This is a genomic window from Cytobacillus sp. Hz8 (assembly GCF_042263505.1).
Lineage (GTDB): Bacteria > Bacillota > Bacilli > Bacillales > Cytobacillaceae > Bacillus_BE.
Genome location: NZ_JBHKFI010000009.1, coordinates 57,672 through 115,342, shown reverse-complemented (window position 1 = coordinate 115,342; position 57,671 = coordinate 57,672). Strand labels below are relative to the sequence as shown.

Here is a 57,671-nt window from a genome sequence, read left to right as displayed (position 1 = left end):
TGGGTATGTACGACTCCTTTAGGGTTTCCAGTTGTTCCAGAAGTATAGGATAAGAATGCCATATCCTCTTTAAGGGTATCAGCCAATTTCAGTTCATTAGGAGCTTGCTTCATTTCTTCATCCAAATCAATCCAGCCCTGCTCAGCATTTCCAATCACAAATTTTGGAATATGGTCAATACCGGAAATTTCCTTAAATTGCTCCACATAAGGATAATAACTGATAATCCCTTTTACATCACCATGTGTAATTCGATATTGTAGATCTTTGGTACGTAGCATTTCTGAGCTTGGAATCACAACAAGGCCGGCTTTTAAAGCTGCAATATAGGTTTGATAGGCTTCAATTAAACGAGGAACAATAATTAGTAGAACATCGCCTTTTTGTAGGCCATGATTTAAGAAAACGTTTCCAATTTTATTGGAATTTTGAATAAGTTGGTGGTAAGTAATTTCCTTAGTTTGCCCTTCTTCACTTTCCCATTTTAAAGCAAGCTTTTCAGGATTAGTTGCGTAGCGTTCAATCTCCGAGACTAAATTGTATCGCTCAGGAGCGATTAAATGGTCACGATTCATCAAGTTTCCCCCTAAATTTAAATTAATTTTATCAACATAAAAGCTTTTCCTCCTTCAAAAAATATTATACTAAATTATCATAAAATTTTGAATTACATTTTTATGTAAGCACTAGAAAATATTAGTGTTTTGAAAAAAACTAAAAAGGAGCGAATTACCCGCTCCTTGTAGCCATAATATTTTCTTGTAATTATTGTTGAGAGAATCCTCCACCTAATGATTGTTCAGCCATTTGAACTAGGCGTTTCGTAATCTCTCCTCCAACAGAACCGTTAGCACGAGAAGTTGTATCTGCTCCAAGATTAACTCCAAATTCAGTTGCAATTTCATATTTCATTTGTTCTAGAGCTGATTGTACTCCAGGAACTACTAATTGATTAGAATTGTTGCTTCTGCTACTTGGCATGTGATATCACCTCCTTGTGAGTATAGATTGTGTAATATCACATGCCTTCATACAACGACATTGTTGGTAATTGTTCACAAATTTTTAGAATAATTCCTCTAATGTATCATTCTGTTTTTCCTGCTTAGGAATTAGAGTAATCGCCTCCACTCCAGCGACCGCTTTTTCAATCAATGGCTCGAAATCAACAAAACTTTCGTAAAATTGAACTTTTTCCTTCTTCGGTTTCGTTTTTGGTGACGCAGGAACAAAAACAGTACAGCAATCTTCATACGGAAGGATGGAAATATCATGTGTACCAATCTGTTCGGCTACCTTTATAATGTCAGTTTTATCCATTGTAATAAGTGGACGTAAAATAGGGGTATTAGTAACATCATTAATCGCATACATGCTTTCAAGAGTTTGACTTGCCACTTGTCCAAGACTTTCTCCTGTTACGATCGCTAAGCCCCGCTGTTTTTCCCTAATTCGATCGGTAATTTTCAGCATCATTCTCCTTGTTGTGGTCATCGTATAATTCTCAGGAACCTGTTTATGAATGAGCTGTTGAATTTCTGTAAATGGAACAATATGGAGTGTAAAAGCCCCACTGACCTCTGCTAATTTTTGGGCAAGGTCTAAAACTTTTTGCTTAGATCTCTCACTTGTAAATGGTGGGCTATAGAAATGCACTCCTTCTATTTCCATCCCTCGCTTCATGGAGTAAAATCCCGCAACCGGACTATCAATTCCACCAGAAAGCATCAGCATTGCTTTACCACTGGAACCAACCGGAAGTCCTCCAGCACCTTGAATATTTTCACAGGATAGATAAGCCGCTTCTTCCCTTACCTCTATTCGGAGATTGATATCAGGATTTCTCACATCTACTCTTAAATTAGGTACATGGGTTAAAATATGAGCTCCAAATGCTTGATTTAATTCACCCGTATCTAGTGGGTAACTTTTATCTGCTCTTTTTGCCGTAATTTTAAAGGTATCTCCCTCTTGATATACACGTTTAAAAAGCTGTAATGCCGCATCCTTCATTTTTTCTAAATCCTTGTCAGCCTTCACTGCAGGACTAAAGGATTGAATGCCAAATATTTTTTTCAAACGCACGATAATTTTTTCAAAATCTTCACCATTAAGAACAACATACATACGGTCTCTTTTACTTTCAATTTTCACTCCGGGAAAGTCACTAAGAGCAAGCTTTATACTTTTTCTTAGTCTTTCAACAAAGATATGTCTATTTCTCCCCTTCGTAGATATTTCTCCATAACGAATTAAAATTCGATCATATTTCATCATTAGTTCATTACCCTTCGCAAATTTGAAATAACCTCGTTAAAAATCTCGATAGCCTGCTTCGCTTCCTCTATTGTATTTTCGTAAGACAGACTAACACGTATGGCACTACTGGCCAATTCCTCTGATACCCCCATGGCAACAAGAGTACCACTTAATGATTTCCTTTTTGATGAGCATGCGCTCGTTGTTGAAACAATGACATCCTTTTCTTCTAAGGCATGTACAAAAACCTCTGATTTAAAACCGTGAATGGAAAAATTAAGGATATGTGGTGCACTGTTTTCCTTTGGAGTGTGGATGGTCACTCCATCCCAAGTTTCTAGCTCATGATAAAGATACTTTTTTATCTCCTTTAATTTAACGAGCTCTGTTTTTTTCTTCTCCATTATGAATCTCATCGCTTTTGCCATGGCAACAAATCCAGCCACATTTTCTGTACCGCTACGAACATTTTTTTCCTGTTTTCCCCCGGACAAAAGCGGAGAAATTTTTACTCCATCTCGAATGTATAGAAGGCCTGTCCCTTTTAATCCATGGAATTTATGGCCGGAAATCGAACATAAATCGATGTGGTATTGATGCAGCGGTAAATCCACTTTCCCAATTCCTTGGACATGATCGACATGAAAAAGTATTTTTGGATATTGAAGCAGCATTTCCCCTATTTCTTCAATTGGCTGAATCGTTCCTACCTCGTTATTCACATGAATTATTGAAACTAGAATGGTATCATGACAAATAGCTTGCTCGATTGTTTTCACATTCACTCTGCCTGAATCATCAACTGGAATATACGTAATACGAAATCCTAGTTCTTTCAGCTGTTCCATCGCCTCATAAACAGAAGGATGCTCCACACTGGTTGTGATGATATGTTTTCCCCGATTCCGGTACATATGAGCCGTACCTTTAATAGCCAAATTATTACTTTCTGTTCCCCCAGAGGTAAAATAGATTTCATTTGCCTTCACTTCAAGAAGATTCGCTATTTGTTCCCTGGCTTGTGTTAGTAATCTTTCTGCCTGGCCACCTAAGGAATGCAAGGAAGAAGGATTCCCATAATAATTCATTGAAACCTTTAAATAGGAATCGAGCACTTCTTTATGTGGCTTCGTTGTCGCACTATTATCAAAGTAAATCATTCGATCCCCTCCAACTTAACTTTATCGTTTTATTATAACAATTTATCTTATCATGAATCAGGATGCGGAAACAAAGAAAAAAGGCGACGATTTCGTCAGCCTCATTCTATTGTTTCATTTAATAGTGAATCATCAGTGGCTAATAATTCCTCAATTCTCTTCAAGGCACCCGGCTCAACCTGCTCAATTGAAGTCGCAGCCTGTTCTAAAGCCGCATGATAATCAAATCCTCTAAAAGACGACTCTGCCTGCTCTAGTGCTTTTCTCACAGATGAATGACTACTGCGATATCGATTTCCGTATTGAATGACTCTTTCTGCAAGAATAACCGTTTCAATCATATCAATAGTTTTGTCATGCAACTTTTCAACAGTCATTACAGCTACTTCTAAATACTTTTGTAAATTGGGGATATCTAGTGGTTTTTCTTCTAATTTTAATTTAACATTTTGAACGCTCTCTTTTGCATCCTCAACTAAATATTTATAATCTTGTGGTAAGCCTGGAATATGACTTTTAGATACCGTTCGAATAGCTTCCGATACTTTTTTCGTTAACTCCTGTACCTTTTCTCGAGCTGTCAATTCATCTTTTCGTAATGTTACTAGTTTTTCCTTTAAGCTATTTTGCTCTTCTACTACTTCTTGAAGCATCTCTTTCATTTCTTGTAAATCTTCACTTAATAATGAATGAGCAATACTATGATTGGCAATATTTAGCTCTAGTAATTCAAACCGTTTCAAAAACTGTGAAAGCTTCTTCTCAAGTTCTTTTTGTAGATTCTGTTCACTTTCAGGAATATGATAGCTTAGAGAAACGGACTGAATTTCAAATTGTAATTCATTATTGGTTTCCTGAACCCCTTGCAGCAATTCCTTGGTTTCTGCTTCATTTTGACTAATGAAATGCTTAGCATGGACCTCTTTTTCAAGGAGATCAAATAAAAATTCAATGCTTTCCTTCATTTCTTCGATTCCTTTTTGAACCTCTCCAATTTCTGCTGCCTCAATATAACCGATATAGGCTCTAAGCTCCTCTTCCATTTCATCTATTTCTTTTTCAATTTGAATATGCTCAAGTATATATCCTTGGCTCTCCATTTCCCGAAATCCATTCTTTAATTCATCAAGAAGAGATGGGATATTGGTTTGGCATTCTACAAGCAAATTAGGAATTTGTTCCATTAAATCATGAATATGTCCAATAAATTCTTTGATATACAGAACAATTTCTCTTGCTTTTAAATAATCTCCATTCGTGGTTCTTTCATCGAATTCCTGAAATTTCAAAGCTGCTTCATCCAATTTCTTTTCAAGCACATCTTCGGCATTCCCGAAGTTATGGCGATAGGCAAGCAATGTTTTTTTACTTTCCCGGTACATATCTTTCAATTCTTCAATTTCTAATTTATTCTTTTCCTCACTTCCAACCAAATCATGAATTTCTGCTACCAAGGCTTTAATCTTTTCTTCTGTTTCTAATAAATGATTATGAATGAGGATCTGAATCTCTTTTGATTTTTTGAATCGATATTTATCCGTATATTCTTCTGCATCAAATAGATATTCTTCCACATCAGGGAGTTCAGCAGTAACAATTTCATCCCATTCATTTCTCCAACGCTCGAATAGGACCTCCGTTTCACCGGTCATATTTAGCTGTTTTACCTTGGACATTTCATCTAAAACGGGTCGATTAACAATATCTATTTTCCATTCTTCTAGGCGATCAATTTCTTTATAATTCTTCTTTTTCATAATATAGCCGGTTATGTATAAACATAGTAAGATTACTATGCCTGCAATGATGTAACTCATAATAAGCCCCCTGTTCTGTTCCGAGCTAATCTATCAATATATCTTTCAGCGATTTATTGTTCATTTCAATGTAATTATGATACCATGTAAACGACATTTTTTGACTATTATTTTCACATTTTCTTGCAATTTCTTGTAATAAATCCGATTTTTTTGTAATTATTCTATTTAGACAGTGCTATTTTTGATTTTTTGGAGGGGATAAATCATGTTTTTGAAGGATGGCCATATTCATACACCGTTTTGTCCACATGGCACTAATGATCGATTCGAATCTTACGTTGAAAAAGCGATTGCCTTAGGCTTCCGTGAAATGACCTTTACCGAACATGCACCATTACCAAATGGATTTACCGATACAACGCCCAATCAAGATAGCGCCATGCAACAGGAAGAGTTAAACAGATATTTTGCCAAAATTGAAGAATTAAAAATAAAATATGCTGATAAAATCACTATCTTATCCGGTCTTGAGGTAGATTTTATCGAAGGATTTGAGGAGGATCTTACAGACTTTCTTAATGAAGTAGGAGAACATCTCGATGATGCTATTCTTTCTGTTCATTTTTTAAAAAATGGTGAACAATACGATTGTATTGACTACAGTCCTGAAGTTTTTCAAAAAATGATACTGGATTACGGCTCACTAGCAAGTGTCTATAAAAAATACTTTGAGACCCTTCAAATGTCAATCGCCGCCGATTTAGGATTGCACAAGCCTAAAAGAATAGGGCACATTACATTAGTACAGAAATTTCAAAAGAGATTTCCTGTACCGTATGATCTGGGACCAGAATTAAAGCAAATTCTTTCTGCCATTAAAGCAAAAGGCTATGAGCTTGATTATAATGGTGCTGGTACAGCAAAGCCTCTTTGCCGAGAAACCTATCCACCTCTATGGGTAGCAAAAAAGGCAAAACAACTAGGCATCCCCCTTGTATACGGTTCAGATGCCCATCAGGTCAAGGAACTAGGACAAGGCTTGAAGCTAATGACTTGGTAAGAGGCAACATTCCCCACATTACCTGTTTATCTAATTGTTTACGACCTTCAACTTTTGGGCAGGTAAGGGTTTTGTGATGAACGTATCAATCCAGTTACCAATTTCAATGGAATATTTATTTGCAAAATATTCCTCATTGGGGAATATATGCAAAACTTCCGTAGCATATTGGCTATTTAAAAAAGGCATGGCCATCAATCCTTTTAATTGCATGATCATATAATTAACGGAGAGCAGACGGAATTCGCCTGTTTCCATTCCCTCCTCAAACACTTGTTTAAAGTAATACTTTTCTTTTACAAAATAAGTGGACATGATTTCCCGAATTACTTGAGAATCAATCGATGTCTCCCTTAGAATAAAACGCGTTAAATGAATATTTTGACTTTGAAATTGGATAATATTTTTGGACATTTTTTTTAGCGTTGCGATAGCCCCAATAGAATCAAGATTTGCAAACCCCTTTTCTATTTCATGGAGATACTTTTCGAAAAAAATAGTAAAGCAGTATTCGAGAAGACCATTCTTATTATTGAAGTAATAAGAAATATTTGCTACATTCGTACCTGCTTTCTTCGCAATATCACGAATCGAAGTCCCGTTGAAACCTTTAATATTAAATAACGTAATGGCCGCTTCAACAATCGCAGCTTTTGAGTTTTTTCTCATATCTCCTGCTCCTTTTTTGTAAAAAAATAGCCTTTTCTAATACATTCTTGGTTTACAGGATATTTCCTCCTATAAACAGCTCGACAAAGTCTCCTCTTTTTCTTGTTCTTTTGATAGAATAGATAATAAAATTTACTAGAATTAGGTGAAAAATCATGTTTAACGTCGAATCTTATCAAGGATCTCGTGAAGATAATTACAATCTTGTTATTAAGCAAGCTCAAGCACTGCTTGAGGGAGAAAGCAATCAAATTGCAAACTTAAGCAACGCATCCGCCTTATTAAATCAATTTCTTGATCGCATCAATTGGGTTGGATTCTATTTAATGGAGGATGGTGAACTTGTCTTAGGACCTTTCCAAGGTCTTCCTGCTTGTGTTCGAATTCCACTTGGAAAAGGAGTTTGTGGAACGAGTGCTATGCTTCAAGAAACGTTAAGGATTGAGGATGTCCATCAATTTCCTGGGCATATTGCCTGTGATGCTGCTTCTGAATCGGAAATTGTCATCCCATTAATAAAGGAAGGAAAGCTCATAGGTGTGCTTGACATTGATTCCCCAGAAAAAAGCCGATTTGATGAAGTGGACCAAAAGAAATTAGAGGAATATGTTGAGGCAATCCTCCCCTATCTTTAATGTGGTTTATCCAGACTGCCTAAACACGGCATAGAAATTGCTATTTTATCCAATATGTAAAAGAAAGACAAATAACATGAGCAATAAATAAAATACAGCAAAAAACGCTTGGATTCACTTCATCACCAAGCGTTTTGATTTTATTCAATATTTCTTAAAATTCTCGTTTCCTCGTTGTTGAAGAATTATTTTTCCTTTTTTTACTTGCCTTATAAAAATACCAACCCACTCTCCAATTATTACAATAAATAATAAATAGAGGTTATGTTCGGGTTTTCCTACTTTTAACCAGTCGATATTGAAAAAATACGCGATTCCTGAAATTACTCCAATCATTAACAATCCCAGAATCAATCTGATAAAATAACCTGTCATAGGAAGCCTTCTTTATATAAATGCAAGCTGAATCAGTTTTTTTTCTTATTATTGATGTGCGTCATAGCATTCCAATTAGATGGTAAATAAAATGTCCCACAAATAGGAAATGAATTTTTGAAAAAATCCACTTCCATTGTTATTGTAATTCATTTTGAACAATCACTTTATTCTTTCCAGATTCTTTTGCAATATATAGTGCTGTATCAGCCTTTTTAAATAAGCCCTTAAATGAAACGTTCAGATCTTTTTCCCAATATGAAACCCCACAAGAAATCGTAACATGAGGATTAGAATACTCGGACACTGCCTCCACAAGCCGACCAGCAATGACAACTCCATATTTTAATGGTGTATTAGGAAGATAAATTGCCAGTTCCTCCCCACCCCATCTTGAGCCAATATCTGTCTTTCTGATATGCGTTTTAATAATATCAGCTACTTGAATTAGAACTTCATCTCCCACCTGATGACCATACGTATCATTTACAGATTTAAAATCATCGATGTCAATTAAAATAAAGGTTCCCTCTAAATCCTTTTCCATTGATAAGTGGATATTTGTGTCTAAATAATTTCGCGAATAAAGCTTGGTTAAATGATCGGTTATGACCATTTTCTCTAATTCCTCTCTGAGCATAGCATTTGTAAATGCCAGTGTGGAATGATGGATTAAGGATTGAAGCAACTTAAAATTATCAAATGAAAAATGATACGGATCCTGATGCATCACTAGTGCAAAACCGTTCACACCAGTTTGAACCATAGGAACAGCCATAATCGATTTAAACCGAACTTCACCTGCCTCTTCCTTAAGGCTTAAATCGCCTATAAACAGGGAATCTTGCTCAACTTCCATTTTCTTATATATATAGGTAATATATTTCTTTGCATCTTTAGTATAGAAAAATTGACTGCTACCATTTACAACGATATAATCCTTACTTCCATTGGACATAAGAACAAACCCAACGACCTCGGCATTAAAGGATTTAATGATCTGTTCTGCCATAAAGGTCATGGTTTCCGTTAATCGAAGGTTTGAATTAAGGCGATGTGATGTTTCATTAATTAATTGAAGATCCGATATTAATCGTTTCGACTGTTGGTACAACTGGGCATTTTCTAAGGCAGAACCTGCTGTATTGGCTAAAAGTGTAATAAATTCCACTTCATCTTCCGGAAACATCAATGTATTTGGTGTAATAACTTGTAATACACCGTATACCCCTTGCTTTCCTTTTAAAGGTGCATAAAGCACTGAGCGCTTTTCTTGGATAGAATCTTCAAACTGAATCGAGCCTGTAACATAGGCTTGCATAGCAGCTAAATTTTCACTATCGTATTCCAAATCTTTTATAGGTAAATTTGAATGATTATTATTGTCATGTGATAACAGCAAATAGTAGGTAAAGGTTGGATATACTTCTTTGAGAGTTTTAATGATTTCTCCTAAAACAACATCCATATTCATCGATGAGTGGAATTTTTCCGTTACACGAAACAACTGCTTATAACGTTTTTCTTCTGATAAAACCTTAGAGAGAAATTGAACCTTATTTAAAAACCTGCTGCATTCTAAGCTCAGTTGCTTTAACAGTGAATCATCAAATTGAGTGAAGGAATGTTTGGAACGAAAAACTAAGCATCCATTGTATCCATCTTCTTTGAATAGTGATAAAACAAGATCATATCTTTCAAACCCCACAATCGAAATGGGGGACCGCATAATCGGACCAGTGATCAGGAAATCAAACAACCCTTTACAAGCGATAGAAGGAAGAAATATGATATCCTTCTCATTTTCAGTTGAAGCTTCTACATATATTTCTTTTGTAGAGCTATTACAAAATACAAGAGTCACTTCCTCTGAATCCGTTAAATTTTTAATACTAGTCAGCATTTTCTCTAACAAATATTGATAATTTAATAAGCCGTCTTCCATACTGATTAAATCAAGAAATCGGCTTTTTAAATTAAGTATAAGCTGGGCCTTGAGTTTATCCATCCCTATCATCACCTGTTTTATCTGTCTCAATGTCAACATAACCTACCCTCAACTAGACTAAATATTGATAGCAAAGAGCAAATATATAGATAGTATCTTCATTATTAAGAAAAAATTAAAAAGATTCCATTCTTAACATAATCATTATTTATATATAATAATACCCATTAATTATGGTAACCATCACTTGAATTTTCCTTACCTAAATCCCGTTTTCATCCACAAAAAGACAATACTATTATAAAATATCTCACATATGTTTTTTGAAAAAAATGTTAAAATTATATAAATCAGGCATATTTTTCATATTTATGTACATTTTTAGGTCTTAAGAATCACACAACATATTTAGTACCATTATATCATATGTGATATCTTCGCGTTTTAAAAATTACTTCATCTATAATCAATAATATCCTTGACTTTCCCATGTATAAAATATTATAATATGCTTTGTGTAAAATATTGCAGCCTATGTGAATCACTTTGATATTTCATTTTGTTCCTCATTGGAAGAAATAAAATAATTTATTTTATTTTTTTAATGGTTAGAAAGAATTCATCTTGATGTATTCGATATTTCTAATGATGGGGTATTGCGTAACCCTCTGCTGCTAGGGTGAAGGTACTAGAAACAAAATGAGTATGATTGCTGTCACACGGTTTTTATTTTACTCAAAATAAAAACATAAGGAGGAGTCATTCATGGCTCGTTATACTGGCCCAAGCTGGAAATTATCACGCCGTCTTGGAATTTCTCTTAGCGGTACTGGTAAAGAATTAGAAAAGCGTCCTTACGCTCCTGGACAACATGGTCCAAACCAACGTAAAAAATTATCTGAATATGGTTTACAATTACAAGAAAAACAAAAACTTCGTCATATGTACGGGGTAAACGAACGTCAATTCCGTAACCTATTCGATAGAGCTGGCAAACTTGCTGGTATCCACGGTGAAAACTTCATGATTCTTTTAGAATCTCGTTTAGATAACCTTGTTTACCGTTTAGGTCTTGCTCGCACTCGTCGTCAAGCACGTCAGCTTGTAAACCATGGGCATATTTTGGTAAATGGAAGCCGCGTGGATATTCCATCTTACCGCGTAGCTCCTGGTCAAACAATCAGTGTTCGCGAAAAATCTCGTAGCCTTGATATCATCAAAGAAGCGATCGAAGTCACTAACTTCGTACCTGATTATTTAACATTTGATGCTGATAAATTAGAAGGAACTTATACAAGACTTCCTGAACGTTCTGAATTACCGGCTGATATCAACGAATCTCTAATCGTTGAGTTCTATTCTCGTTAGGTGAAATGAGAAGTAAATAGCGATATTTAAAACCCTAGAAAAAGCGTTATATCAACGTTTCTAGGGTTTTTTTATATGTTTGTGCTATGTAGAATTAACCATTTAAAATGAACCATTCGGGGAGGTTTTGAGGGATAATTGGGGGAGCTTTTCAGAATATTTTTAGTGGGCATACACTATATAATTTCTTCACTTGGCTAATTAAAATTTTATTTGTTGGTTATGGTGATATCACCAATTGTTAAATTAATAAATTTTATCTCCCTCCCATATTTTCTTGACAAAATGCTTTCAAAAATTGGTTTAAGTTTACGTACCTTTTCTTCTGTCAATTCAATTTTTAATTGTTCCATTACCTTATCACTCCATTTTTATATCCCTCCTCAAACATTCTTACCTAAAATCCGAGACTTTAAATTACTTAAAAATCAAATGAAAATTTTCATCAAGGAACTTTGCCATTTTTACAGCTTGGAAGCTCCAAGTTTGCCCTTTGTTTTTTGGATAAAATACGAAACCACCATTCTCCGAATCTAGTTTTTTTCTAAATTTGGAAGGATATAAGATGTTTTTCTTAATCCATTCCTGTTTTTTATTGATGCGTTGTTCTAGGTCATTCATAGACCAAAACACACCTGCCAATGATTGCTCTTTCAATTCTTGCAGCTCTACTTTGGTTATCACTACATATTCATCAGGAATTTGTATCGATAAATTAACGTTTAATTGTTGCATTGATAAACATCCTTTCAATTACTTGGCTGTTCATTAATCCACAAGTTATTTAATAAAGTTTTGACTCATTCAAGTGAACTATCACAAAGTTTTCACTCCCCCAAAAAAACTTCCTAACTTTTCATCAAGTATTCTTTACTTCTTCCATGAATAAGTTTTTCACTTCCTTTATCTACTTGAACTCTAATCATAGAAGGCCTTCCACTCAAATTTGGTTGTATGATTTTTTACTATCTCCTTTGTACTTAAAAAAGCACTCCCGAAGGAATGCTTAAAAAAATTAAATTATTCTTGATCTGAAGAATCACTATCTTCGATGTTGTCATCATCATTATTATTTGTTCCACTGGTAAGTAATTTTATTGAATCTTCAAGGAGTTTTTTTGCCTCTTGTACATCAGGATACGCCTGCTGAACTTCTGTTGGTGCATTAAGTGCAGTATGAACCTCTGCTCCTACAGAAAGAAACTCTGTTAACTTCATAATATTTTTTGTAAGTTGTCCTTGATACTCAATTTGATTCTGAGTAATATTAGCACTTTCAGCTAACATCTTAGCATTTAGTTCAGCTTTTGCTTTAAATTCATTTTCAAGACCTTCTAAGACAAGTTCTTTCGCCTTACTCTCAATTTCTAGAGATCTAATAGTATGTTCTGCTTGTTTCCATTTTAAAAATTCTCTTTTTAAGAGATTAGTAGCAACTCCTACAATGCGTCCGAAATATATCACTGCATCTGGATTACTAAGAACTATTTCTATCCAATTTGTACCTGTATCAAAGTTCTGTAATTTCACATTTCCTTGATATTCTCCTACAAGTGATTGGTTTAAAATTGTATTTATATCTTTAATAAATGTTGATATTTTAGAAAGGTCCACATAATCGGGCAATTTAATACTTATAGAATTATCATCTTGCTCAGGTATTGCTTCTTCTATTGCAGCAATAACAGTATTTACTTTTTTATTTATTTCACTAACAATAGCTGTAAATTCATTTAAATTATTGCTATCTACAATAACTTTTCTATTTTTATTATGATAAACAACAGTATTCTCTAGTCTTAATTTTTCCTTATTCAAGAATTCAAATTTTGTAATTTCCCTTAAATCCATATATAATTCTGGAAACTGAAGTATTTCATATTGCCCACTTGCATTTTGATGATTAACTTTAAGGTTTGAACCATGCCTTTTTAAAATATCTTGCATAACACGTAATCTCATTTATTCTCCTCCTTTTGATAAATTGATAATTCGACAAAAGGAGGAAATTACCTTTTACAAAGTTTGACAATAAATTGAATCATTGTTTTCTTTATTTTGCATAATTTAAATGAAAAAAGGCCATGATAAATATTAGGTGGTGATAATTTGGAAAAACTTATCAATGAAATAATCTTGATACTCACAGCAATCAATTTATTAGAACCGTGGATAACAAAAGGAATTTATCATTTTAAAAAAACCACAGTGAATTCTACTGTGGGAATACTTTAAAATAAATTAAATTAATATTAATGATTTTTTACTTTCTCCTCCACGCTCCATTCTTCCTCACGTAAGTATCCATGTACATACCCATAATCTCTTGCCATTCCTTACGACTAAGTTCTTCATCTTTACATAATTCTTTTAACTGCTGCTTTTGTTTCTTGGAATAATAAATAATTTCACGCTATCAGTGGGCTAATTTAGTGCCCAAACTAATCCTTTTTTCTAATACAGGCCTTTCATACATGTTATTTACAAACTCTATAAATAGGTCACAAATCAATTCTTCGGCATTTGCTTTAAACGCGTTCTCATCTATGTTTATTTTTGTGTTTTCGGTAATAAATTTCTTTCGTGTTTTCATTAATATCACCTCTTCAATAAATTTATGAACCACTAGGTTTCAAAGAAAATGACATCTGGTGTGAAATGAAAAAAGTATATCCAAACGATTAAGTTCACTAACATGAAATCTTATATCATACATTGGATCATTCATTGAACGGTATCCCCCTTTCAGTAATTTGAAATATTCTACCCGATAACTTTTCATAATCGAATAATTTTGGAGGACTTTTTTATATAAAGAATTCAACGGACATACTAAACTATGCATGCTTGCGTATATCCGTTTGGGGTGTCCGTTCAACGGATATAGTTATGTATCTTTAAAATTCCATAGTATCAACGGTTCAGTGATTAAAATGATGATTAAAAAAATACCCGACTATACCTATACCTATTAGAAACTCTTTGAAATAAGAAATTCAGCTTTTACTACTAATTAAAACTAAAAACAGTAAAAGAAAGGTGTAACATTAGTCTACACCTTTCTTTTGAAAGTAATTTCTTCGATAAAATTAATTTAAAGTGTTTAAATTGTAATCCGACAATTCCATTTTCTCATAAAACAAGGATACATCTTTTTTCCCCTGTTTTCGTTTCGGTTTGTTTTTTCTCCACTCTATAATTTTATAATCACATTCACTTGAAACCTCATTAGGTTGGAGATATGAAATTGTTGTATGGACTTTAAACATTCTGTTTAATGCACGTACTAACCCTATATTACCTGATGCCATTTCTTTACCAAGAAGTTGTTGTTTTTTTTCATTGTAATCACCTGATGGAGATAAAAGAATATGGTCGTATTCCCCTTTTTCAACAGTTCTATATCCAGTTTCTTCATAACCTGAAATTAGATACGCAAATCCACTTTCCCCATCGTCATTAAATCCGTTTAAAACGACTGCAAAACGATCAGGTTCATCTAAAAAGCGATAGAAAAAAGGTGGATTTTTTTCTTTTTTCATTTCTTTAACTATATCATCAATAATTAGCGTGCTTTTGATTAAAGTTGTACTACGATTCGCCCTTTTTAGTAATTCATCTCGAATATAAATACTAATATCTGAATTACCAGCTGCACAAAACATAACATAATCGCTTATAAATATAGATTTTTTTGCATCGTTAGCTTTTTTATTTATATTTTTATCAATTTCTAACTTCCCTTCAGATTCATACGATTGTAGATATATGGTACGGGTATCACCAGTTGTAATACAAAATGATCCACCAACATTAACAGCCATCACTAAAGTCATATCAAAATAACATCCTCTGTTTTTCTCATTATTTGTAATGCTATTAAACTTCTTCGTTTCGTTATTTTATTCGATCCAATCATTGGATTTTCCCCTATTTTTTTCATTACCCTAGAAGGAGAATGAATGTCTAGAATATCTCTTATTTTAGCTGGGATGGAATCTGCAATATTTTTTACAGCAGAACCAATTTTCCCTGCGGCTCCTTTAATTCCATTCACAAGGCCGTCAATAATGTTTTTTCCTATCGAAATGAGATTGATATTTTGTAAAAATGATTTTGCCTTATTCCATCCATTTTCAATAGCACTTTTTACACCATTCATAGCTGAAGAGACGGCTGATTTCATCGCGTTAAATCCATTACTTACAGCTGATTTAATACCAATAACAACGCTACTAATCGCACTTTTTATTCCATTCCATACTGAAGAAGTTATTGATTTTATATTTGACCATGCAGCACTTACATAGCCTTTAATGGCGGAAAGAGCACTAGAGAAAACAGTTTTAATTCCGCTCCATATTCCAGCCAATGCACTTTTAATATTATTAAAAATGGCTTGAGTGTCACTTTTTAACGCTTTAAAATTCCCTGTGACAAGATCAATAATAATAAGTACTGCACCAAGGAAAATATTTTTTATCAATGACCAAACGTTACTAAAATACTGTTTCAGCCCATTCAAAATAGTAGTTAAGCCATTTTTCATCCCATTGAAAAGGTTTGAAATCCCATTAATAAATGGTGTAACAATTGCTATGACAGCACTTTTTATTGCATTCCAGACAGAAATGGAAGTAGATTTAATTGCATTCCATACAGTTTCAGATAAAGATTTTATGCCTTCCAATGTGGTATTTAGGAAATCTTTTATCCCATTCCATATTTCAACTGCTTTAGCGCTAATTTCGTTCCAATTCTTATAAATTAAAACACCTGCAGTTACCAGTGCAGCAATAGCTGCTACGGTACCGGCAATAATTCCTATAACTGCCCCAATACTCATACTGAAAGCACCTGCAGCAGCTGCAATCGCAGTGAATACAGGAGCTAATCCAATAACTGCGCCAACTAGAATACCTATTGTTGTTGCAACAGCTGCAATCGTCGCTGCTAGAGTTGGATTATTTTGTATCCATCCAGCAATTGCAGAAACTACTGAAGCAATAGCTGAAAGGAGAGGATCTAATGCATTCTTTAGATCTCCAATAGCTTTTTTCATTTGAACAGCTGGATTCTGATCTAATTTAGAAGTTGCATCATTTAATTGCTCTTGATTTTGCTTCGTTTTATCAGTTGCACTAGCCACACCTGATAAGACTGTTGTTAAGTTAGTTCCTTGATCTTCCCACATGGTCCCAAATATTTGAGTAGCAATGGAATTTTGCAAGGTCTTATCCTTAATTCCTGAAAGCCAATTTGACATTTCTCCCATTGCTTTTGATCCGCCTTCACCACCTTTTGCAACTGCTTGCCCCCATTTTTGCAATTGTTCAGATGATATATTGGTTTTCGACAATAATGCATCCATTGCTTTTGGCACAGATTGTCCAAATTCAGCCATACGAATGCGGGCCTCTTTTACTCCATCGTTTAAGTTGTCGATATTCCAACTTTTTACGTTAATTCCTTTTTCAAAAATAGCTTGAATTTCTTTGACGGAAAATCCAGCATTTTTCATTTGCATTCCATATTCAGCAATCGTATCTAACTGTTCAGGAGGAAATCCTGCTTTCAATAAACTATTGATTAAAGCAAGTGCATCCTGATTACTGATTTTTAATGATGATCCGACCTCATTTGTTTCTTGGATCAATTCATTAAAATCGACACCATCAAAAGCATGTGCAACTACTCCTGCCCCTTTAACAACGGATGCATTAACAGAATCACTAGCATCTTTATTCATCGCCCATTGCCTACGAACGCCTTCAAGTGCCGCTTCAGCATCTACACCATAAGCCGACACTGTATTAATAGCGTCTTTAATGGTAGCCTTAGACGATTCCGGAACATCAAATGTTATATCTATATTGGCATTTAGATCAGCACGGTCAATAGCCGTGTCAAGTGCACCTGCGATTCCACCACCAGCTGCAAGACCACCAACTAGACTTCCTAACTCGGACCCAACGCCTTTAATGGATTCCTGTGTATCATTCGCTTCTTTTGATAGATTGTTAAGCTCTTTTTTTACGTTTTTAATAGAATTCCCATCATCCACGGATGAAAGAGCTTGTTTCATCTTATCTAGGTCAACATTCGTTCCGAGTGCAGCAGTACCAATTTTATTAATGGCATCGTCAAGCTGTTTAGAGGACGCTGTACCGTTTTTTATCGCATTTGTTAACTTACTACCTAGAATACTAGAAAAATTGTCTACGCTCGTTCCTGTGGACTTAAACAATGTTTCTAATTGTTGTGTAGATGTTTGAATTCTTTGCTGTTCAACCTCAAGGTTTCCCATTTTATTTTTCAAGCCATCTAATTTTCCTGTGGTAGCAATTACTTCACGCTGAAAAGCCCTATATTGCTCTTCATTTATTTTTCCAGATGCAAATTGAGCATCTACTTGAGCCTGTGCTTCTTTTAAGACTTTTAATTTGTCAGAAGTAACAGCAATCTGATCAGCTAATAATTTTTGCTTTTGAGCGATTAACTCCGTGTTACCGGGATTAAATTTCAATAAACTGTCAACTTTTTTTAATTCAGACTGCAAATCCTCACTTTGTTTATTTACTCCAGACAAGGCCTTTTTTAAACCAGTCGTATCGCCACCAATTTCAATCGTGATTCCCTTAATGTTTCCGGCCATGTTCTCACCTTCACTTATTTTTTATTTTCAAACTGCCAACAATGGTTAAAATTAAATTTTTTTCAACTTTTTTAAAAGCTCTTTTTTTCTTTGATTCTTAATATGCTGCGACCTGGTCAACCCTGTTTTTTCTTTGAGTTCAGCTTCTCTTTGCTCCAAATATTCTTTGGATCTATGATTCACGTAAGTTGTCATCGCTTTTCACCTCCTTTCATTCCCAAGAAACTGATAATAGATTTTAATAGACTGCCTTTCGCCGTATTCTCGATTGGAACTGGCTTTTCTGGAAATGCTTCTACTGGTTCAGGTCCTTGTATCTCTTCAACGAACTCAATCTCAACTGGTACAGGAACAACATCTATTTCTTGCTCTGCTTCGTTAAGTCCAGCTCGTTTCATTGCAATCAATTCTCGTAAATGCTCTATGGATCTATCAGATTCCGTAGTCAAAACAAATTGCTCTCTCCTTTCTTGATTAAATAATGCTGTTTCTTATACTCCAAAATTTTCTCTCTATGCTCTTGGTAGTATTGGTGTAAATATTTATTTTGCTTTTCTCTAATGTCTTTCTTGTGATCCTGATAATGTTGTTTGCGATATATTTTGTTGCATTCTTTACAGGTTGATTTAAAACCGTATTTACTGCGCTTGTCCCTGGCAAAATATTTTTCAGAAACTTCTTTTTCAATTCCGCAGTTGGTACAAACTTTTGTTAGGGTTGTCGTAAACTTCACACCCCCTCCCCTTTTTTTCTAAAAACCGCCGCTATTGGAAAAAGTTCCCCCTCCCGGTCCCCAAGTCATTTTTTAATTTGCGTTAAGGTGGGGGGGATAACTTTTTTATTTTATTTCAAAATATTCATTGGCTAATCGAACTAATCGTTCACCTAAATTTCCATCAATACTACCTACAACTCTTAATGCTTCTTTTTCCCCATTAGCATATGGATACTTTTCTAATAACTTCTCTTTCAATTCAGGCGATACATTTCCACTACCAATCTGAATATTATTTATCATTCACTTACGCTCCCTTAACAATCTTGACGAATGCCCTTTGAATATGTGGTTGTCCATCATATCTGCCAACTGCCTTAAATACTGTTAGGTCATCTGTAAAGAATTGATGTTCAGATTGTTGGATTCTTAATCCATTTCTTTCAGCTAATATATACTCTTTGAAATCTCCTAGAATGAGAGTGTCATCACTTACTGCTCCTGAGAACTTAACTCGTAAACCATTGATATTTGGATAAGGCAATGAACTGTTTGCCAATGCCATGATATCCTTGTAATAAGTCTTTCTCTTCATTACCGCTGCAACTTCCCCGATATCATCTTTCTTGCCTGTATCAATTAAGCTTATCTGTGAGAGGATATCTGTTAATGTAAATGGTATTGTGACAATGTTTTCAGGTGGCAGATTCATTAATAATCCAGTTGGTTCAAATATTGATTCATGATCACCAACTCCATTAATAATTCCATCATCAATGCCATAGGCAACTGCTTTTGCTAACAATTCTTCCAGGTATATAACCATGTCAATTAAGCTGTCTTCTATGGTCCCGTTTGATACTGGTATATATCCGCCTAATCTTATGTCATGCATTTCCATTAAATCTATAGAGGATTGCAACTCTTCAAGTGTAGTAGTTACACTTTCCCATTTGGCTTTTGCTTCACCCACGCTTACTAAAACTCTTCCATCTGTTCCAACCGGTACAACCTGTACTTCATCATATAGTCCTGAATACTTTGAAAGAAGCCCTCTAATTCTGTCTTGAACCATTTCCGGTACTGCTAGTGATCCACCAATTATTTGATTGGCTCTCAATGATAATTGAAGATTGTTATAGAATTCCCTTACTTCCTGTATTTGCAGCAAATTCCTTAATTCAATTCTCCGATTTGTTTCATTTAACATAATTCCATCAGCCTCCATTGCCCTATTTAATTTTAGTTTGTAAAGTAGTTCTCTTTTTTTAAGTTCAACATTTTTATCCAAAATCTTCAGCCTCCTAGCTTTAATCAATCCATTTGAGTCTTGATTTGTTTTTTAAACTATTCATCTTGCTCTTACACGCTAACATCCGAGATAATTTTTCCTTGTCAACACTCTTTTGCTTAAGGTTGCTCTTCAACTTTTCTAAATTATCTGGGGGACCACCTATTTTCATATAAGTTTTACCCATTTTATTTACCCTTTCTGTATTAGCTTTGTAGTACATGCTGCATATAATACTTTTTGATAGAAAGATCTTCTTTTTCTTTTATTCTCTCAAGAACATCTATCATTTTTTCCTTTGCTTTGCATAGTTCAGACTTATTGGTAAGGGTAATTCCTGTTCGATAATAAACAAAGAGAAGAATACGTTCTCTGGTACCTATAAGCTTTAAAGCTTTCTCAAATAACTGCTTAGTTCTTTCCAGACTGTTTTTTATTCTGGAGATTCTTTCAGTTATTTCTTGTGCTTGAATAACAATATCTTCAACATGAGCTCCAGTAACGGCCATTCCCAAATCTGTAAAAATCATTCGAGTATAGGCACTTTCTAATAAACATTGCCGGTTTAGTTCAATATCTGTTGCCTTGTCACTGTAATACTTATCAGCTAAAAAATATTTGGAAAGAATCTTATCGTATTTCTGCATTGCTAATCATTCCGTTTTCTTTTGTGAAAGAGAAACAGGATTCACAGAAGCAAATTTCTCTAAAACCGTTCCTGGTTAAAACCTCAATTTTCTTTAATGGATAAATTGAATTTTTACCGCATCCATCACAGGAACCATGTTTGATAATGTTGTGATCAACCTTTTTCAAATCAATCCCCCCTCAGCAAACCTTTAAATCAATCCCTGTATCTATTTCTAAAAATAGAGCAATCTTAAACATAGCTCTGTCTCTAATGCTGCTGTAAGTTACAACACAAACAGGTGGATTCATGTAAATGTTATACATTTGATAATCTGTTACATAATCACTGTCATTGTCGGTATACCTTTTAGTAATTACGAGTTTTTCAATACTTGGCAGTCCTTCTAAAGCTTTTTCCATTCTTCTTAAAAAAGTTTCCTGAGCATCATTGATATTTTCAAGACTTCTTAAAATTCGATACTGTTCTAATTCTGGTATGACAGCTTCACGAATTTTTCTTTTCTCTGAAGTGGTTAAAGATTTAAATAGCTTCATACATATCCCCCATCAAACAGAAATTTCAACTCCAGTTTCAACACCTAATCTTAGAGAAATTTTAAACATTGCATTGTCTCTTATTCGGTTATATGTCTTTTCACTAACAGGAGGATTCATATAATTGTTATAAAACTTATAATCGGTCATATATTCCGCTTCTGGATTGGTGTATCGTGTAGTAATGAGGGATTTTTCAATAACTGGTAGTATTTCGATTGCTTGCTCAATTTCACTACAAAAAGCCTTTTGCTCTTCATTCATTTTCCCTACACTCTTTAAAATTCGATAACGCTCTAATTGTGGAATGACTGCTTTTCGAATCCTCCTTTTTTCTGCTGTAGATAATGAGTTAAGTATTTTCATAGGCACCACCCTTATGTTAGAATATAGTTTGAGTAAAATGATGTTGGTCCTCACTCGTAATGAGTAAGGATTTTTTTATTTATTTGTGCTAATAGAATCACAGTATTCAGCAAGCATTCTGAAACCATTATTTAAATGAGCTTTATTCATATCTCCCTCAATCTTGTTTAGAGATTCGATATTGGTTAATAAATCAAATGCTACTTCCTCGTTAGAAATAACTTTATCTCCAAGTAAGACGCTTGCTAGTTCTCGTAAATTGGCTTTAATCTTGCCTAATTCATTCAGCCTGTCCAATTCTCCACAAATTTGATTTATCTTTTTTTGATCCATAATTATTCCCCCTAAATTTATGCTTTGCTACTAATCATAATATCCATCTGACTGTAGCTGTTCTAAATACCTTGGGAAAGCTATAAGAAACGGCAGTACATTCCCATCATTATTAGCTGGTAGATACTCAAAGTGATATTGGACAATCTCTTCAAATTCCTCAATATCAACTATTTTTCTAAAGCTATCTAGTTGATTTTGAATTAATTCATGATTTTCCTTTGAAACTTTCATATGCTGCCTCTGAAACTTCTGATTAAAGTAATAGAGATAAATATTTAAAAAATCATCGCCATGGATTGATAAATCCATGTATCTTTTTTCTTTTTCATTCTTTACTTCTTTACTTTCTTGTTTGTGGTCAATTGTTGGTTCAAATGATGGTCTTTTATAGGAATCTTGGTGGTCAGAATTTTGATACAAAGACCAATTATTTATTGTTACCACGCTGTATTTTGTTGTTTTTTTGATGGTCAAATACCCGGTCATTTCTAATTTTTCTAGCCACCTATAAACTGTCTTAGGTTCTTTAATACGATCGACCGGTTTTAATCCATTGTTGTACATATCGAAAATTGCAAATCGTCCTGTTATAAACTGACCAGGCATCAAATGAACAGTTTTCCGTTCTACAATTTGATCTCTTTCCTTATGTGATGCTTCTGTAAGGCAAATCAACCAAAGCCTCAATAGTTTATGATCATTAAATATCGGATTTGCTCTTATCTTTCTATGGAGCTTTATCCACCCTTGCATTCACCTCACCAACTTTTAATCATCCTTATCAATATCCGATTTGAAGAAAATATCCATTGCTTCATCTTGAGATATTACTCTTTCCCTTACTGAGTAAAACAAGTAATTAAAGATTCTTCTTTGGTGGTTTTGTTTAATCCGCTTGGTTGCACGAGGGTTTATTTTCACCCTAGCTTTAACACCTTCATATGTAGCGCCACCAATACTTTGTCTTGAAATTAAGCGGAAAGCCTTTTCCCTTGAGTCAGAAAGGAATGAGTCAAGTACCTCAAGAAAATCAACTTCTTTATAACCATTACCGTCATTTACTTCTATGCGATCACCTTCTGCAAGTTCCAAACTGGAATAACGGCCGTGGACTTTGTGCATTAACCAAACCATTTCAACCCCTGGATCAATCGTTAGATACCCAGTTAAGAATTCATCTTCCAACTTACACATCACCTTTCAAAGGAGTGATTTTCCTCATACTTTATTTGCCATTGCCCACTGTTCATCAACCCACAACCTAGCCCCGCATTCCACACACTGATAAAGATATTCTTTATGTTCCCCACAATTTTCTTCTTCACCTATGAATCTAGCCTTTGTCTTTGTGTAATTACGAGGGTTACAACTTGGGCAGATGTCATTGATAAATTCAGGTACTTTGTTCATTTTCAGATCATTCCTCTTCTTAAAAAAAATCGTGTATGCCCACACTTATTTTTTAATTTCATAGATTCTAATCTTAAGATTTAAGCGACAATCACCATTCATCCATAATACTTTTAATAACCTGTAAGCTTTCCTCCACTGGCCACAATCTTTTCCCCTTCATTTTTCGCCTTTCTAGGAGCTTCATTCTTGGATCGTTTAGAATTTCTTGCTCTAAGAACGATTTCGACATGCTAGTTAGTTGTGACATTCTGTTGATATCCCAAAAAAATAGAGTTTGGTGAAAGACCTGGTCTATTTTTTCATTGATGTGCTTTTTAATTTCCTCCTGGTTAATGTCAACATTTATTTCTGCTAATGGCATTGATGTAACCTCCTTCTGCTGTAATCTATTAGCTTACAGAATCAACAAAAAAAATATCCCTTGGATCTTTATCAAATACATTAGCGATTTTCAGCATGACCCTTGCAGAGGTATCAGCACCATTTTCAATAGAGGAAATGGTGGCTTTAGAGACTCCTACTTCTTTAGCCAATTCCTCTTGGGTCATATCAAAATTTTGACTTCTTCTCAAATACTTTACGATGTTGTCCATTTCATCACCTCTTTTTGTTATCTATTAGCTTACAAAATCATAATAAACCTAAAAAAAAAATATGTCAACTAATAAATTACAGATTTCTTTATTTTTGTTCTCTTATAGTTTACAATGTGGTTAAAGATAGAAATAAGGAGATGGTATACTCCATGGAAAATGGTTTCGGCAAATACCTTGAGGAACTACGAGGGAAAATGTCATTGCGTGAAGCATCAAAAAAATCCGATGTAAGTCATACTTATATTAGAGACTTAGAACTGGGTAAAAAGACAGATCCATCAAAGGAAACACTTCTAAAACTAGCTAATGCATATGGAGTTAGATATGATGATTTGCTTTACAGATCTACAAAATTGGACAACCTTGATATTGTAAATGCAGAGGCTCAGAAATACTTCTTAAAAGAAATTGAAGATGTTTTAGAAGAAATGTGTATTGATAATACATTCTTCGATTTTCTTAAAGACGATATTAAAAAACTAGAGGAAAAACATAATAATATATTAGATATAGACGAAAAATTAACACCAGATTGGTTAAAAACACTTGCTACAAACGCTAGGTATGATTCTGAATTTATATATGATCTCATTAAGGATTTAAAGGAGATTTCAAAAAAATTTAATTTACATAAAGATATAAGAGCACTTCTATCCAAAAAAGGTGTTACTTATAACGGACACCAAGTAACCGAACAAGATAAGCAACTTATTAGATCATATTTAGACGCTTTATTTTCAAATAGATGAGGCCTTATTCATTTAAGGAGGTGTTGCCAATTAAATAGTATCTATCCCCCAAAATAGTGTATGCCCACGCACGAAAGGGAAGATATGAATGAAACTATATAAAACAAAAAAGGATCCTGAATTATACTATTATGTCAATGCTAAGGGTGAAAAAATGTGGTGCTACAGGCACCGCTATTATGATGTTTTTGGAAATAGAAAAGAGAAGTATAAGCAAGGATATAAAAATGAAAATGAAGCTTACAGGGACCTTCTGAAAGTAAAGGCAAGTATCCTAAATGGAGAAGTAAAACAAGTTGAATCATCAAATCTTACTGTATCCGAATGGCTTGATGTTTGGTTTGAAACACACAAAAACGAATGGAAAATTTCTTCTCAATTGCAGCGTAAAAATGCAATTAAATATCAAATGAAGCCATTATTAGGTAAATATAAGTTAGCTGAATTGGATAAATCCACATACAAGCGAGTTTATATTAATAAGCTATTAAAGACTTATGAGCCTAGTACCGTTCAATTGTTTCACCGGCTATTCAAAATTGCTATTAACGCCGCTGTAGATGACGAGATCATTCCGAGAAATCGTTTTAACAAAATTTCAATACCAAAAGAAGAAAAAGTTATTGAAAACTTTTTCACTGCCGAGGAATTAAATCTATTTTTGGATGCAGCAAAAAAGTGTGAAAACATTACAAACTACACCTTAATATTACTGTTAGCATTTACCGGATTAAGAAGAGGGGAAGCATTAGGGTTAAAGTGGAAGAATATTAACTTTCAGGATAGAACTTTAACTGTAGAACGTACGCGCGATAATAAAGGAGAGCGCACACCAAAAACCAAAAATAGCTATCGGACTATTTTAATTGATGATACGCTCGTTAATCAATTAAAAATATACCAAACATGGTGCAAGAAAACAAAGCTTTCCTTTGGTTTGTATCTTAAAGATGATGATTTTGTCTTTATCTCTTATCAATCAGGAACACCTATTACTGATGGAGCATTATTGTATAGCTTTCGACGTATTCTAAAAAAGACCGGTTTAAAAAGGATTACACCACATGGATTGAGACATACACATGCAACCTTACTAATCGGACAAAGGATTCCAGTAAAAGTAATTGCAGATCGTTTAGGAAATACACCGCAAATGATTTTTGATATTTATGGCCACTCATTTAAGGAATTAGAAGAAGAATCAGTAATAGCTTTTAGTGAGAGTTTAAAGGCAACTGGTGGAGGTTTTGGGGGAGGTTTTTAGATTACCCCCTTCAATCCTTGATAATAAGAGGGTTTTAAGTGCTATTGAGTTCTATTCTCGTTAATTAAATTACTTTGTAAAGAGTAAGAAAAAAGGTCCTAAAAACGTTGTTATTTCAATGTATTTAGGGCCTTTTTATTATTTTCTAATTTAAAGAATAATGAGTAAGAACTTAAACAATATAAATCCATGCCAAATATGGCAATTTTTCGCCTTTCTTGCTTTCTCACAGCCAGTCTACGGAAATTCAGATTACTAAGTAATACCCTCTAATTTTTTATATCAATAAACAATTAACATTAAGAACACAGTCTTTTAATTTAATTCTTAACTACTTCCTTTTTTTTACTTTCTGCTAGTTCTTGATTCAACAATGGATAAGCATTTCCTTTCCCTGAAAAACTCTCTAATAATCCCTTCACATCAATGCCAGAAGATGCCTTTAATGACTCTTGCAAGGAAGACATTAAGCTCGTAGCATACCCTGTAACCTTATTGGCACCGGCTTGGCTTCCATTCCCACCTGTGTCCACCACGGTAATCTTATCAATATTCGAAAGCGGACTCGTCACCTCTTTTGCATATTGTGGGAGCATTCTCACAATCATATCAAGTACAGCAGCCTGACCAAATTGTTCGAATGCTTCTGCGATTTTTCGTTTAGCTTCCGCCTCAGCAAGGCCCTTCAGACGGATGACCTCTGCATCAGTTTCCCCTTTGGCCCGTTCTGCCTCTGCTTTTGCCACCCCATCCATTCTAACCTTCTCAGCCTCAGCTTTCGCCATAGCTTCAACCCGATATTTATTGGCATCGGCCTCCGCCATTTCCTTTGCTTTATTAGCAGCAGCAGACTGTTCCAATGCATAGCGATCAGCATCAGCCTTCTTTTTTACTTCAGAATCATATTGCTTTTCCCGGCGCAAGATTTCTTTTTCTTCGAGTTCGATCTGCTTTTGGCGTTCGATAATTTTAATTTGCATTTCTTGCTCCGTTACCTCTTGCTTGGCTCTCGCTGTTTCTAAATCATAAGCTTGGTCTGCACGTGCTTTCGCAATATCCTGTTCTCGCCGATATTCAGCCATCTTCATTTGGTTCACTTTCTCTGCCTCAGCAATCTCTGTCGCCCGCTCAAGCTCTGCTTTTTTTGCTTCCTTACTAGCTTCAGCCTTTTTAATCCGCGTTTCCTTTTCTGCTTCAGCCGTCGCAATATCGGCATCCCTTTTCACCTGTGCGATTCTCGGCTTTCCCAACGAATCTAGATAGCCATTCTTATCACGCACATCTTTAATAGTAAATGAAACGATGGTTAAACCCATTTTCGCTAAATCTTGCGATGCAACACGCTGAACTTCTTGAGAGAATTTATCACGATTCTTATATATCTCTTCTACGGTCATCGAGCCCAAAATAGATCTTAAATGCCCTTCAAGCACCTCTCTGGCCTCATTTTCCCGATCCTCTTTTCTTTTTCCTAGGAATTGTTCTGCAGCAGTTGCAATTTCTTCAATCGAACCACCGATTTTAATAATAGCTGTTCCATCGGCCATAACAGGAACACCTTGTTCTGTATAAACTTCAGGTGTTGTTACTTCGAGCTTACTAGATAAAAGGCTTAATGGCTCCGCTTGTTGAAAAACTGGAAATATAAAGGCACCGCCACCACGAATAATTTTGATGCGATTCCCAGATTCATCAACATGGACATTTTTACTTCCTAAATAGCTTCCCGTAACGATTAAAGCTTCATCTGGCCCTGCCGTACGATATTTGCTTACAAAAACAGCAATAAGAGCAATTAATAATACCGCGACTATTCCACCTACAATCAAAATTGGCAACATCCAATTTCCTCCTCAATATAATATTTCTTCTGAATACTCATATGAACTTACGTAAAGAACCCCATCGCGCACTTCAATAATTAAAACCTTTTCCCCTTCTTGAATGGCTGTATGGCGAAAGCTTGCCGCCGGTTTTGAAATCGTTCCACTCTTATTGTGGAGGACTACCTCACCAAAGCCGTCACTAGGTATGGGAATAATTACCCTCCCAATTCTCCCCTTCAATGAATCAGTTGTGTATACAAGTGACTCTTGAGCCGACGAAAGAGGAATTAGGACAAACATATTCAAAATAGCATCTAGAATAAAGGCCACTACCACACTTATTCCGATTATTAGAACGTGTGATAAAGCTGTCAGAAATTCGAAACCATAGGCAATGGCAGAGAAAAAAATAATAAAAGCAAGGATTAATGTTGGATTTAAAAATCCAGCAACCTCTAAAGCTCCACCTAAAATATCCCCAAATAAGACATATAGTAGGGTTATGATTCCTGAAATCACAAGAACGGAAAAATAAAATATTTCGATTGATGTTTGAAACAATATATCTCACCTCCTATCCAGACTTTTCTATCCAAAATATTCCTTAATTTCCTAATTTCTAATACGTGGAAAAATAGAAAAGGATTCATTTATTGACATAAGCATTAAAAATCTTGAATTCAGCCAAAAAAACAGCAGACCTTTTAACTTGGCCTGCCTTGATAAATAATCAATATTCTTTATTTAATACTTAATTAAGAAGTACTTCTTCTTTCCGCGTCGAATAATCGTAAATTGATCTTCGACTCGATCTTTGCTGTTAATAACATATTCCAGTTCCATGATGCGCTCACCATTCACAGAAACCGCTCCATTCGTGACATCCTCACGGGCTTGGCGTTTGGATGGAGATATTTTAGCTGCCACTAGCAAATCAACAATTCCAATCTCCTCGCCTGATACATGCTCATAGGAAGGTACATCTTTAAAGCCTTGCTTAATTTCCGCTGCCGTTAAATTTTTCACATCTCCACTAAAGAGAGCAGTTGATATTTTAATGGCTTGGGCTAGTGCATTTTCACCATGGATCATCTTCGTCATTTCTTCAGCGAGCGCCTTCTGTGCTTTTCTCAAATGGGCTTCTTCTTTCACTGCTACCTCTAAAGCTTCGATTTCCTCCTTGGATAAGAAAGTAAAGTATTTTAAATACTTGATGACATCTGCATCAGCTGTATTAATCCAAAATTGATAGAATTCATATGGAGAAGTCTTTTCTGGATCTAACCAAACAGCTCCACTTTCTGTCTTTCCAAATTTAGTTCCGTCTGCGTAACTAAAGGAATCGTAAGTCCAAATGCCTTTGAAGCGTCTGGAATCATTTTGCGAATTAACTCAAGTCCTGTTGTAATATTTCCCCACTGGTCACTTCCGCCTATCTGCAAACGACAACCATACTTCTCAAATAAATGTTTGAAATCCATTCCTTGCATGATAGTGTAAGTAAACTCAGTAAAAGAAATTCCCGTTTCTAACCGAGTCGCGATCGTATCCTTTGCCAGCATATAGTTAATCCCAATATGCTTTCCATAATCTCTTAGGAAAGTAATCATATTCATTTGCGAGGTCCAATCATAGTTATTCACTAAAGCAGCCCCGTTTTCACCCTCAAAATCAAATATAGTTTTTAACTGTTTGGTTAAACATTCAACATTTTTTTGGACTGTTTCAATCGTTTGAAGAGTTCTTTCTTCCGTGGCCTTCGGATCACCAATTAAACCAGTGGCTCCACCCACAAGTACAATCGGACGATGCCCTGCATTTTGAAATCTCTTTAAAGTTAGAAATGGCAATAGATGACCAATATGCATACTATCACCAGTTGGATCCATACCACAATATAAAGAAAATTTCTCTTTAGCTAATAATTCCTTTAATCCTTCTTCATCGGTTTGCTGATATAAAATCCCACGCCACTGTAAGTCTTCTAATAAATTCATGATGTATCCTCCTTCAATTTTTTCCAAATAAAAAAGCCCTTCGAATTAAATCGAAGGGACGATTATTTAAAAATCGCGGTACCACCCAACTTGAGGAAACAAAATCCTCCACTTAAAAAAACGATAACGGTTCAACCGTACACCGCTACTACTGATCAACAGATTCGCGAGTGAAAGCTCAGGGAGGTAATTCATTCTTCTATATGTACTGACTTACAGCGCCCGTCAGCTTTCTTAAACAAGGATAGAAGGACTACTGGTTTCCCATCATAGCCAAATGGTATTCAAATTGTTAAAATTATTTTTACCATAATTGCCTTTATCTGTCAAATATCTACTTAGAAAATTCAAGAAATCTTGAATGTAAGTCTTACTTTATGTTTGATTATGCTATAATAGATAAGATTTTAGGGGGTTTGATATGAATGAAAGAAAAGTCAAATTGGATTGATAAAATTAAGTCGACTCTCACAAATAAAAAAACAATTAAAAGAGCCAATATTTCTATTCAAGTGATTTGGAATTTAGTCCTCATTTTCTTAATTGTTATTTTAATCGGCGGTGCCTTCGCTGGAGGAGTTGGGGCAGGCTATTTTGCCTCTCTTGTAAAAAAAGAACCCATTCGCTCCTACGAAAGTATGAAAAAGGATATATACAACTATGAAGAAACCTCAAAATTATACTTTTCCAATAATGTGTATTTAGGAAACCTGCGCACTGATTTAGACCGTGAAGAAGTGAAGATTGACAAAGTGTCGAGTTATTTAAAAGATGCTGTCGTCGCAACGGAGGATGAATACTTTTACCAGCATAATGGGGTTGTTCCGAAGGCAATTTTCCGTGCCCTCTTTCAAGAGGTTAGTAATTCATCGGTCCAATCTGGCGGGAGCACCTTAACACAGCAGCTCATTAAAAATCAAATTTTAACAAATGAAGTATCATTTGAAAGAAAAGCAAAGGAAATTTTATTAGCTTTACGATTAGAAAGATTCTTTGATAAAAACGAAATCTTAGAGGCATATTTAAATGTTTCGACATTTGGGCGAAACTCGTCGGGAAGAAATATTGCTGGAGTACAATCTGCTGCAAAGGGCATTTTTGGTGTTGATGCTAGTAAGCTTACACTACCACAATCCGCCTTCATCGCCGGGCTGCCGCAGAGTCCCTTCGGTTATACTCCATATACAAATGAAGGGAAATTAAAGAATAATCTCGAACCTGGCTTATCTAGAATGAAAACCGTATTAAAAAGAATGCTAGATAATGGATATATCAACGAGAATGACTACCAAAAGGCTGTTAGCTACGACATAACAAAGGATTTCATTAACCCTAGTAATACCCCACAAGTAAAATATCCTTGGCTCACAGCGGAAATCGAAAAACAGGCAGTTGACATATTAACAACCATTCTAGCAAAAAAAGATGGTTATGAAGAAGAAGATTTAAAAAATGATGACGATTTATATGAAGAATATTCAACCTTAGCCGATCGCAATCTTCGTCAAAATGGATATGAGATTCATTCAACGATTAATAAAAAAATCTACGATCAGATGCAAAAGGTGAAAGATAATTATCCATATTACGGAAGTGATATTTCTCGTACTATAAAAGATCCGGAAACCGGAAAAGAAAAAGTGGTGAAAGAACCTGTTGAAACCGGCGCTATTCTAATTGAAAACAAAACAGGAAAGATTCTCAGCTTTGTCGGTGGTAGAGATTTTGATCGTGAGCAGCTCAACCATGCGATGAGTGCCAAAAGGTCAAATGGCTCTACAATGAAGCCTTTACTAGTCTATGGCCCTTCATTTGAATTTGGAAAGCTTTCACCAGGCTCCATTTTACCGGATATCCCACTTAGCTTAAACCCAGCTAGCAGCGCGCCTTGGCCACATAACTATGGCGGTGGCTATCATGGGTTAGTAACGGCAAGGGAAGCACTGGCAAAGTCATACAATGTTCCTGCTGTGAAGGCATATGTTGATATTCTAAATCAGCGTCCTGCAGAATATTTGAAAAAAATGGGATTCACTTCCCTAACAGAAGCAGACTACACGACTCGTTCTTTAGCACTTGGTGGCTTAACCAATGGGGTAACAGTAGAGGAAAATGTAAATGCATTTGGAACATTTGCAAATGCAGGACAATTTATCGACGCCTATTTAATTGACAAAATTGTTGATAAATCAGGAAAAACCATCTATAAACATAAAGTGAAAAAGGTCAATGTCTTTAGTCCGCAAACAGCGTATTTAACACTGGATATGATGCGTGATGTTATCAGTAGTGGAACAGCAGCATCCTTAAATGGACGACTAAAATTCTCGTCTGATTGGGCTGGAAAAACAGGTACCGGACAAGATTATAAAGATTCCTGGTTTGTTGCTGTCAACCCTAATGTATCATTTGGAGTCTGGACAGGATATGATACGCCTTCCCCATTAGAGCAATACTATAAAGGACTAACTTATGGGGTTCGGAATATCTATTTATGGGCAGACTTAATGAATGCTGCTTATGACGTTGCTCCAAACCTTGTCGATCCACAAGAAACGTTTAAGATGCCGGGCGGAATTGTTCGCAGATCGATTTGTGGTTTAACAGGGCAAACACCAACAGATGCCTGCGCCAAAGCAGGATTAGTCACGACGGACTTGTTTAATGCTAAATTCCCGCCTTCACAAGGGGAAGATGGAGGCTTTGGGGAAGGAAAATATGTCATCATTGGCGGCAAAAAATATTTAGCACTAGATTCTACCCCAAGTGAATTTGTAGAAACTGGTATTATGTTGAATCCAGATTATATTAAGAAATTATTAGGTAGTAATATAAATATTAATCAATATCTCCCAAAAGACGGAAACTGGTCCAATATGCTAATAGCTGGTGACAAATTAAATGAAAATGGCAAGACGCCATCGGCCGTAAATGTTGCAGTATCTGGAAATACGATATCCTGGTCAAAGAATTCTGAGAGTGATATTATTGGTTATCATGTTTATTCTGCCAGTGGTGGGACGAAAAAGGTGACAAGTATTAAAGCTGGCTCGTCTCTTCGCTATCATGTAGGTAATGGAAGCTATTATGTGACCGCAGTAGATATTGCTGGAAATGAATCAGCTCCATCAAGAATCGTCCAAGTTGGTAAAACACAAGTAACAAACAAGAATCAAACACCAGAGAAAAAACCAACCTCCGGTAAGACTCCAAGCAAGAATCAAAATGAGTCGAATCCAAGTAAAGATGAATCTAAACAAGACGAAAATTAATGGAAGTCTGATAAACAAATTTAAGCCGGTTCCAAAAAATCGTTATATACGATATTTTGGAACCCGCTTTTTTACTTTCAGCTACCAAAACAATTTGGCAAAAAGGATGAATTGCATTGAATCTTTGATAAATTGCATCTCGATTATGTATTAAATAACTAAAAAAGTGCCCAAAAGCTTAACTTTTGGGCACTTTTTGAATGATTGCTATTAGTCTTCCATCGTTGATAAATCACCTGTTGGTAAATCCAACTCCCATGCCTTTAGAACACGGCGCATAATTTTCCCACTTCTTGTTTTTGGCAGCTTTTCACGGAAATCAATTTCACGTGGAGCAGCATGTGCCGCAAGACCTTTCTTAACAAAATTACGAATTTCCTCTTTTAATTCATCAGTTGGCTCAAAGCCTTCACGTAATGCAACAAAAGCTTTAATAATTTCGCCACGCACCGGATCTGGTTTTCCGATGACCCCTGCCTCAGCAATAGCTGGATGTTCGACAAGCTTACTTTCCACCTCAAACGGACCTACACGTTCACCAGAGGTCATAATTACGTCATCAATTCTTCCTTGGAACCAGAAATATCCATTCTCATCCATATAAGCTGAGTCGCCGGATACATACCAATCCCCTGGCAAGAAGTAAGATTCGTATTTTTGCGGGTTATTCCAAATTGTATACATCATAGATGGCCAACCCTTTTTGATTGCAAGATTCCCCATGCGATATGGTGGCAATTCATTTCCCTGGTCATCCACAATAGCTGCTTGAACTCCTGGAATCGGTTTTCCCATTGAACCTGGCTTAATTTCCATACATGGATAATTGGAAATCAACTGAGCACCTGTTTCTGTCATCCACCAATTATCATGAATTCGTTTATTAAATACCTTCACTCCCCAGCGAACAACCTCTGGGTTTAAAGGTTCCCCAACACTTAATATATGGCGAAGAGTGCTTAAATCATATTTTTTAATGACTTCATCCCCCGCCCCCATTAGCATACGAAAAGCTGTTGGCGCACTATACCAAACTGTTACACCAAAATCTTCAATCATTTTATACCAAACATCAGGGCTGAAACGTCCACCAACAATAACATTTGAAGTTCCCGTTAGCCAAGGACCAAAGATACCATAGGATGTACCCGTTACCCAGCCTGGATCTGCTGTGCACCAATATACATCATCATCCTTCAAATCTAGAACCCATTTTGCTGTTTGATAATGCTGAATCATAGCATTATGAACATGAAGGACTCCCTTTGGTTTTCCGGTTGATCCCGATGTATAATGAAGAATTAATCCATCAGTACGTTCAACCCATTCAATGGACAGGTCTTTACTTGCTTCTGCAAATTTTCTATTAAAATCTATTAAAATTCCATCTTCTTCAATAGATTCTCCAATAACAAAAATACGCTTTAAGGCAGGCAATTCATTGTAAGGAACACGATTAAGAAGCTCAGGGGTTGTTACTAATACCTTTGCCTCACTATCCTCTAATCTATCTCGCACCGCCCCCTCCATAAAAGCCTCAAACAATGGTCCAACAATTGCTCCAATTTTGATTGCTCCAAGTACAGTAAAATATAATTCAGGTGATCTAGGCATAAAAATAAAAACGCGATCCCCTTTTTCGACGTCTCCATATGCCTTCAGCACATTTCCTGCTTTATTTGATAGCTCTTTCATTTCCTTAAAAGTATACTTTTCATTTCTATGATCATCACGATAGTATAAAGCAATCTTATTTTTTCTGTACGTTTCCGTGTGGCGATCGATTGCTTCGTAAGCCAAATTCACTAGACCTGTGCTATGCCATGAGAAATTTTTCTCGGTGTCTTTCCAATCATGATTCTTATACGTTTCCTCATAGTTAACTAAGTTGTAATCCCCTTTAACAACTGGTAGCGCTTCCAATTTCATATACACATATCCCCCTTTTTGACGTTGTATTCACTCTTAATATTATAAACTATATTTTCAATTTTTTAAATATTCTTCCAAAAAAATATTAAAATATTTTTAAGATTTTAAAAATGTCACAAAACATTTCCGAATATAACAAAAAATTAAATGAAAAGGCTTTCTTATTGTTTTTTTTATGTATAATATAACTAATATTCTAATTGTATAAAATTAGGTGGTGAATGAATGGAACACATAAAAACCTATAATGCCAAAAAGCTGCAAACTCCACATGGAGATCTAATAATTGAAGGTCCTGTTCAACCTGAAGTGTTAGCTGGCCTTAAGTTTCACGAAGGCTTAATCGCATTTCGCCAACCAGCACAACAGCATAAAGCTTTAGTTGAAATCGCGGGACTTCCAGAAGGAAGAATCATCATTGCTAGATTAGGTGACATTGTTGTTGGCTATGTCACATACCTTTACCCCGATCCACTTGAACGTTGGTCTGAAGGCAATGTGGATGACTTAATAGAATTAGGTGCCATTGAAGTGATCCCAGATTTTCGAGGATGTGCTGTTGGGAAAAATCTTTTAATTGTCTCCATGATGGATGATGCCATGGAGGATTATATCATTATTACAACAGAGTACTATTGGCATTGGGATTTAAAAGGGACTGGTTTAAATGTATGGGAATATCGAAAAGTGATGGAGAAAATGATGAATGCCGGAGGTCTTCAATGGTACGCAACAGACGATCCGGAAATTAGCTCCCACCCCGCTAATTGTCTTATGGCCAAAATTGGAAAACGAATTTCCAATGATTCGATTCAAAAATTTGATGCTCTTCGCTTTATGAATCGATTTATGTATTAGTCATGTTAAATTACCTCAAATGAATTAGCCCTCTACTTCAATCAATAATTAAGTATATGAGGAGAAAATTCTTCGCAACTTAAACTCTATTTTAAGAAGTGAAACAAATAGTTTACTAATTTTATCATCAAATTTGCAATGTAAATTAAGGGGGAATTAAGGATGATTGTGGAGGAAATCATGCAAACGAAACTAACCACATTATCGCCAAGAAACACGATTAAAGATGCTTTACAATTAATGAAGCAGAAAGCCATTCGACATTTTCCAGTCGTTGATTCTGATCATCACATTGTCGGTATCGTTACAGATACTGATATTCGCGATGCCACTCCATCAATTTTCCATCTAGAAGAGCACAAAGATGAATTAAAAAGGCCAATAGAAGAAATCATGAAAACCAACCTCATTACAGGACACCCATTGGATTTCGTTGAAGAAATAGCATCCGTTTTCTATGAAAATCGAATCAGCTGTGTTCCAATAATTAATGATAAAAAATTGGTTGGAATCGTAACCGAAGCGGACCTGCTTCATACACTAATAGAATTGACCGGTGCAAATCAACCCGGTTCCCAAATCGAGATCAAAGTACCGCATAAAATGGGAGTTCTTTCTGATATTTTTTCCATTATCAATAAAAAGAAAGCCAATGTGCTTAGTATCCTCGTTTACCCAGACAAGCACGATGAAAATGATAAAATCATCGTCATTCGAGTTCAAACAATGAATCCAGTAAGTTTAATAGAAGATTTAAAAAAGGCGGGTCACCATGTTTTATGGCCAAATTTACCGGGGATAACCTTATGAAGCAAAACGCTGTTTTTGTTTTCTCAGAAGACCAGCTTAATTACAACTTTGGAAACAATCATCCCTTTGATCAAATTCGCTTAAAACTTACATTGGATTTATTGAAAAGTCTTGGAGCAATAAATGAACATCAGATCATTCCTCCTCGCCAAGCTTCTGAGGAAGAGCTACAATTAAACCATGATCCAAGTTATGTAAATGCAGTTCGAATGGCTGGGCATGGTCTATTAAATGAAACAAGTGCCGAAAATTATGGACTTGGCACAGAAGATACTCCCATATTTCCTAATATGCATGAAGCAAGCTCTCTTCTTGTCGGAGGAACATTAACCGCTGTTGACTATGTCATGACAGGAAAAGCCGATCATGCGATCAATCTTGGTGGAGGGCTACACCATGGATTTCGCGGAAAAGCATCAGGATTTTGTGTCTACAATGACAGCTCTGTTGCGATTAAATATATACAGGAAAAATATCAAGCACGCGTCTTGTATATAGATACCGATGCTCATCATGGAGATGGAGTTCAATGGTCATTTTATGATGATCCCAATGCATGTACCCTTTCCATACATGAAACTGGGCGTTATTTATTTCCTGGAACAGGAAATGTCAATGAACGCGGACAAGGAAAAGGCTATGGCTATTCCTTTAATATCCCCGTTGATGCCTTTACAGAAGACGAGTCATGGCTAGATGCCTATCGCACCTCCTTTAGAGAGGTGGCCGAGTTTTTTAAACCAGATATTATCTTGACCCAAAATGGAGCCGATTCTCACTATCTCGATCCTTTAACCCATCTATCAGCCACGATGAAAATTTATCGAGAGATTCCTCGATTAGCCCATGAAATCGCACATCAATATTGTGAAGGCCGCTGGGTAGCAGTGGGTGGCGGTGGTTACGATATTTGGAAAGTGGTCCCTCGTGCATGGGCCCTTATTTGGATGGAGATGACAGAAAACTCAAATTGTTATGGACATTTGCCGCTTGAATGGATTCAAAAATGGCATTCAAAAGCACCAGTCGAACTTCCCCGATATTGGGATGATCCAGAGGATTTATATCCAGAAATCCCCCGAAAAAGAGAGATATCAGAGAAAAATGCTTTAACCGTAAGCAAAGCTCTTTACCCCATCAGGAAAAAAACAAAAGCCGAATCCCTATAACATCATTCACTTGATCAAACATCATAGAAAAAAGGCTGATCAAAATGTGAGGTGACCCCCAAAAGTTAGATTTTACTCTAACTTTTGGGGTGCAGTACACTGGCAGCCTTTTTTATTCCTATTTTTATCTTAATTACATTGTTGAACTACGATATTCAATTCGATGCGGCAGCACAACCGTATGATTTTCAACTTTTTCCTTATTCATATATTTCGTTAATAGTCTCATGGCAACAGCACCAATATCATATAAAGGTTGAACAACCGTTGTTAACTGAGGACGAACCATGAGTGATAACCGAGTATTATCTGAGCTAATGACTTCAAAGTCCTGCGGTATATGATATCCCTTATCTTCTGCTCCATGAACGACCCCTAATGCCATTTCATCAGAACCTACATAAATCGCGGTTGGTCTTTCTTCTAAACTGATTAGATACTCAATAGCTTCAATACCTGAATCATACGTATAATCGCCTTCAAACACGTATTCTTCGCGATATTCGATATCATGATCTTCTAATGCCCGTTTATATCCTTTTAATTTCTTTTCTAAATTAATTGGCTCATGCAGAGGACCCGTCACAAAAGCAATCTTCTTTTCTCCCTTATTGATGAATTCATTTGTCACATCATAGGCAGCTTGTTCATAATCAATATTGACAGAAGGAATCTTCTTCGATTCTTCAATCGAACCGGCAAGTACAATTGGAGCCGGAGATTTTTCAAATTCAGCTACATGCTCATCAGTGATATTTCCGCCCATAAATACAATACCGTCCACCTGTTTGCTAAGCATATTATTAAGCAAATGTAATTCTTTATCTTTATTTTGATCAGAATTGCTTAAAATAATATTGTACTTATACATGGTTGCAATATCTTCAATCCCCCTAGCAAGCTCAGCAAAGAATGGATTAGAGATATCGGGAATAATGACACCCACTGTTGTTGTTTTTTTACTAGCTAGGCCTCTAGCTACTGCATTTGGACGATATCCTAATCTTTCAATTACTTCCATTACTTTCTTTCTTGTAGCTGGCTTTACATTCGGATTTCCATTTACAACTCTGGAAACAGTTGCCATCGAAACATTTGCCTCTCTTGCCACATCATATATGGTTATATTCAATTTAAACACTCCTCACTATTAAAAACGCTCTCACTTTTTCCTTATTTTACTTCAAGTATGTATAGTCTACTCCTATAATGTAAAAAAAACAGATATTGATGACTAATCATATCGTACAATTGTTTATCCTGCAATGATATCCGTACTATTTTAACAAAAAAGTAAAAAAAAAACCTTCTACTTTTCAGTAGAAGGTAATAAAACAATCATTAAACTCTTAATAAACGAGATTCTTGAAGAGCTGCATAGAATTCTTCAAATTGATTTAAATCCATCTGTTGGGCAGAATCCGATAGAGCAACTGCTGGATCGGGATGAACTTCTGCCATGACTCCGTCAGCACCAATCGCAAGAGCAGCTTTCGCACATGGTAATAATAAATCTCTTCTTCCAGTTGAATGGGTTACATCCACTAGTACTGGTAAATGAGTTTCTTGTTTTAAAATTGGAACTGCAGAGATATCTAAAGTATTTCGTGTCGCACGCTCATAGGTCCGTATTCCACGTTCACAAAGCATTATTTGACCATTGCCCTGAGACATAATATATTCAGCTGCATTGATGAATTCCTCAATTGTTGCTGCTAAGCCGCGTTTCAAAAGAATGGGCTTATTGACTTGACCAGCTGCCTTTAAAAGCTCAAAGTTTTGCATATTTCTTGCACCAATTTGAATGACATCAATATAATCAACGGCTGTTTCGATATCATTAGGACTTACAATTTCACTGATGACTCCTAAATCAAAATCGTCTGCAATTCTTTTCAGAATTTTTAAGCCTTCCAAACCAAGTCCTTGGAAATCGTACGGAGAGGTTCTTGGCTTAAATGCGCCACCTCGTAAAAGCTTTAATCCTTTTGCCTTAACTGCCGATGCTACAGCGGCAACTTGATCATATGACTCAACGGCACACGGTCCGAAAATCAAGTGTTGTGTGCCATCACCCACTTGAACCCCTTTAATAGAAACGATAGTGTCTTCCGGTTTTTTCTTACGTGAAACTAAAAGCGCCTTGCGATGATCGTCTTCTTGCAATTCTAAACCTGCTTTAAAAATTTCTTTGAAAAGATGTTCAATTGTAGAATTTTCAAATGGACCATCATTATTCTCTTTGATTGAATTTAACATTTGACGCTCGCGAACCGGATCATATCGATTGACACCTGAAGCTTCCTTCACACGACCAATTTCCTGAACGAGTACTGCTCTCTCATTAATTAGGCGTAGCAACTCTAAATTTATTTCTTCCACTCGATTTCGTAGTTGATCAAGTTCAACATTACTCATTTTCTCCCAATCCTTTCGATTAAATTATAGCCGTCAATCTAATATCGGAAAAAGTAGTATAAACCTAGGATAGCAATCATTTCCTCCTATTATTCTTTTACGGCCACTAAAAATGTGATACATTTTTCTATAGAATTAGAGTTATTATATATGAATTAATTAATAATGTCACGAATAATTTACTTCAATCATTAAACGCTTTTAAGCGCTAAAGCGTTTTGATGTCAAAATCCCTAGTCCTATTAAAGAAGGTGGATCAGTTTGCCCGATAAAAAGAAATTATTTGCGCTTGATATAGGAACACGATCTGTTGTGGGAATTATTCTTGAAGAAGAGAACTCACAATATCACGTTGTCGATATCCTTGCTAAGGAACATTCAGAGCGAGCAATGCTAGATGGTCAAATTCACGATGTTCTTGCTGTTTCTCGAGTGATTACTGAGATTAAACAAGATTTAGAAAAAAATCATGGTCCATTAAAATCAGTTAGTGTTGCAGCGGCTGGTCGAGCATTAAAAACAGAAAAAGCAAAAGTTACCGTCAGTATTAAAGGGAAACCGATGATGCAAAAACAAGATATCCTTCATCTTGAATTAAGTGCCGTACAGCTAGCTCAATCAACGGTTGCTGAAAAACATGAAGCAGAAAGCAGCCATTATTATTACTGTGTTGGGTACTCTGTTCTTTATTATCGACTCGACGATCAAGAAATTGGAAGCTTGATTGATCAACAGGGTGATGAAGCATCCGTTGAAATCATTGCAACCTTTTTGCCAAAGGTTGTGGTAGAATCCTTGATTGCTGCTCTCCATCGGTCCGATTTGGAAATGGAAGCATTAACCTTAGAACCAATTGCAGCCATAAATGTTTTAATTCCCCCATCAATGCGAAGATTGAATGTTGCCTTGATTGATATTGGGGCAGGAACATCTGATATTGCCCTCACAGATATGGGAACAGTGATCGCATATGGGATGGTACCGATAGCTGGTGATGAAATAACAGAAGCCATTAGTGACCAGTATCTTTTGGACTTTCCATTAGCCGAAAAAGCAAAACGGGAATTATTAACAGATGAAATCATTACGGTTACCGATATTCTTGGATTTGAGGCGGAAATTCCAAGGGAGGATGTCGTAGCAGAAATTTCGTTAACGATCGATCGATTGGCTGCCTCCATTTGTGATGAAATTTTGAGATTAAATAATCATAAATCTCCAAAGGCCGTTATGCTTGTCGGTGGAGGAAGTCTCACTCCAGAGTTGCCTAGTCGAATTGCGGAAAAATTAGCTTTACCAGAAAATCGTGTGGCCATTCGTGGAATAGACGCCATTTCCTCCTTAACGATATCAAGTCACATCACGAAAGGTCCTGAGCTTGTTACTCCTATAGGGATTGCAATTGCTGCCAAAAAATCACCCGTACAATATATGACAGTCTATGTGAACGAACAGCCTGTTCGGCTATTTGAAGTGAAAAAATTAACGGTTGGAGATGGTCTTCTCGCAGCTGGAATTAAAATGAATAAATTATATGGAAAGCCAGGATTCGCCAGCATTGTAACCGTCAATAACCAAACCATTACAATTCCTGGGGAACATGGACATCCCCCTCTTATTCGAAAAAATGGAACCCGTTCTTCATTAGATGATGAAATTAAAAATGGGGATCAATTAATCGTTGAAAAAGGGGAAGATGGAAAAAAGGCTGCCCTAAAAATTAAAGACCTGATAGATGAAATTCCCACAAAATCGATAACGATTAATGAGATTGAGTACACCATTACGGCCACAATTAGCTGTAACGGAAAAGAAGTAAGCAATGATTATGAAATTGAAGATAGGGACATCATTCAAGTGCATATGCCAGATACCATTGAGGCATTGCTAAAATCATTGAATCTTAAAGACTGGCTATTAGAGCTAAGACCTTTTCGAATTCGAATCAATGACAAGGAAACGTTTATTCCTGCATTTTCAGGGAAGTTATTTCGAAATGGAATCGAGGTAAAGCTCCAAAGTAACTTTGAACATCTAGATGAATTGGTTGTCGAAGGCAAGAAAAATCCAACAATTCGAGAACTAGCAGCTTATAAACAAATTATCCTTTCTCACTCCATTCCAATTTATTTTAACGGAAAGGAAATGTTACTAGAAAAACGACTGGCTGAAATTACAAAAGGCGAAACAATTCTGACGGAGAAAGATCTTGTGCATGATGGTGATCATATAACATTGCATACAAAAAAAATCGAACCATTTATCTTTCAAGATGTATTTAACCAGGTGAAATTTGAAATACCCAAGAATGCCAATGGCAAATTTCAATTATTAAAAAATAATAAGCAATCTGGATTTCATGAGAAATTAGCCCCTGGTGATAAGCTTGAAATCCGATGGCCAGCACAACAACAAAATCAATATTCAGGAATCAAAAAATAAAACAAAGAGGGCTATTGCTTCATTTCAGCATAAGAAATAGATGCTGTAGAACGAAGCAATAGCCCCATTTTTTTGGATAAAGTGAAACTTCCATCAGTGGTGGTTTTCGACGCACAGGACGTGAAGTGTGCAGACGTTGCGATTGACGTCGCGCTTTTAGTCTGCCATTCATCCCCCACTGATGGTTAGTCACGCAAAGCCTGATTGATTTTTCTAAGGGCTGAAGCCCAAAGAAAAATCTTATTTCACTTATCACGCTCATAACGCCACGTCCTGTGGCTTCGCCTGACTAGGACCTTAATCCCTCATCGGACCTTTACGGACAGTTGATCTCCCACTTATCTTCTTCGTATTCTCAGAATCTTGAAGTGGGAGTCAAAATGTCCGTTAAGAGTGGGATAAATGTCATATTCTAATAATTGTTTATCCCTTTTTTTCAGACCCCTCTAAAGCATTTTTCAAAGCTTCATTTGTAATTTTCCAATGAGAGGCATTCCAAGCTGGCACTTCATTGATAAATAAAAATGCCTGTGGTGATTCATGTTTAATATGATATTTTTCAGCAATGTAATTAGATAATGGTCGAGATTCCTGAACGGTTAAATAATAAAAGGCGATATCACTTGCTTCAGTCGAAAATCGTTGATAGGCTTCATACGCCGCCTGACTAATTGGACAGGTTAATGAATGCTTGAGGAAGAAAAAATGCTCTCCTTCCTTGCATAGCTCTTCAAATTGATCAATTGTCTTAATTTGCTTCATCCCAAATTCCCCCTTGAAAATAAACTCATGCTCAATAATTAATGATTCAACTGGCGCTCAGTCTCATCAAATGCCTTTTTTGTTTCATCGAGCATTTGCTGAATTTGATCATTTTGTTGATTTTTTGTCATGTCAGCCTGTTCCTCTAAGTTGTCCTCGACTACCTCATTACGCTTGATTTTATTGATAAAATCTGTGGATTGCTTCGAAACCGTTTCGGATATGGATTGTGATTTCTTCTTTGCCGTTTCCACCAATTCTGTACCCCTTGTTACAGCAGTCTCACGAAGTTGTCCCGTTTTTTCCTTAAGGGATGAAACTTCTGAACTCACTGTTCTCCTAAGCTCCTTCCCGGCCTTTGGTGCCAAAAATAGAGCGACTCCGGCACCAATAACGCCTCCAATAAGTGCACCTAAAACAAAACCCTTTGAGCTTTGATTTTCAACGTCCTTAGCCTGTTTTTTTCGTTCAGAATTTGACATAAAATCTCCTCCATTATATTACATATTGGCTTGATTCCTTAACCGTTTGTGCTCTTCCTGTTCATGCTCTATTGTTTGTTGTTTTCGAGATTTCCATTTATCTTTTAATTCAAGAAAAATATTACTCCATTGAACGACTTGAGTCACCTTTTCCTTATTTTGCTCCAACTGCTTTTCTACAGTATTCGTAACATTTTGAAGCGAGTGATTAAACCCTTTTATGGTTGTTCCTACATCTTTTACAGCATCAAAAACCGTATTAAGGCTTTCAGATTTTTGTTGGATGTCAAGAACAACATCATTGGTCTTATGTAGCAGTTCAGTAGTCTCGCGTGTAACACCATCAAGCTGCTTTTCAAGTCCTCCCAATGTTTCAGATACACTTTCTAATGTTCCCTGTAATGATTTTAACGTTTTCGAAACAAAGATAACAAGAATAACGAAAGCAATGGCGATGATTGCAACACTTAAATAAAGAATAATAATCAAGCTAAGGCACCTCCGAATGGTCAACAATTTTTTTGTATAAGTTCTATTTTATATTTCTTTTGTTCAAGTCATTCCAAACCATGTTTTCTAGAATGGAAGCCCTTAAGAAAATATTATCATAAAAATGAATTGATTCAATCATTCAACAATTTTCTTAATTTAGGTTACAATAGAAACGTAAATGTCTAAAAATGTATAGGAGAGATTTAGAATGAGAGACCCTCGAATTGAAATACTGGCAAAGAATCTAATTAATTATTCTATTCGTCTTCAAAAAGGTGAGAAAGTACTCATCGAGAATTTTGGGCTGCAAAAGGAATTGGTAACGGCATTAGTGAAAGAGGCTTATGCCGCAGGAGGTTATCCATTTGTATCCATTAAAGACAATCAAGTCGATCGTGAGCTCCTCATGGGTGCTAGTGATGAACACTTTAACATGATAGCTGATTTTGAAGCAAATGTAATGAGTCATATGGATGCATACATAGGTCTTCGTTCAGGAAATAACATTAATGAACAAGCAGATGTGCCCGATGATAAAATGAAAATCCATGGCAGCACCATTGGGAAAAAAGTCCATACTAACATTCGTGTTCCAAAAACAAAATGGGTAGTCCTTCGTTATCCTACCTCTTCTATGGCACAATTGGCCAAAATGAGCACAGAGGGATTCGAAGATTTTTACTTTAAAGTATGTAATTTAGATTATAGCAAAATGGATAAGGCGATGGACAATCTTGTCACCTTAATGAATAAAACGGATAAGGTCCGTCTTACTGGTCCAGGGACAGATTTAACCTTCTCTATTAAAGATATTCCTGCTATTAAATGCTCTGGACAAATGAATATTCCAGATGGAGAGGTTTATACAGCCCCTGTAAAGGACTCCGTTAACGGTGTCGTAACTTATAATACCCCTTCTCCATATCAAGGATTTACATTTGAACATGTAAAACTAACGTTTAAGAACGGAAAAATTGTCGAAGCAACCGCTAATGATACAGAGCGTGTCAACAAAGTTTTTGATACGGATGAAGGGGCACGGTATGTTGGTGAATTCGCCATTGGAGTAAACCCATTTATTCAACAACCAATGCAGGACATTCTTTTTGATGAAAAAATCGATGGAAGTTTCCACTTTACACCAGGTCAATGCTACGATGATGCCTTTAATGGAAATCACTCCAATATCCATTGGGATTTGGTCAATATTCAAAGACCAGAGTATGGTGGTGGCGAAATTTACTTCGATGACGTGCTAATTAGAAAGGACGGACGATTTGTCATTTCTGAACTAGAATCACTAAATCCAGAAAATTTAAAATAACCCGCGCTTCTACCCTTATCCTTACTAAAAGGCCAGCCTCATTCTGCTGAGGCTGGCCTTTTATTTTATTGTACTTGTTTTTCATAAGCTTCTTGGAATTTTTGAATATCCCCTGCACCCATAAACACAATAACGCTATTATCGTAATTCCTCAAGATTTTCGTTCCATCTTCTGTAATTACAACAGAATTAGGAATTTTAGCCTGCAAATCAGTGATCGTCAGCTTGCCGTGATTCTCTCTTACAGAACCAAAGATTTCACATAAAAAGACTTGATCCGCCAAATTTAAGCTATCCGCAAAATCTTGTAAAAATGTCTGCGTCCTTGTAAAAGTATGTGGCTGAAATACAGCAACAACTCTTTTATCCGGATATTTTTGTCCTATGGCATCTAAAGTAGCCCGGATTTCAGTTGGATGATGAGCATAATCATCAATTAAAATTTGATTTCCAACGTGTTTTTCCGTAAATCTTCTTTTAACCCCTTGGAAGGTCATTAAATGGCTTTTTACGATTTCAGCACTAATCCCTTCATAATGGCAAAGGGCAATAACAGCAAGGGCATTTAAAACATTATGATTGCCAAAGAAAGGGATTGAAAAGCTTTCAAAAAATGTATTGCGTACAAAAACATCAAAGGTTGTACCCTCTGTCGATTTGACCACATTTCTTGCTTGAAAATCATTTTCTTCGCCAAATCCATAAAAAAGAACAGGAACCTTTGCCTGAATTTTTTGAAGCTGCTCATTATCCCCACATGCAATAATTCCCTTTTTCACTTGTAATGCCAATTCCTGAAAAGCAGAGAACACATCTTCAATATTGGCAAAATAATCAGGATGATCAAAATCAATATTCGTCATGATTGCATAATCTGGAAAATAGGATAGAAAATGCCTTCTATATTCACACGCCTCAAATACAAAATAATGTGCGTCTTTCTCTCCCTTACCGGTTCCATCTCCTATTAAGAAAGAAGTAGGCTTCGCACCGCCCATTACATGAGCTAGAAGCCCCGTTGTCGACGTTTTTCCATGTGCCCCAGTTATCGCAACACTAGTAAAGTTTTGCAAAAAGTCACCTAAAAAGCGATGATATCGAATGACGGGAAGGCCAAGCCTTACTGCTTCCACTATTTCCTCATGAGTATCTGGAAAAGCATTTCCCGCAATAATGACCATTCCAGGTTTTATATTTTCCTTTTGAAAGGGAAGGATCTTTATTCCTGCTTGTTCAAGGGCTACTTGAGTAAAGAAGTGCTTTTCAATATCAGACCCTTGTACTACAAAATGCATATCATGCAAAACTTGTGCTAAGGCACTCATTCCAGAACCTTTAATCCCCACAAAATGGTAAATAGTCATATAAAGAACCTCCCAATTGCGTCTATCTGTAAAACAGTATATGACATTTCACTATATTTGCTCATACAACAGAATATATCAACACTCAAACTAGCATTCATCATATTAAGACATTATACCATAATAAATAATAAATACTATGTATCGATTTTTGTATAAGTCTTATAATAAAATTACATTTTCATGCAAATTCACAAATATCCTACAATTATTATTTGATTTATACAGGCAAGAATACCCATAGATTAAAACATTGCATTAGAATCTTGAATCGATTCTAATTCCGCTTCTGTAATAAGAACATCCCTTGGTTTACTTCCTCGCGCTTCGGATATAAATCCCTGTTGCTCCATCATGTCAATCAATCGTGCTGCTCGATTATATCCAATTTTAAATCGGCGTTGGATACCGGATGTTGAAGCACCTCCTTGGTCAACTACAAATTCACATGCTTCATAAAACAATTCATCTTCTTCCTCAGTAATTTGCGCCTTTTTGATTAACTCTTCCTGATGGAATAAATAATCCGGTTCTTGCTGTTCCCGAACATGTTGAACCACATCATCAATCTCTGTATCTGAGACAAAGGTACCTTGAAGCCTTACCGGCTTTGAGGTTCCATTTTCAAGGAAGAGCATATCCCCTCGTCCGAGAAGCTTTTCAGCTCCTCCGATATCGATGATCGTTCTTGAATCAATCTGAGATGATACAGAAAAGGCAATTCTAGTTGGCACATTGGCCTTAATTAAACCTGTAATGACGTCCACAGATGGTCTTTGTGTAGCTATGATTAAATGAATGCCACAAGCTCTTGCTTTTTGAGCAATACGGCAAATAGCTTCTTCCACATCTGCTGGGGACATCATCATCAGATCAGCAAGCTCATCAATAATAATCACAATATAAGGTAATTTATCTGCATATCGTTGATGATTTTCTGCAAGCTCATTGAACCTTGTAATATCCCTTACCCCTGTATGAGCAAATAATTCATAACGTCGCTCCATTTCATCAACTGCCCATTTTAAAGCAGCAGTCGCAGCTTTAACATCCGTGATAACTGGACTAACAAGATGCGGAATTTGATTGTAAGGTGCAAGTTCAACCATTTTAGGGTCAATCAGAAGCAGCTTTAAATCATCAGGTGTCGCTTTATATAATAAGCTAACTAAGATGGAATTGATACAAACACTCTTTCCTGAGCCTGTAGCCCCTGCAATTAATCCATGGGGCATTTTTCGTAAATCGGTTACAATCGGTTTTCCTGAAATATCAAGACCAAGAACAGCCGTTAGTGGCGACTCCTGCTGTTTAAATACATGGCTATTAATAATCTCACTAATAAAAACAGGTCGGCTTTTCTGATTAGGTACCTCAATTCCAATTGTGTGCTTCCCAGGGATCGGTGCTTCAATACGGATATCCTTTGCAGCAAGACTGAGTTTAATATCATCAGATAAATTTGTAATTTTATTTACTTTTACTCCAGGGTCAGGCTGAACTTCAAAACGAGTTACAGCAGGGCCCTGAGTTACGTTTACGACCTTAGCCCCTACATTAAAATTCATCAAAGTTTCATTTAGAAACTGCTCTTGCTCATTCAACCATTCATCACTAACATCCGTCACAGCAGGTGGAGTCAATAATTCAGTTGCTGGAAACTTGTATTCTTGAATCTCAGAGGATGGATTCTGTTCCACCGTTTTTGTATGACACTCTTCTGTCTCAGAACTTGATGAGACAGAAGGCTTTTTCTCGTTTGTCATTAGGGAATGGTCAATCTTCCGTTTGTCTTGCTTAAGCATGATAACATTAAAAGGTAAATGAGATCGATGTTTGTTTCTTTTCTCTTCTTCTTTTGATTCTTTATCCAAAAATTCATCATTAGAAGAAGAATGGTCATCAGCAATTATGACTTCGTTTTCAGAATCCTCCATAGATGTTTTTTCTTCATCCATTGTGTGAACCGATATTGAGGACTCTTGTGGATCGTCATTTCCTTTTATTGCTGCTTTTTCTACCTCCATTCCCTCTTCAATATTCGTTTCAATAGTTTCATACTCCATCATTGCTTCGGCTTGTAATTCAATTTCATCCGCATTTGTTTCTACGTCGGTTATATCCAGTTCACTTGGAAAATCAAATTTATCTTCAATCGAACTACCTTCATCCGTACTATCCAGTTCCATCGCTGCCGCTACAAATGGAGATGAATCGAAGGCAGAAACGACTTCCTCTTCTTTAGATGGAACATCCTTATGCCCTGTTCCTTTCAATTGAGTCATTTCCAAGTCACTAGTTAAAGATTCATCAACCACATTATTGTTTTCCTGCATATCGAGCTTTTCCTCAGCCAAAATCTGCTCTACCTGAATGGGTTGAACATTCTTTTTAACCAACTCATCATCCTTTTCAGTAAATGCATGTAATTCAAACTCGACAATTTCTTGGCGCTCTTTTGCTTTTCTTACTGGTCGATTGTATCCATAAATAGGTGAAGGAATTTCTGTGGGACGAAAAGGCCTTCGATTATGTATAACGACTTCTATCTCTTTTTTACTTGACAGCGGAATAGACTGCTCACGCCTTTTGTTTGCAATTTGCTCATCCCCATGATCACTTAACCCAGACCGTGGAGGATGATGAATTTGCTTGCGGTTACTCGATATTTTTTCACTTTCCTCTTTAGACTCATCCGGTATAAGTGGGAATTTAAATTGACCTTTTGGATATTGATAAAAAACCTTTGTGTCTAAATTTCCTTTCCCATCAGGATGATTATTTCTTGTATTTATATTTCGCTCATCATATTCTTCATCGTATGAAAAATCTTCAATTTCTTCATATTCATCTTCAGATTTAAACATTTGAAAAAATTTTTTAATCCAACTCAAAAGTAATCACTCTTTCTCAAATCTAACTACATACCTATTTTAACAGTAATTTGAAAAATTTCGAGTTAAAATAAAAGAATAAGCCAATTTAATCAGGAGAGGGGAGAAAATGGGAAAAAGCCACACATGATGTGGCTTATCAATTATCCATATATAGGATCAACTACCTTTTTTTATTCTTACCTAAAATAAATATTGGTTCGAGTTCTCCATTTTGATATAAAAAAGAAAGAGCTGTAATCGGTACATGACCATTTGCAAAAAAGCTCATTGTCATTTGTGCCAATACATCATATCCCGTGTCATTCTTTATATCCGCAATAATTAGCACGTCTTGATGAGGAACCGCAACTGCCATTGTCCCAGTGATTTTTTGCGACATTTCCTTGAGAAATGAATCATTTAATATTCTGCTTGCATCATAGCCATCATTTGTACTTAAAAAGTAAAAGGTATTCTCTGCAACCCGATCAGACTTTACCTTTGTGGATAAAGAGCGTACATTAAACATGGCCATTTCGCGAATTTGCTGATGATTCCACCCTTCAGCTTTCAGCAAGCTTTCATCAATGAGTCGATAGGTTTTTCCTTGATCGACTGCATAATAGATTCTCGTTTCTGCTGTATGCTCATCAACAATAAAAGGCACTCCTTCAGACTTTTCAATGGGAAAGGATGTGGAGCGGATAACTGGATAAATCCTTTTTTCCTGACCTGTTAATTCGACTTCATTTTCCATCGCTTGAAGTCCCTGTTCAACATAATAAACCACTTCATCAATAGCCCTATCTTTTTTGTCCTGCCACTTTCCAACGAGCTCAGGTAAAGAGATCGTAATCCCTTTGTTCGTTTCTCTATTTTCAATCCGTAATTGTTCTTTTTTTCGATCATATGAAAACGTTCGATTATCTTGAAGAAGCCTGGCTTCAAGTTCCTTCTTCATTCTTTGACTATCCATCTTCATCGTTCTTTCCCCCTTTCTATTTACAAATGGAAGGCTGACTCCCTAAAAATGAGCCAGCCTAAACGATCAATTCGTTGGATTCCATTCATATTTTTCTTAACCCTTTAATCCATCAATAAAATTTTCAATTTCTTCTTGAGTTTTGCGATCCTTGCTAACAAATCTACCGAGCTCTTTCCCATCTTCAAACGCGACAAAACTTGGAATCCCAAATATGTCAAGCTGCTGACATAAATCAATATAATCATCACGATCTATATGAATAAAGGTATAGTCCGAATATTTTGCTTCAATTTCCGGTAAAACTGGTTCTATCACACGGCAATCTGGACACCAGCCAGCTGAAAACATAAAAATATGTTTACCGTTATTCTTTAACTGTTCAAATTGTTCAAAGGACTCAAGGTCTTTCATTTTGAACTTCCTCCTTTGCAAATATACATATTTTTCTTCCATTTCTTATAATCTGATACTATCAAACATATCCCTGTAGGTCTAATGAAATGCATCGCTTGTGAAATCAATTTAACTCTCCATTAGATTCTCCATTTTTTTTCAGAAAAAAACCGAAGAAAAACGGTCTTCGGAATTATTTTACGGAAACGGAATTCACAATATCAACCATGGTAGTAGCCTCGGAAGCAAGGATGTCTGTTTTGGCTTCAGTTGTCATTTTGACTCCACCGATGCCAACGGTCATCTCGTTTTTCTTATCCGAAAGCTTCTCAATGAGAAGGTATCCAAACTTGTCCTTTTCTTTAAATGTTTGCTTCACATCATATTCCTTTTTGTGCTGTAATGTCGATTGAAAAACAACCTGACTTAATGAATTCTCATGTTGATTATAAAAGAGAATATACGTTTTTGAACCATTATGTAGAATAATATTATTAGGAGTTTCTTTCTTTATTTCAAAGCCTAGCGGAAGCTTATATTGAATGACCTCATTCTGAGTATTGGACTTACTTGGTTTCTTTTTCATAGCTGTTTCAACTGACGAGATAATTTTCTTCTGTTCCTCTTTAAATGAAGTCGTACATGCGCTAAGTAAAAAAACGGCAATGATGATAAGCAGGGCTGCCTTCATTTGTTGAACCATTTCTTTTCCTCCTTGCTCAGTAGCTAATAACTCCAATATAATGATAAACTTTCACCTAATATGATGACAAGTCTCTTTTTAGAGCCACTGTTTTACGGGCACAATTATCTTTGGTATTCATACTGACCCACTAGCAGATTCATGACATGAAGAAACATTTCTGCACGGCTTACAACACCATTGGTGAAAATTCCAATTGCCCCTTCTTTTTTCCTTACATTTTTTATATTCACATATCCTTCCATCACCGGCCCCAGTTCATTGCCTTTATATAATTCACCAGCAATCTCCTCAGGTAAAAGAATTCTTGCCCCACCAGCAATAATAGGCGATCTGCCTTTTACAGCAAGAGCCCCCCAATTACATAAAAATAATCCATGTTCCGTTTTGTGAACCCCACCTTCAAGTCCGATTCCAATGTCCCCTTGACCAAGATTTAAGGCCCCTTCTGCACGATTCAAGGCCCCTTGAATGGTTTCCTCATCAGAAAAAGGTTGAGGGCTTACACCTGATGATACATCAATAGAATTAAGCGTACATGGATAATGAGAAAATGCTTCTTCTACCGCTTTCACCTTTGCGGGATTTTTAGTTCCAATTACCACTTTCATTGACAACTCTCCTTATAAAAAGGAGGCCTCCCCGATAGATGCCTCCTTAGTGAAAATTAACTATTTTCAAGAATAGTATTAACTGTGGTTCGATCACAAGCTTTAACTAACTTCACCAATAATTCCTTGGCTGCCAAATAATCATCTACATGGATGATGGAAGCATGGGTATGGATATATCGAGAGCATATTCCGATAACAGCACTTGGTATTCCTTCATTAGCAAGGTGGACTTTTCCTGCATCTGTGCCCCCTTGTGATACAAAATATTGATATGGAATATGATGAGTTTCTGCTGTATCTAGTACAAATTCTCTCATTCCGCGGTGGGTCACCATGGACCGATCCAAAATACGAAGGAGAACCCCTTTTCCAATGTGACCAAACTCATTTTTATCTCCTGTCATATCATTTGCAGGGCTTGCATCTAAAGCAAAAAAGAGATCCGGCTTAATCATATTAGCTGCTGTTTGAGCACCTCTAAGGCCGACTTCCTCTTGAACTGTTGCCCCAGAATAAAGGATGTTCGGCAATTTTTCACCTTTCAATTCTTCTAATAATTCAATCGCTAATCCGCAACCATAGCGGTTATCCCAAGCTTTTGCCATAATCTTTTTCTCATTTGCCATGACGGTAAATGGGCAAATTGGTAAAATGGATTGTCCTGGCTTAATCCCGATTCTTTCTGCATCTTCTTTATCATCAGCCCCGATATCAATCTGCATATTTTTGATATCCATTGGTTTATTTTTTTGGCTTTCCTCTAAAAGATGTGGGGGAATTGAACCAATCACTCCAACAACCGGTCCATGATTCGTGATAATTTGCACTCTTTGGGCAAGTAACACCTGACTCCACCAACCACCAAGTGTTTGAAAACGAATCATCCCGTTTTTCGTAATAGAGGTGACCATAAAACCAACTTCATCCATATGCCCCGCAGCCATAATGGTTGGTCCCTTTTCATCGCCTCTTTTCACTCCGAAAATACTTCCTAAATGATCTTGAACCATTTCATCGGAATATTTGGCAAGCTCCGTGCGCATGAATTGACGAACTAGATGTTCATTTCCAGATGCCCCTGGTAACTCTGTTAATGTTTTAAAAAGCTCTAACGTTTTTTCATTCATGACGATGCCCCTCTTAATTTTATTTTTAACATAAATATGTATATGAATATTTTACAGAACTTCCTTTTGGCATTCCACTATAACAGTTTATACTATTCATCATATCTTAATTAAATTTGAAATATTTGCTATGATGGATCTATGATCATATAAAGGGAAGACTTTTTTTGTCGTGATGATTCCAAATGGAGGTGCTACATATGAACTGGAAAACCTTTTTATTAGGAATTGGAGCAGGTATTGTTGGTGGATATGTGACAAGTGAACTCATATCCAAAAAAACATTTATCTCTCCAGAAAAAGTATTGGAAAATGCGAAAAAATCATTTAAGGAACACGGATCCATTAATGGCTCTTGGATTAATATGACCGTCGAACCTTATGAAAAAGGAGTATTAGCATATAAGGTCTATAAAGGGGGCATTACAAGAGAAATAGAAGGCATTAATGAACAATATGAATTTATTTCTGACGCGTTAACAGGCACGATTATTGATGTTCAGAAACTTTGAACGAAAAAAGGTTATTTCTCTTCATAGAAAATAACCTTTTCTCATCCAATCTTAACTTTCAGCACCAGCTAGATTCCTTTTGATCTTTTCACTAATTTTATTTTCATCATCCCATTTCACCGCACGATAGATAGCGTCGTGATAAAAGGTAAACCAAGCATTGTGCTTTAATCCATATTCCGTCCATTTTTGTTTTGCCCATATGGAATTCATTGGATAATCATCATAAGCCATGACCCATAATACATTTTGATGGGCATGAGTCGGCATAATATCTGCCATATGAATCACAAAATCATCCTCATCTTTTATGAGAATAATGGCATGCCCATCGCTATGTCCACCAGTATGAATCATTTTAATCGGTCCCATTTCCCACTCATTTGAAAAAGTTTCTACCTGAGTTTGGATGGCTTCCCAATTTTCCTTCCAGTATGTACTTCGTGAGCGAATATTGGGTTCTCTCATTTCATCCCATTCGATTTGTGAAGTGATAATTTTGGCATTAGGAAAAGCAGAGCTGTATTCCCCATCCACTATATTTGTTAAACCACACGCATGATCAAAATGCAAATGGGTCATTAACACAAAATCAATTTGTTCACATGATAAACCAAGCTCTTGAAGAGAAGCTTCTATTTCAGATTCTTCTGTCACCCCAAAGTTTCTTTTTTGCTTTCCATCTAACTTTCCATTTCCTATGCCAGAATCTATGAGAAAATTCTTTCCCTCCCATTCAATTAGGATTGGATCTGTTCTTAATTCAATTTGGTTTTTTTCATTAAAAGGATATTTCTTCGACCACAGTGGCTTTGGTACGACACCAAACATGGCTCCTCCATCGAGATTTGTGACTCCTCCCTTTAACCATGTTAACCTTATATTGGTTAAGGACAATTTCTCCATCTTCAATCCCTCCTATCTTTATATTCCTTATTTTAACATGACTGATAAAAATTAGTAATCTTCTAAAAAAACATATAAAGAAAACTCGTCGATTGGCGAGCCATCAGGCAGAATTATAGTTTATTCCTAAAATTATCCATTACATCAACTTTCATCACCGCAGCCAATTAATACTTAAGGCATAAAAAAATAGAGCTAAAGAATAAGCCCTATTTATATCGAACCTCACATCGATAAATGCGGTTTCCTTTTGATGAAAATTTCTCTTCGTATTCCGTCATGATATTTTCTTCGAAATCACTGTTATGCAAATCAAGGCTTACAAAAATTAGCTGTAACCCATATTCCGAAAAACTCTTTAATGAATATTCAAAAAGTCCTTGATTATCAGTTTTAAAATGAATTTCACCTTGCTCGATGAGGATATCTTTATAAACATCTAAAAATGTTTTATAAGTTAACCGGCGTTTTTCATGACGTTTCTTTGGCCATGGATCGGAAAAATTCAAGTAGATGCGGTCCACATCCCCTTTTTCAAAATAACTTCGCAAATCCATAGCATTCACATTCATTAATTTCACATTTGGAAGATCTGCTTCAATCAAACGATCCAATGCCGTAGCAATAACGCTAATGGATAATTCAATCCCAATATAATTAATATGGGGATTCATTTTTGCCATTTGAGTAATAAAACGTCCTTTACCTGTCCCAATTTCAATATGAAGCGGTTGAGCTACTGGAAAGGCTTCCTGCCATTTCCCTTTATATGTTTCTTGCGATTGGATAACATATTGCGGGTATTGCTGTAATTTATCTTTCGCTCCAGGTTTATTTCTTTGTCGCATTTTTTGACACCCCTAAAAAATAATATCGTTCAAACCATAGCATGCAACATGAATTGTTGCAACTAGGATTTTTTTCGTATAAACAAGGAAAGGAATTCACATCATAAAGGTGAATTCCTTCTAATAAGAAAGGTAGTGAATCCATGCCAATCAGTCATACTGACCAAGTCAATTTATTAAAAGACATTCTTAGCAATCATCAAATGGATTGCTGTGGCTCGGTTTCTGAGTGTGAACAGCTTGAACGGTTAATCAAATCGCTTATGGCCAATTCAAATGTTCACAGCAATGTAAAAAACACGTTAGAGCAGGTTTATGATTATAGTCATAATGGAATCAATGCATCTAATTTAGATGAGCATATTGAGCTCCATAAAGATCAACTTTCACAATGGGTCAATGACATTGACCAATATTCCTAAAACTTAAAAATTTCTTCCAAATAATGAACGCGATTCTCCATTTCCTGAAATCGCAATTTTGTATGATACCATTGAACGGAAGTCAAAGTTTGTTCTAGCACATACCATTTCATTCGTAATAATAAATGTTCGGATAACTCTAACCCATAAATTTTGATCCAGGCATCCCATTCTTCACGAGGAATATAACAATATAAGAGCATCCCTAAATCAATAGCCGGATCACCAATCATCGCACCGTCCCAATCAATGAGATACAACTGGTTGTTTTCAGTAAGCAACCAGTTGTTATGATTGACATCACAATGACAAACCACTTTCTCTTTATATTGAACATTTTGGAGCTCCGCTTGTAAAAATGATAATGACTTATTGATCAATGGCCGTTCTTTTAATTCAGGGGCAAGCTCTTCTTCAATACTTTGAAGAAGCTGATTCGGACTAAGTGGTGATTTCCCCAACCTCTTAAGCATTCTTAATAATGGTCCAGAACGATGAATTTTTCCCAATAGTTTCGCAATAATTTGCTGTTTCATTTCATGAGGCTTTAGTTCCCTACCTTCTAACCATTGTTGAGCAGAAATGACATCGCCATTTTCCATTCTTTTTGTCCAAACAAGCTTTGGGACAATTCCTTCTGCTGATAGTACCGCAAGAAATGGAGAGGAGTTTCTCTTTAAGAATAGCCGTTGTTTGTCATGTTGAGCCAAAAATGCTTCTCCGGTTGCCCCTCCGGCTGGGACAATCTCCCATTCTTGTCCAAGTATGTGTTCCAAAATGTTCACCTTCAATTAATACGAATTAACATTATCTATTATTTAATCTATTATGGTTAGAATAAAAAAGACAGCTATTAAAACATATTTTTCAATAGCTATCTTTATAGATTTTATCCTTTACTCACTTTTTTCGTCAAGTACCTCTCCATATTACCATAATTTATGTAGAAATAGATGGTTTCATTCTATCTTTCTTTTAATCGTTTAGAATAATAGGAATGGCCTTTTGTCGAACCTTAACCTTTACAGGTGTACTTCCTGCAAGCTCACCATCCACATGGATAAGAAGGGGGGATGCCGTTTGAATGGAAATCTCTCTTCCTACAAAACTATGAACCTCTTTAAAGCGCACATGCCCTCCCCAAAAAACACTGATCGATACAAGTAATAGCTTTAGTTTGGAAAGATCATGAACAATCGTTATATTGAGAAGTCCATCTGATGCATTCGCATCGGGAGATATTTTCATTCCCCCTCCATAATAGGGCTGATTCGCGATCGTCACAAACCATGTTGAATGAAATTCATGAACAATTCCATCAATCGTTATTTGA

At 36.0% G+C, this 57,671-nt stretch carries 60 protein-coding genes, 1 pseudogene and 1 other annotated feature (2 of these 62 cut by a window edge); of the genes and pseudogenes, 13 read left to right on the top strand and 48 right to left on the bottom strand.

Annotation, left to right across the window (positions count from 1 at the left end):
• The 5 genes from mbcS to ezrA form a co-directional block, all read right to left on the bottom strand.
• Window positions 1-575 carry the start of an acyl-CoA synthetase MbcS gene (gene mbcS, locus ACE38V_RS12890; protein ID WP_375841668.1) on the bottom strand. The gene continues 1,006 nt to the left of window position 1, outside the view, so the window shows 575 of its 1,581 coding nt (coding positions 1-575); the start codon lies at window positions 573-575; the stop codon falls past the left edge of the window.
• 190 nt (window positions 576-765) lie between these two features.
• Window positions 766-981: an alpha/beta-type small acid-soluble spore protein gene (locus ACE38V_RS12885; protein WP_375841666.1), complete on the bottom strand. Its 216-nt coding sequence runs from the start codon at window positions 979-981 to the stop codon at window positions 766-768.
• Window positions 982-1,065: 84 nt separating this feature from the next.
• The gene (thiI, locus tag ACE38V_RS12880; protein ID WP_375841797.1) at window positions 1,066-2,274 is read right to left on the bottom strand and encodes a tRNA uracil 4-sulfurtransferase ThiI; all 1,209 of its coding nucleotides are present in this window, start codon (window positions 2,272-2,274) and stop codon (window positions 1,066-1,068) included.
• Between the two features lie 2 nt (window positions 2,275-2,276).
• A complete protein-coding gene (locus ACE38V_RS12875) occupies window positions 2,277-3,419 on the bottom strand; it encodes a cysteine desulfurase family protein (protein ID WP_375841665.1) in 1,143 nt (380 codons plus the stop codon).
• 101 nt (window positions 3,420-3,520) lie between these two features.
• Window positions 3,521-5,236 (bottom strand): septation ring formation regulator EzrA, encoded by a 1,716-nt coding sequence (gene ezrA / locus ACE38V_RS12870; RefSeq protein WP_375841663.1) that lies wholly within the window; start codon window positions 5,234-5,236, stop codon window positions 3,521-3,523.
• A gap of 208 nt (window positions 5,237-5,444) precedes the next feature.
• Here ezrA and hisJ point away from each other — a divergent pair, with 208 nt between their 5' ends.
• Window positions 5,445-6,239, top strand: coding sequence for a histidinol-phosphatase HisJ (gene hisJ, locus ACE38V_RS12865; RefSeq protein WP_375841661.1), 795 nt, complete (start codon window positions 5,445-5,447; stop codon window positions 6,237-6,239).
• Window positions 6,240-6,269: 30 nt separating this feature from the next.
• Here hisJ and refZ read toward each other — a convergent pair whose 3' ends face one another.
• Window positions 6,270-6,908, bottom strand: a complete 639-nt coding sequence (gene refZ, locus ACE38V_RS12860) for a forespore capture DNA-binding protein RefZ (RefSeq protein ID WP_375841659.1) — start codon at window positions 6,906-6,908, stop codon at window positions 6,270-6,272.
• 155 nt (window positions 6,909-7,063) lie between these two features.
• On the opposite strand from refZ, the gene ACE38V_RS12855 reads away from it, so the two are divergent.
• Window positions 7,064-7,543 (top strand): GAF domain-containing protein, encoded by a 480-nt coding sequence (locus ACE38V_RS12855; RefSeq protein ID WP_375841657.1) that lies wholly within the window; start codon window positions 7,064-7,066, stop codon window positions 7,541-7,543.
• A 144-nt stretch (window positions 7,544-7,687) separates the two neighbouring features.
• On the opposite strand, the gene ACE38V_RS12850 is transcribed toward ACE38V_RS12855, so the two are convergent.
• Together ACE38V_RS12850 and ACE38V_RS12845 are read right to left on the bottom strand one after the other, a co-directional pair.
• On the bottom strand, window positions 7,688-7,918 hold the full coding sequence (locus ACE38V_RS12850) for a hypothetical protein (RefSeq protein WP_375841656.1): 231 nt from the start codon (window positions 7,916-7,918) through the stop codon (window positions 7,688-7,690).
• Between the two features lie 139 nt (window positions 7,919-8,057).
• Window positions 8,058-9,926: a sensor domain-containing diguanylate cyclase gene (locus tag ACE38V_RS12845; protein WP_375841654.1), complete on the bottom strand. Its 1,869-nt coding sequence runs from the start codon at window positions 9,924-9,926 to the stop codon at window positions 8,058-8,060.
• A 705-nt stretch (window positions 9,927-10,631) separates the two neighbouring features.
• Here ACE38V_RS12845 and rpsD point away from each other — a divergent pair.
• On the top strand, window positions 10,632-11,234 hold the full coding sequence (gene rpsD, locus ACE38V_RS12840; protein WP_375841652.1) for a 30S ribosomal protein S4: 603 nt from the start codon (window positions 10,632-10,634) through the stop codon (window positions 11,232-11,234).
• Window positions 11,235-11,443: 209 nt separating this feature from the next.
• Here the strand turns inward: rpsD and ACE38V_RS12835 are convergent, their stop codons facing one another.
• The 20 genes from ACE38V_RS12835 to ACE38V_RS12740 form a co-directional block, all read right to left on the bottom strand.
• Window positions 11,444-11,587 carry a hypothetical protein gene (locus tag ACE38V_RS12835; protein ID WP_375841651.1) on the bottom strand — a complete coding sequence of 48 codons (144 nt, stop codon included), beginning with the start codon at window positions 11,585-11,587 and terminating at the stop codon, window positions 11,444-11,446.
• A 64-nt stretch (window positions 11,588-11,651) separates the two neighbouring features.
• Window positions 11,652-11,969, bottom strand: coding sequence for a DUF771 domain-containing protein (locus ACE38V_RS12830; protein WP_375841648.1), 318 nt, complete (start codon window positions 11,967-11,969; stop codon window positions 11,652-11,654).
• A gap of 285 nt (window positions 11,970-12,254) precedes the next feature.
• Window positions 12,255-13,196 (bottom strand): hypothetical protein, encoded by a 942-nt coding sequence (locus ACE38V_RS12825; RefSeq protein WP_375841646.1) that lies wholly within the window; start codon window positions 13,194-13,196, stop codon window positions 12,255-12,257.
• A 454-nt stretch (window positions 13,197-13,650) separates the two neighbouring features.
• Window positions 13,651-13,827: a hypothetical protein gene (locus ACE38V_RS12820; protein WP_375841644.1), complete on the bottom strand. Its 177-nt coding sequence runs from the start codon at window positions 13,825-13,827 to the stop codon at window positions 13,651-13,653.
• Window positions 13,828-14,323: 496 nt separating this feature from the next.
• Window positions 14,324-15,070 (bottom strand): hypothetical protein, encoded by a 747-nt coding sequence (locus ACE38V_RS12815; protein ID WP_375841641.1) that lies wholly within the window; start codon window positions 15,068-15,070, stop codon window positions 14,324-14,326.
• Complete coding sequence (locus ACE38V_RS12810) at window positions 15,067-17,889, bottom strand: replication protein (RefSeq protein WP_375841640.1); 2,823 nt, start codon at window positions 17,887-17,889, stop codon at window positions 15,067-15,069. The genes ACE38V_RS12815 and ACE38V_RS12810 overlap by 4 nt, the downstream gene beginning before the upstream one ends.
• A gap of 51 nt (window positions 17,890-17,940) precedes the next feature.
• The gene (locus ACE38V_RS12805; protein ID WP_375841637.1) at window positions 17,941-18,084 is read right to left on the bottom strand and encodes a hypothetical protein; all 144 of its coding nucleotides are present in this window, start codon (window positions 18,082-18,084) and stop codon (window positions 17,941-17,943) included.
• Window positions 18,081-18,338, bottom strand: coding sequence for a hypothetical protein (locus ACE38V_RS12800; RefSeq protein WP_375841636.1), 258 nt, complete (start codon window positions 18,336-18,338; stop codon window positions 18,081-18,083). Before ACE38V_RS12800 ends, ACE38V_RS12805 begins: the two co-directional genes overlap by 4 nt.
• Window positions 18,335-18,622: a hypothetical protein gene (locus tag ACE38V_RS12795; protein WP_375841633.1), complete on the bottom strand. Its 288-nt coding sequence runs from the start codon at window positions 18,620-18,622 to the stop codon at window positions 18,335-18,337. The genes ACE38V_RS12800 and ACE38V_RS12795 overlap by 4 nt, the downstream gene beginning before the upstream one ends.
• Window positions 18,623-18,727: 105 nt before the next feature.
• A complete protein-coding gene (locus ACE38V_RS12790) occupies window positions 18,728-18,907 on the bottom strand; it encodes a hypothetical protein (protein ID WP_375841631.1) in 180 nt (59 codons plus the stop codon).
• Between the two features lie 4 nt (window positions 18,908-18,911).
• Entirely contained in the window at window positions 18,912-19,895 is a 984-nt protein-coding gene (locus ACE38V_RS12785) for a phage major capsid protein (RefSeq protein WP_375841629.1), read from the bottom strand.
• A 206-nt stretch (window positions 19,896-20,101) separates the two neighbouring features.
• Window positions 20,102-20,542 carry a hypothetical protein gene (locus ACE38V_RS12780; protein WP_375841627.1) on the bottom strand — a complete coding sequence of 147 codons (441 nt, stop codon included), beginning with the start codon at window positions 20,540-20,542 and terminating at the stop codon, window positions 20,102-20,104.
• Window positions 20,526-20,711, bottom strand: coding sequence for a hypothetical protein (locus tag ACE38V_RS12775; RefSeq protein ID WP_375841625.1), 186 nt, complete (start codon window positions 20,709-20,711; stop codon window positions 20,526-20,528). The genes ACE38V_RS12780 and ACE38V_RS12775 overlap by 17 nt, the downstream gene beginning before the upstream one ends.
• Before the next feature lie 12 nt (window positions 20,712-20,723).
• Entirely contained in the window at window positions 20,724-21,080 is a 357-nt protein-coding gene (locus tag ACE38V_RS12770) for a hypothetical protein (protein WP_375841624.1), read from the bottom strand.
• Window positions 21,081-21,092: 12 nt separating this feature from the next.
• Window positions 21,093-21,446: a hypothetical protein gene (locus ACE38V_RS12765; protein ID WP_375841623.1), complete on the bottom strand. Its 354-nt coding sequence runs from the start codon at window positions 21,444-21,446 to the stop codon at window positions 21,093-21,095.
• Window positions 21,447-21,521: 75 nt separating this feature from the next.
• Entirely contained in the window at window positions 21,522-21,779 is a 258-nt protein-coding gene (locus ACE38V_RS12760; protein WP_375841622.1) for a hypothetical protein, read from the bottom strand.
• A 30-nt stretch (window positions 21,780-21,809) separates the two neighbouring features.
• A complete protein-coding gene (locus tag ACE38V_RS12755) occupies window positions 21,810-22,535 on the bottom strand; it encodes a hypothetical protein (RefSeq protein WP_375841621.1) in 726 nt (241 codons plus the stop codon).
• 15 nt (window positions 22,536-22,550) lie between these two features.
• Window positions 22,551-22,967 (bottom strand): hypothetical protein, encoded by a 417-nt coding sequence (locus tag ACE38V_RS12750; protein ID WP_375841620.1) that lies wholly within the window; start codon window positions 22,965-22,967, stop codon window positions 22,551-22,553.
• 316 nt (window positions 22,968-23,283) lie between these two features.
• Window positions 23,284-23,556 (bottom strand): hypothetical protein, encoded by a 273-nt coding sequence (locus ACE38V_RS12745; RefSeq protein ID WP_375841619.1) that lies wholly within the window; start codon window positions 23,554-23,556, stop codon window positions 23,284-23,286.
• Between the two features lie 28 nt (window positions 23,557-23,584).
• Window positions 23,585-23,788 carry a helix-turn-helix transcriptional regulator gene (locus ACE38V_RS12740; RefSeq protein WP_375841618.1) on the bottom strand — a complete coding sequence of 68 codons (204 nt, stop codon included), beginning with the start codon at window positions 23,786-23,788 and terminating at the stop codon, window positions 23,585-23,587.
• A gap of 152 nt (window positions 23,789-23,940) precedes the next feature.
• On the opposite strand from ACE38V_RS12740, the gene ACE38V_RS12735 reads away from it, so the two are divergent.
• Together ACE38V_RS12735 and ACE38V_RS12730 are read left to right on the top strand one after the other, a co-directional pair.
• Entirely contained in the window at window positions 23,941-24,540 is a 600-nt protein-coding gene (locus ACE38V_RS12735; RefSeq protein ID WP_375841617.1) for a helix-turn-helix domain-containing protein, read from the top strand.
• Window positions 24,541-24,628: 88 nt separating this feature from the next.
• Window positions 24,629-25,804, top strand: coding sequence for a tyrosine-type recombinase/integrase (locus tag ACE38V_RS12730; protein ID WP_375841616.1), 1,176 nt, complete (start codon window positions 24,629-24,631; stop codon window positions 25,802-25,804).
• Window positions 25,805-26,124: 320 nt separating this feature from the next.
• On the opposite strand, the gene ACE38V_RS12725 is transcribed toward ACE38V_RS12730, so the two are convergent.
• From ACE38V_RS12725 to tyrS, 3 genes and pseudogenes are all read right to left on the bottom strand, one after another.
• Window positions 26,125-27,645: a flotillin lipid rafts scaffold protein FloT gene (locus tag ACE38V_RS12725; RefSeq protein WP_375841615.1), complete on the bottom strand. Its 1,521-nt coding sequence runs from the start codon at window positions 27,643-27,645 to the stop codon at window positions 26,125-26,127.
• 12 nt (window positions 27,646-27,657) lie between these two features.
• Window positions 27,658-28,191, bottom strand: a complete 534-nt coding sequence (locus ACE38V_RS12720) for an NfeD family membrane protein (RefSeq protein ID WP_375841614.1) — start codon at window positions 28,189-28,191, stop codon at window positions 27,658-27,660.
• 183 nt (window positions 28,192-28,374) lie between these two features.
• Window positions 28,375-29,627 (bottom strand): annotated as a pseudogene (tyrS, locus tag ACE38V_RS12715) (tyrosine--tRNA ligase).
• A 51-nt stretch (window positions 29,628-29,678) separates the two neighbouring features.
• Window positions 29,679-29,907: a binding site (T-box leader), on the bottom strand.
• A 145-nt stretch (window positions 29,908-30,052) separates the two neighbouring features.
• Here tyrS and ACE38V_RS12710 point away from each other — a divergent pair.
• Window positions 30,053-32,899 carry a transglycosylase domain-containing protein gene (locus ACE38V_RS12710; protein WP_375841613.1) on the top strand — a complete coding sequence of 949 codons (2,847 nt, stop codon included), beginning with the start codon at window positions 30,053-30,055 and terminating at the stop codon, window positions 32,897-32,899.
• A 210-nt stretch (window positions 32,900-33,109) separates the two neighbouring features.
• Here ACE38V_RS12710 and acsA read toward each other — a convergent pair whose 3' ends face one another.
• Window positions 33,110-34,828, bottom strand: a complete 1,719-nt coding sequence (gene acsA / locus ACE38V_RS12705) for an acetate--CoA ligase (RefSeq protein WP_375841612.1) — start codon at window positions 34,826-34,828, stop codon at window positions 33,110-33,112.
• Between the two features lie 228 nt (window positions 34,829-35,056).
• On the opposite strand from acsA, the gene ACE38V_RS12700 reads away from it, so the two are divergent.
• The 3 genes from ACE38V_RS12700 to ACE38V_RS12690 all read left to right on the top strand — a co-directional run bounded on the left by ACE38V_RS12700 (window position 35,057) and on the right by ACE38V_RS12690 (window position 37,668).
• The gene (locus tag ACE38V_RS12700) at window positions 35,057-35,689 is read left to right on the top strand and encodes an N-acetyltransferase (RefSeq protein ID WP_375841611.1); all 633 of its coding nucleotides are present in this window, start codon (window positions 35,057-35,059) and stop codon (window positions 35,687-35,689) included.
• 162 nt (window positions 35,690-35,851) lie between these two features.
• Complete coding sequence (locus ACE38V_RS12695; RefSeq protein ID WP_375841610.1) at window positions 35,852-36,499, top strand: acetoin utilization AcuB family protein; 648 nt, start codon at window positions 35,852-35,854, stop codon at window positions 36,497-36,499.
• Window positions 36,496-37,668, top strand: coding sequence for an acetoin utilization protein AcuC (locus ACE38V_RS12690; protein ID WP_375841609.1), 1,173 nt, complete (start codon window positions 36,496-36,498; stop codon window positions 37,666-37,668). Before ACE38V_RS12695 ends, ACE38V_RS12690 begins: the two co-directional genes overlap by 4 nt.
• 133 nt (window positions 37,669-37,801) lie before the next feature.
• Here the strand turns inward: ACE38V_RS12690 and ccpA are convergent, their stop codons facing one another.
• Together ccpA and ACE38V_RS12680 are read right to left on the bottom strand one after the other, a co-directional pair.
• Window positions 37,802-38,800: a catabolite control protein A gene (ccpA, locus tag ACE38V_RS12685; RefSeq protein ID WP_375841608.1), complete on the bottom strand. Its 999-nt coding sequence runs from the start codon at window positions 38,798-38,800 to the stop codon at window positions 37,802-37,804.
• 209 nt (window positions 38,801-39,009) lie between these two features.
• Window positions 39,010-40,086 (bottom strand): bifunctional 3-deoxy-7-phosphoheptulonate synthase/chorismate mutase, encoded by a 1,077-nt coding sequence (locus ACE38V_RS12680; RefSeq protein ID WP_375841607.1) that lies wholly within the window; start codon window positions 40,084-40,086, stop codon window positions 39,010-39,012.
• A 261-nt stretch (window positions 40,087-40,347) separates the two neighbouring features.
• On the opposite strand from ACE38V_RS12680, the gene ACE38V_RS12675 reads away from it, so the two are divergent.
• The gene (locus ACE38V_RS12675) at window positions 40,348-42,528 is read left to right on the top strand and encodes a cell division protein FtsA (RefSeq protein WP_375841606.1); all 2,181 of its coding nucleotides are present in this window, start codon (window positions 40,348-40,350) and stop codon (window positions 42,526-42,528) included.
• Window positions 42,529-42,951: 423 nt separating this feature from the next.
• Here ACE38V_RS12675 and ytxJ read toward each other — a convergent pair whose 3' ends face one another.
• The 3 genes from ytxJ to ACE38V_RS12660 are packed head-to-tail and all read right to left on the bottom strand — an operon-like array spanning window position 42,952 to window position 44,261.
• Window positions 42,952-43,290, bottom strand: a complete 339-nt coding sequence (gene ytxJ / locus ACE38V_RS12670; RefSeq protein WP_375841605.1) for a bacillithiol system redox-active protein YtxJ — start codon at window positions 43,288-43,290, stop codon at window positions 42,952-42,954.
• 38 nt (window positions 43,291-43,328) lie between these two features.
• Window positions 43,329-43,772: a YtxH domain-containing protein gene (locus tag ACE38V_RS12665; protein ID WP_375841604.1), complete on the bottom strand. Its 444-nt coding sequence runs from the start codon at window positions 43,770-43,772 to the stop codon at window positions 43,329-43,331.
• Window positions 43,773-43,790: 18 nt separating this feature from the next.
• Window positions 43,791-44,261: a DUF948 domain-containing protein gene (locus tag ACE38V_RS12660; RefSeq protein ID WP_375841603.1), complete on the bottom strand. Its 471-nt coding sequence runs from the start codon at window positions 44,259-44,261 to the stop codon at window positions 43,791-43,793.
• 211 nt (window positions 44,262-44,472) lie between these two features.
• Between ACE38V_RS12660 and ACE38V_RS12655 the strand changes: the two genes are divergently transcribed.
• On the top strand, window positions 44,473-45,588 hold the full coding sequence (locus ACE38V_RS12655; protein ID WP_375841602.1) for an aminopeptidase: 1,116 nt from the start codon (window positions 44,473-44,475) through the stop codon (window positions 45,586-45,588).
• Between the two features lie 65 nt (window positions 45,589-45,653).
• Here ACE38V_RS12655 and murC read toward each other — a convergent pair whose 3' ends face one another.
• The 7 genes from murC to ACE38V_RS12620 form a co-directional block, all read right to left on the bottom strand.
• Window positions 45,654-46,952, bottom strand: coding sequence for a UDP-N-acetylmuramate--L-alanine ligase (gene murC / locus ACE38V_RS12650; protein WP_375841601.1), 1,299 nt, complete (start codon window positions 46,950-46,952; stop codon window positions 45,654-45,656).
• Window positions 46,953-47,197: 245 nt separating this feature from the next.
• Window positions 47,198-49,819 carry a DNA translocase FtsK gene (locus ACE38V_RS12645; RefSeq protein WP_483863917.1) on the bottom strand — a complete coding sequence of 874 codons (2,622 nt, stop codon included), beginning with the start codon at window positions 49,817-49,819 and terminating at the stop codon, window positions 47,198-47,200.
• Between the two features lie 190 nt (window positions 49,820-50,009).
• A complete protein-coding gene (locus ACE38V_RS12640) occupies window positions 50,010-50,810 on the bottom strand; it encodes a DUF1444 domain-containing protein (protein WP_375841599.1) in 801 nt (266 codons plus the stop codon).
• Between the two features lie 96 nt (window positions 50,811-50,906).
• A complete protein-coding gene (locus ACE38V_RS12635; RefSeq protein WP_375841598.1) occupies window positions 50,907-51,224 on the bottom strand; it encodes a thioredoxin family protein in 318 nt (105 codons plus the stop codon).
• A 175-nt stretch (window positions 51,225-51,399) separates the two neighbouring features.
• The gene (locus ACE38V_RS12630) at window positions 51,400-51,909 is read right to left on the bottom strand and encodes a hypothetical protein (RefSeq protein WP_375841597.1); all 510 of its coding nucleotides are present in this window, start codon (window positions 51,907-51,909) and stop codon (window positions 51,400-51,402) included.
• Between the two features lie 104 nt (window positions 51,910-52,013).
• Window positions 52,014-52,520 carry a DUF84 family protein gene (locus tag ACE38V_RS12625; protein WP_375841596.1) on the bottom strand — a complete coding sequence of 169 codons (507 nt, stop codon included), beginning with the start codon at window positions 52,518-52,520 and terminating at the stop codon, window positions 52,014-52,016.
• A gap of 56 nt (window positions 52,521-52,576) precedes the next feature.
• Window positions 52,577-53,650, bottom strand: a complete 1,074-nt coding sequence (locus tag ACE38V_RS12620; RefSeq protein WP_375841595.1) for a M42 family metallopeptidase — start codon at window positions 53,648-53,650, stop codon at window positions 52,577-52,579.
• 200 nt (window positions 53,651-53,850) lie between these two features.
• Here ACE38V_RS12620 and ACE38V_RS12615 point away from each other — a divergent pair, with 200 nt between their 5' ends.
• Window positions 53,851-54,162, top strand: coding sequence for a PepSY domain-containing protein (locus tag ACE38V_RS12615; RefSeq protein ID WP_375841594.1), 312 nt, complete (start codon window positions 53,851-53,853; stop codon window positions 54,160-54,162).
• A 51-nt stretch (window positions 54,163-54,213) separates the two neighbouring features.
• Here ACE38V_RS12615 and ACE38V_RS12610 read toward each other — a convergent pair whose 3' ends face one another.
• Both ACE38V_RS12610 and trmB read right to left on the bottom strand, forming a co-directional pair.
• Window positions 54,214-55,068, bottom strand: coding sequence for a YtnP family quorum-quenching lactonase (locus tag ACE38V_RS12610; RefSeq protein ID WP_375841593.1), 855 nt, complete (start codon window positions 55,066-55,068; stop codon window positions 54,214-54,216).
• Window positions 55,069-55,277: 209 nt separating this feature from the next.
• Window positions 55,278-55,916, bottom strand: a complete 639-nt coding sequence (trmB, locus tag ACE38V_RS12605; RefSeq protein ID WP_375841592.1) for a tRNA (guanosine(46)-N7)-methyltransferase TrmB — start codon at window positions 55,914-55,916, stop codon at window positions 55,278-55,280.
• Window positions 55,917-56,059: 143 nt separating this feature from the next.
• Here trmB and ACE38V_RS12600 point away from each other — a divergent pair, with 143 nt between their 5' ends.
• Window positions 56,060-56,338: a YtzH-like family protein gene (locus tag ACE38V_RS12600; RefSeq protein ID WP_375841591.1), complete on the top strand. Its 279-nt coding sequence runs from the start codon at window positions 56,060-56,062 to the stop codon at window positions 56,336-56,338.
• On the opposite strand, the gene ACE38V_RS12595 is transcribed toward ACE38V_RS12600, so the two are convergent.
• Together ACE38V_RS12595 and ACE38V_RS12590 are read right to left on the bottom strand one after the other, a co-directional pair.
• A complete protein-coding gene (locus ACE38V_RS12595) occupies window positions 56,335-57,114 on the bottom strand; it encodes a phosphotransferase (protein WP_375841590.1) in 780 nt (259 codons plus the stop codon). The genes ACE38V_RS12600 and ACE38V_RS12595 overlap by 4 nt on opposite strands.
• A gap of 199 nt (window positions 57,115-57,313) precedes the next feature.
• Window positions 57,314-57,671: the 3' end of a diacylglycerol/lipid kinase family protein gene (locus ACE38V_RS12590; protein WP_375841589.1), read on the bottom strand. 575 nt of this gene lie beyond the right edge of the window; the window shows 358 of its 933 coding nt (coding positions 576-933); its start codon lies beyond the right edge, outside the window; it ends in the stop codon at window positions 57,314-57,316.

Bases quoted from the DNA above. Each gene is read 5' to 3' on its own strand.
- ACE38V_RS12885 (WP_375841666.1), bottom strand. From the start codon at position 981: ATGCCAAGTAGCAGAAGCAACAATTCTAATCAATTAGTAGTTCCTGGA.
- thiI (WP_375841797.1), bottom strand. From the start codon at position 2,274: ATGAAATATGATCGAATTTTAATTCGTTATGGAGAAATATCTACGAAG.
- ACE38V_RS12875 (WP_375841665.1), bottom strand. From the start codon at position 3,419: ATGATTTACTTTGATAATAGTGCGACAACGAAGCCACATAAAGAAGTG.
- ezrA (WP_375841663.1), bottom strand. From the start codon at position 5,236: ATGAGTTACATCATTGCAGGCATAGTAATCTTACTATGTTTATACATA.
- hisJ (WP_375841661.1), top strand. From the start codon at position 5,445: ATGTTTTTGAAGGATGGCCATATTCATACACCGTTTTGTCCACATGGC.
- refZ (WP_375841659.1), bottom strand. From the start codon at position 6,908: ATGAGAAAAAACTCAAAAGCTGCGATTGTTGAAGCGGCCATTACGTTA.
- ACE38V_RS12855 (WP_375841657.1), top strand. From the start codon at position 7,064: ATGTTTAACGTCGAATCTTATCAAGGATCTCGTGAAGATAATTACAAT.
- ACE38V_RS12850 (WP_375841656.1), bottom strand. From the start codon at position 7,918: ATGACAGGTTATTTTATCAGATTGATTCTGGGATTGTTAATGATTGGA.
- ACE38V_RS12845 (WP_375841654.1), bottom strand. From the start codon at position 9,926: ATGGATAAACTCAAGGCCCAGCTTATACTTAATTTAAAAAGCCGATTT.
- rpsD (WP_375841652.1), top strand. From the start codon at position 10,632: ATGGCTCGTTATACTGGCCCAAGCTGGAAATTATCACGCCGTCTTGGA.
- ACE38V_RS12835 (WP_375841651.1), bottom strand. From the start codon at position 11,587: ATGGAACAATTAAAAATTGAATTGACAGAAGAAAAGGTACGTAAACTT.
- ACE38V_RS12830 (WP_375841648.1), bottom strand. From the start codon at position 11,969: ATGCAACAATTAAACGTTAATTTATCGATACAAATTCCTGATGAATAT.
- ACE38V_RS12825 (WP_375841646.1), bottom strand. From the start codon at position 13,196: ATGAGATTACGTGTTATGCAAGATATTTTAAAAAGGCATGGTTCAAAC.
- ACE38V_RS12820 (WP_375841644.1), bottom strand. From the start codon at position 13,827: ATGAAAACACGAAAGAAATTTATTACCGAAAACACAAAAATAAACATA.
- ACE38V_RS12815 (WP_375841641.1), bottom strand. From the start codon at position 15,070: ATGACTTTAGTGATGGCTGTTAATGTTGGTGGATCATTTTGTATTACA.
- ACE38V_RS12810 (WP_375841640.1), bottom strand. From the start codon at position 17,889: ATGGCCGGAAACATTAAGGGAATCACGATTGAAATTGGTGGCGATACG.
- ACE38V_RS12805 (WP_375841637.1), bottom strand. From the start codon at position 18,084: ATGACAACTTACGTGAATCATAGATCCAAAGAATATTTGGAGCAAAGA.
- ACE38V_RS12790 (WP_375841631.1), bottom strand. From the start codon at position 18,907: ATGATAAATAATATTCAGATTGGTAGTGGAAATGTATCGCCTGAATTG.
- ACE38V_RS12780 (WP_375841627.1), bottom strand. From the start codon at position 20,542: ATGCAGAAATACGATAAGATTCTTTCCAAATATTTTTTAGCTGATAAG.
- ACE38V_RS12770 (WP_375841624.1), bottom strand. From the start codon at position 21,080: ATGAAGCTATTTAAATCTTTAACCACTTCAGAGAAAAGAAAAATTCGT.
- ACE38V_RS12765 (WP_375841623.1), bottom strand. From the start codon at position 21,446: ATGAAAATACTTAACTCATTATCTACAGCAGAAAAAAGGAGGATTCGA.
- ACE38V_RS12760 (WP_375841622.1), bottom strand. From the start codon at position 21,779: ATGGATCAAAAAAAGATAAATCAAATTTGTGGAGAATTGGACAGGCTG.
- ACE38V_RS12755 (WP_375841621.1), bottom strand. From the start codon at position 22,535: ATGCAAGGGTGGATAAAGCTCCATAGAAAGATAAGAGCAAATCCGATA.
- ACE38V_RS12745 (WP_375841619.1), bottom strand. From the start codon at position 23,556: ATGCCATTAGCAGAAATAAATGTTGACATTAACCAGGAGGAAATTAAA.
- ACE38V_RS12740 (WP_375841618.1), bottom strand. From the start codon at position 23,788: ATGGACAACATCGTAAAGTATTTGAGAAGAAGTCAAAATTTTGATATG.
- ACE38V_RS12735 (WP_375841617.1), top strand. From the start codon at position 23,941: ATGGAAAATGGTTTCGGCAAATACCTTGAGGAACTACGAGGGAAAATG.
- ACE38V_RS12730 (WP_375841616.1), top strand. From the start codon at position 24,629: ATGAAACTATATAAAACAAAAAAGGATCCTGAATTATACTATTATGTC.
- ACE38V_RS12725 (WP_375841615.1), bottom strand. From the start codon at position 27,645: ATGTTGCCAATTTTGATTGTAGGTGGAATAGTCGCGGTATTATTAATT.
- ACE38V_RS12710 (WP_375841613.1), top strand. From the start codon at position 30,053: ATGAAAGAAAAGTCAAATTGGATTGATAAAATTAAGTCGACTCTCACA.
- acsA (WP_375841612.1), bottom strand. From the start codon at position 34,828: ATGAAATTGGAAGCGCTACCAGTTGTTAAAGGGGATTACAACTTAGTT.
- ACE38V_RS12700 (WP_375841611.1), top strand. From the start codon at position 35,057: ATGGAACACATAAAAACCTATAATGCCAAAAAGCTGCAAACTCCACAT.
- ACE38V_RS12695 (WP_375841610.1), top strand. From the start codon at position 35,852: ATGATTGTGGAGGAAATCATGCAAACGAAACTAACCACATTATCGCCA.
- ACE38V_RS12690 (WP_375841609.1), top strand. From the start codon at position 36,496: ATGAAGCAAAACGCTGTTTTTGTTTTCTCAGAAGACCAGCTTAATTAC.
- ACE38V_RS12680 (WP_375841607.1), bottom strand. From the start codon at position 40,086: ATGAGTAATGTTGAACTTGATCAACTACGAAATCGAGTGGAAGAAATA.
- ytxJ (WP_375841605.1), bottom strand. From the start codon at position 43,290: ATGAAGCAAATTAAGACAATTGATCAATTTGAAGAGCTATGCAAGGAA.
- ACE38V_RS12665 (WP_375841604.1), bottom strand. From the start codon at position 43,772: ATGTCAAATTCTGAACGAAAAAAACAGGCTAAGGACGTTGAAAATCAA.
- ACE38V_RS12655 (WP_375841602.1), top strand. From the start codon at position 44,473: ATGAGAGACCCTCGAATTGAAATACTGGCAAAGAATCTAATTAATTAT.
- murC (WP_375841601.1), bottom strand. From the start codon at position 46,952: ATGACTATTTACCATTTTGTGGGGATTAAAGGTTCTGGAATGAGTGCC.
- ACE38V_RS12645 (WP_483863917.1), bottom strand. From the start codon at position 49,819: ATGTTTAAATCTGAAGATGAATATGAAGAAATTGAAGATTTTTCATAC.
- ACE38V_RS12640 (WP_375841599.1), bottom strand. From the start codon at position 50,810: ATGAAGATGGATAGTCAAAGAATGAAGAAGGAACTTGAAGCCAGGCTT.
- ACE38V_RS12635 (WP_375841598.1), bottom strand. From the start codon at position 51,224: ATGAAAGACCTTGAGTCCTTTGAACAATTTGAACAGTTAAAGAATAAC.
- ACE38V_RS12630 (WP_375841597.1), bottom strand. From the start codon at position 51,909: ATGGTTCAACAAATGAAGGCAGCCCTGCTTATCATCATTGCCGTTTTT.
- ACE38V_RS12625 (WP_375841596.1), bottom strand. From the start codon at position 52,520: ATGAAAGTGGTAATTGGAACTAAAAATCCCGCAAAGGTGAAAGCGGTA.
- ACE38V_RS12620 (WP_375841595.1), bottom strand. From the start codon at position 53,650: ATGAATGAAAAAACGTTAGAGCTTTTTAAAACATTAACAGAGTTACCA.
- ACE38V_RS12615 (WP_375841594.1), top strand. From the start codon at position 53,851: ATGAACTGGAAAACCTTTTTATTAGGAATTGGAGCAGGTATTGTTGGT.
- ACE38V_RS12610 (WP_375841593.1), bottom strand. From the start codon at position 55,068: ATGGAGAAATTGTCCTTAACCAATATAAGGTTAACATGGTTAAAGGGA.
- trmB (WP_375841592.1), bottom strand. From the start codon at position 55,916: ATGCGACAAAGAAATAAACCTGGAGCGAAAGATAAATTACAGCAATAC.
- ACE38V_RS12600 (WP_375841591.1), top strand. From the start codon at position 56,060: ATGCCAATCAGTCATACTGACCAAGTCAATTTATTAAAAGACATTCTT.